Below are 55,321 nucleotides of genomic sequence, written 5' to 3' on the forward strand. Positions count from 1 at the left end.
CCAGGCGTTGGAGCTGGAAGACGCCCTCGCGGCCGGGGTGGTCGTCGTCGAATGGGGCGAAGGGCACGCCGAAGGGCTGGGCTCTCGCGCGCTCGAAGTTCGGATCGAGCCCGACTGGGAGACCGACGTGCGCAGAATCAGCTGGTGGTGGCGACCATGACCGAGCTGGGCCGCTCCATTCGGGCCGCTACACTTGAGCAGCCATGCTTGCGCTGACTCTCGACACATCGACCTCGGACTCGTCCGTCGGGCTCGTGTTCTGGCCGCCTGGCGGAACCGGGTGGCGCACGCTGGGCGAGGAGCGGGTTCCGGGCAATGTCCACGTCGAACAACTGGCGCCGATGCTCGAACGTCGGCTTCGCGAGGCACGCGAGCGGCACGGGCAGGCAGGCGCGGTGCAGGCCGTTGTCGTCGGGCTCGGCCCCGGCCCGTACACCGGCCTGCGGATCGGGATCGCGACCGCCGCCGCGTACGGCGACGCGGCGGGGCTGCCGGTGCACGGGGTGTGCGGCCTCGACGCCGTCGCGCACGACGTCTCGCGCGCTGCCCCCGACGAGCAAGACCTGCTCGTCGTCGCGGACGCGAAACGCCGCGAGGTGTTTTGGGCCCGCTACCTCGGCGCGCGTCGGATCGGCCCGCTGGGGGTGTGCCCGCCAGCCGAACTGCCCGAACTGCTCGACGGCTGCGTCCCGCAGCTCGCCGCCGGGGCGACGCGCCTGTTGGACGGCACAGCGTTGCAGGACGTGCCGAGGTCCCCGGTCGCGGCGCCGTCCCCATGCGGCCTTGCCGCCGCCATCGCCCAGGAACTGCTTTCGGGGGCCGCGCCGGGCCCCCTGGCGCCGCTGTACTTGCGAGCGCCCGACGCCAAGCCCCCGGCCGCCCCTGCTGTGGCAAGGAATCTGACCGCATGACCGCGTGGGCGACTGTGGACGCGCTCAGAGAGGTCGATCTGCCTCGCGTCGTCGAGATCGACCAGCTGCTGTTCCAACAGGAGGGGCCGTGGACGCTCGCGATGTTCCAGGGCGACCTGAAGGCAGCCCACACGCGGTATTTCGCGGCGCGGGATCTGCAAGGGGCCGTCCTCGGCTTCGCCGGGGTGGCGCTGCTCGCCGACGCCGCCGAAGTCATCACCATCGGTGTGGACCCGGTTGTGCAGCGCACCGGCGCGGGCAGGGCGTTGCTGGGCGCGCTGCTCTACGAAGCAGAGGGACGTGATGTTTTCTTGGAGGTCCGCGTGGACAACGAGCCCGCCATCGCGCTCTACACCGCGGAAGGGTTCGAAAAAGTCTCGGTGCGCAAGAACTACTACCGCCGCGTCGGCAAAGACGCGGTGGTGATGCGCCGCCCCGCGGAATTCGGCGGTGGCGCGTGATCGTTCTGGGGATCGAGTCCAGCTGCGACGAGACCGGCGCCGGGATCGTGCGGGTCGAGTCCGACGGGGCGCTGACCTTGCTCGCCGACGAGGTCGCGTCCAGTGTGCGGGAACATGTCCGGTTCGGCGGCGTCGTGCCCGAGATCGCAGCCCGCGCGCATTTGGAGGCGATGCGCCCGACCGTGCGCCGCGCGCTGCGCGCCGCGCAGATCGACAAACCCGACGCCGTGGCCGTGACCGTCGGCCCCGGCCTGGTCGGCCCGTTGTCGGTCGGGGTGGCTTCGGCCAAGGCATACGCCCTCGCCTGGGGTGTGCCGCTGTACGCGGTGAACCATCTCGGCGGCCACATCGCGGTCGACCAGATCGAGCACGGGCCGTTGCCGCCCGCTGTGGCGCTGTTGGTGTCCGGCGGGCACACCCAGATCCTCAAGGCGCACAGCATGGTCGAGCCGCTGGTGGAGCTCGGAGCCACCGTGGACGACGCGGCGGGGGAGGCGTTCGACAAAGTCGCGCGGCTTTTGGGGCTCGGCTACCCCGGCGGGCCGGTGGTGGACGCGCTCGCGCAAACCGGCGACCCGGACGCGGTGCGGTTCCCGCGCCCGATGACCGGGCCGAAGGACGCGCGGTACGACTTCTCGTTCTCGGGGCTGAAAACGGCGGTCATCCGCTACCTGCAGGCCCACCCGGACGCGGAAAAAGCCGACGTGGCAGCGGGGTTCCAAGAGGCGGCCGCGGACGTGCTCACCGCGAAGGCCGTCGCCGCCGCGAAAGAGCACGGCGCGAGCACCCTGGTGCTCGGCGGCGGCGCGTGCGCGAACAGCCGGATTCGGGGGCTCGCGCAACAGCGGTGCGCGGCAGAGGGGATCGAGCTGCGGGTGCCGAGGCCGAGGTTGTGCACCGACAACGGCGCGATGATCGCGGCGTTCGGAGCCGGGTTCGCGGCGGCGGGCGCGAAGCCGTCGCCCTCGGACGTTGGGCCGTTGCCGGGCCTGGACGTGGGCGTGAGCCTGCTCTGATCGTGTCGTGTGCCACAATTTCCCTTGGGAAAATTATGCTTATGCGGTGTTCCTGGCATATTTGGACGAGTCATATGACGAGCGGGTTTACTGGATTGTGGCGGTAGCCTGCCCCTCGGACTGCGTCATTCCGCTTTCTGTCGCGCTTGACGAGGTTGTTGCTGCTGCTGTTCGTGATTTTCCTTTAGAAGATGAAAATGCAGAGCTGCATGGCTACGAGCTCTTTCAAGGTAAGGGGCATTGGGCGCCCTTGGCAGGCAGGCTGCGTGCGAGAATTCGAGTGTACCGAGACGCGCTTGCTGTTTTTGAGAGTTTCCCTGAGGTGCAGATTTTTATTCGAGGGATTGACCGAGAACGGCAGAGACAGAGATATAGCAAAGTAGTGCATCCGCATGTGGTTGTGCTTGGGCATCTACTCGAACGGCTGGATGAACACGGAGAGGGCCGCCAGGCTCCGATCCTGGTTGTCGCGGATGAGATTGCCGATGCGAAGGAGCACAAAACCCATCAAGGGCACCTTTGGCATTATCAACGTGCGAGCACGTCTGGATATCGGGCGCGAAAACTGAACTGGATAGCCGACACGATTCACTTCGCGCCTTCGAACTTCAGCCGATTGTTGCAATTAGCAGATCTCGTCGCGTACCTCAACTTCCGGGTGCACAGCGGCAGAGATAAAGACCCCAGGGCGATTGAGACGAATGAAATGCTGTGTTCTCTTTACATGCCGAGGGTTCGGCACCGTTTGTGCTGGTGCCCGTGAAGCACATCGACCCCGCCGAGGCGGGGTCGAAGGCGGACAGGCATCGCTCTAAGAACGATGGCCTAGTACCAGGATAACGAGAACATCAGACAACGTGGGGAGGCTGCCCGGAGTTTTCTGTCACAAGGTTCTTGGCGAAACAACTCGAGAACGCGACCAGCTTGTGCTGTTCGGGCTGAAAGCAGGGGGCGGCGGTAGCCATTTTCCATGCAGCGGCACCGCGTCCGCCTCTCGACTCTCTTGTCCGCAGGGTGACCTGCTCCAGCTCAGGCTCACACCAGAGTGCTCCTGCAGCACGTTCCGCATTGCGAAGAGTTCAATCCCGACAGGGCAGAACAGTTCCGGGCGGCTCAGCCCGTTGTCAGCTCTTTGACGACCGATTCGATTTCCTCGCTGCTGGGGCCTGGTTGCGCGACGAATGCTGTGGACCGGTAGTAGCGCAGCTCGCGCACCGATTCGACAATGTCCGCGAGCGCCCGGTGGGCGAGCCCTTTTTCGGGTTGGTTGAAGTAAATCCTCGGATACCAGCGCCGCGACAGCTCTTTGATCGTGCTCACGTCCACCATGCGGTAGTGCAGCCACGCGTCGAGCTCCGGCATGTCTTTCGCCAGGAAAGACCGGTCGGTGGCGATGGAGTTCCCCGCCAGGATGGCGGTGCGCGGGGCGGGGAAGCGTTCTTTGACGTAGGCGAGCACGCGCTCCTCGGCTTCGGCGAGGGACAGCTCGGAGGCGCGCACGGCTTCGGTGAGCCCGGAGCTCGCGTGCATATTCGTCACGTACTCGTCCATCTGGGCGAGTTTGTCCTCCTCGGCGTGGATCACCAGGTCGATCCCGTCGTCGATGATGTTCAGCTCGCCGTCGGTGACCAGGGCGGCGATCTCGATGAGCTGGTCGAAGCCGGGGCGCAGCCCGGTCATCTCGCAGTCCACCCACAGCAAACGGTCTTTCGTGTCGCCCATGCTCACTTGCCTCCGTAAAAGCGGTACATGGCCCTCGCCCACAGCGGCCTCGGGAGGTAGTTCGCGAGCGCGGACTGGACCTTGTGCGCGGCGATGGGGGCCACCCGGAGCTTGTTGCGCGCCACGCCCTCGACCGCGGCCTTGGCGGTTTGTTCCGCGGTGGCGCACAGGAAGCCCGGCACGCGCGTCAGCGGGCCGGTGAGCAGTCCGGTGTGGACGACGCCAGGGGCGAGCAGGGTCACATTGACGCCACGTCCGCGCACGTCGAAGTGCAGGCTTTCGGCGAAGGTGTTCAGGAACGCCTTCGTCGCCGAGTACGTCGTGGTGATCGGCGCGGGGCCGTTGCCCGCGATCGAACCGGTGACGACGACGCCGCCGGAGCCGCGTTCGAGCATCTTCGGCAGCGCGGCCAGGACGACCTCGTAGGCGGCCACGACGTTGAGCTCCACTTCGGCGCGCTCGAGCGCCGGGTCGAGTCTGCCGTGCCACAGGCCCGCCGTCACCACGCCCGCATTGCTGACCAGGACCGACACGTCCATCTCGGCCAGCTCGTCGAGGAACTTCCGGCGCGCGTCTCTGTCCACCAGGTCCACTGCGCGGATCTGCGCGTCCACGCCGTGCCGGGCGCGGATCTGCTCGGCCGTCTTTTCGAGCAGCTCGCCGCGGCGGGCCACCAGCAGCACCGGGCGCCCGAGCGCGGCGAGTTCGAAAGCGATGGCTTTGCCGATGCCGTCCGAGGCTCCAGTGATGACAGCGGGTTGCCCTGGGGCAGGCGGCGGCAGTGGCATGAGGCTCCTTAGCAGATCAAATCAGACCCATTCTACGACGAGAGCCGCGTTGCGCCGCCGCGCGCGTGCCGCTGGGCGATCACAAGGCCGCGGCGAGCTCGGTCCCTTGCCGGATCGCGCGTTTCGCGTCCAACTCGCCCGCCAGCAGCGCCCCGCCGACGACGTGCGCCCGGACGCCCTTGGCGACCAACTCGTCGTACAAGCCGCGCTGCGACTCTTGGCCTGCGCAGATGACGACGTTGTCGACTTCGAGCACCCGAGGGTCTTTGTGCTCTTCGCCGAAGGTGATGTGCAGCCCCTGGTCGTCGATCTTCTCGTAATTCACGCCGGACAGCTGCACGACCTTCTTCGCCTTGATCGCGGCCCGATGGACCCAGCCGCTGGTTTTGCCGAGTTTCCTCCCCAGCGGGCCCGGGGTCCGGGCGAGCAGATACACCTCGCGGGGCGAAGGGCCGGGTTTCGGCGCGACGATCCCGCCCCGAGGCCCGCCCCTGGCGGGATCGACAGGGTCGGAAACCCCCCACTCCTGGCGCCACTCCTTCAGGTGCAAGGTCGGGGAATCCTCGGTGGTGAGGAATTCGCTCACGTCGAAGCCGATGCCGCCGGCCCCGATCACCGCGACCCGTTTGCCGACGGGTTTGCCCTCTTTGACCACGTCGGCGTAGGAGAGCACCATAGGATGCTCGACGCCGGGGATCCTGGGCATCCGCGGAGCGACGCCGGTGGCCACCACCACGTCGTCGAAGCCCTCGGCGGACAGCTGCGCCGCGGTGATCCTCGTGTTCAACCGCACCTGCACCTTGTGGTGCTCCAACTGCTTCTGGAAGTAGCGCAGCGTGTGCCGGAATTCCTCCTTGCCGGGGATTTTGCTGGCGATGAGGAACTGCCCGCCGATGCGGTCGTCGCCCTCGATGAGGGTCACGCTGTGCCCTCGTTCGGCGAGGGAGACCGCAGTCGCCAGGCCCGCGGGTCCAGCGCCCACCACGGCCACCTTTTTGGCTTTGCGGGTCGGCAGGAGCTGCAACTGCGTCTCCCGCCCTGCGCGCGGGTTGAGCAGGCATGAGACAGTCTTGTGCGCGAAGGCGTGGTCCAGGCAGGCCTGGTTGCAGGCGATGCAGGTGTTGATGAGGTCGGACTGGCCCGCCTTCGCCTTGTTCACCCAGTTCGGGTCGGCCAGCAGCGGACGCGCCATGGAGATCAGGTCCACGTCGGTTTCGGCGAGGATCTGCTCGGCGGCTTCGGGCATATTGATCCGGTTCGACGCGATGACCGGGACGTCCACCTGTTGGGCGAGCGCATGGGTGTACTCGACGAAAGCTCCGGAGGGCACCGAGGTGACGATGGTCGGCACCCGCGCCTCGTGCCAGCCGATGTCGGTGTTGAAGATGTCCACGCCCGCTTCCTCGAGCTCTTTGGCGAGCGCCACGATCTCCTCCCACGTTTGCCCTTCTGGGACGTAGTCCACCAAGGAGATGCGGAACTGGAGGATGAAATCGGGCCCGACCGCCGCGCGGATCTGCCTGGTGATCTCGACGGGGAAGCGGCGGCGCTTCTGCGGCGTGCCACCCCATTCGTCGGTCCGCTTGTTGGTGAGCGGGGCGAGGAACTGGTTGATGAGGTAGCCCTCGCCGCCCATGACCTCGATCCCGTCGTAGCCCGCGGCTTTGGCGAGCTTCGCGGCCCTGGCGTAATCGCGGATGGTGCTGCGGATCAGCCAGCCCGGCATCTTCCAAGCCCGGAACGGGGTCGTCGGGGCGCTCGTGGCAGAGGCCGAGACAGCGAGCGGGTGGAAGGCGTAGCGGCCGGTGTGCAGGATTTGCAGGAGGATCTTCGCGCCGTGCTCGTGCACGGCGTCGGTGATTTTCCGGTGCGACTTCGCGACGAGCTTCGTGGTGAACTGGCCGAACAGCGGCACGGTGGAGCCCAGGTAGTTCGGCGCGTAGCCGCCGGTGACGATGAGCCCGACGCCGCCCGCCGCGCGCTCGCCGTAGTACGCGGCGAGTTTGTCGATCATCCAGGGGTAGTCCTCGTACCCGGTGTGCATAGAGCCCATGACCACGCGGTTCTTCAGTCTGGTGCGGCCCAGGTCCAGCTCGGAGAGCAGGTTCGGGTAGGGGAGCGCCGGTTGTTCGGCGGCAGGGCGGCGGATGCTGGTGTTCATCGCTGTCTCCTAGTCGTGGCGGGGCGGTCGTGGCGGGCGGGCGATCAGATGGCGTCTTCGGAGGGCTGGGGGCTGTGTGGTTCGAGCGCGGCGGCGGCCTCGTCGAGCCACGCGATGAGGGCTTCGGCCTGTCGGATTCCGGCTTCGAGCACGAGGCGCTGGTACAGCGGGGCTCCGGTGAGCGGGGCTGCGGGGAAGTGCCTGGCTTCGCTGTCCCGGTAATGCGCGAGCGTGCGGACGGCCTGCTCGCGGTGCGCGCGCAGGTCTTTGACGAGGACGTCCGGGTCGCCGTGGGCGAGGCCGCGCAGTTTGACGGGCAGCTCCCAGCGCAGGATCGGCCCCGAGCTGGGTTTGTTCACCCATTTCGCGAGTTCGGCTTTGCCTTCTTCAGAGATGGAGTAGACCTTTTTGTCGGGTTTCCCGTTTTGCCGCACGACTTCGCAGGTGGCCCATTCGGCCGCGACGATCCGTTGCAGGGTGCGGTAGATCTGCTGGTGCGAGGCCGACCAGAAGAAGGAAATGGATTTGTCGAACCGCCTGGCCAGGTCGTAGCCCGTGCTCGGACGTTCGGCGAGCGAGACGAGCAGGGCGTGTTCGAGGGCCATCGTCTCAGGGTAGCGCGCCCAGTGATGATATGCAACAAAGTGTCTATGAAACTAGTTGCGTATTATTGTTCCGGGGTTTGGCCGCACGAGCCGCCGCCTGGGCGGCGGGGTCTTCGGGGTCGGCGGGGCCGGGAAACGTTGCAACAGTTCGCCGAGCAGCGCTGTGGCGGCGATGAGCGCGCCGAGTCGCGCCCTGGGCCAGCTCGCCCCTCGGGCGGAGAGCGCCCGAGCGGCTTTGTCGACGCAGCGCTCGCCGATCAACGGGGTGGTGCTGAGTGAGGCCGCGCATGCGATGGCCGCGCCTGCTCGCTGGGAGATCGGGATCGGGGGCGGCAGCGAGGCTGCGCGCCGAAGTTGCTCCGCGCCCGCGCCCGCGCATGCCGCGGAGCCCGCGATGCGCGCCGCGCGGGCGAGGAACCGCTCACGCCGCGACATCGGGAAGTCCGCCGAGGCGACAGCGGCCCCGAGCCCGAGCGCGCTGAGCGCCCCCAGCCACCAAGGGGGCATTGTGTCGGCCCGGAACACGCGCATGCCCCAATGATACAAGACCGTAGGAAGTGCTCGTGGGAAATCCTCGCAGAGCAGAATCCCCAGGGTCCGCGCGGAGCCAATCCTCGCCAGGCCCAATCCGCGCAGGACACGCGCGAGGCTTTAGGCCAGAGAGCGCTGCCAGGCGGTGTGCAGCTGCGCGAAATAGCCGGTGGGGGAGCCTTCTGCGCCCCCTTGCCCGCGCAGCAGTTCGGCGGGCGGGCCGTCTTCCAGAATTCTCCCTTCGCCGACCACGAGCACACGGTCCGCGATTTCCACGGTGGAGAGCCGGTGCGCCACGATGATCGCAGTGCGCCCGTCGAGCAGCGCGCCCAAGGCCCGCTGCACCACTCGTTCGCTCGGGATGTCGAGGCTCGCGGTGGCCTCGTCGAGCACGATGACTTTCGGCGCCGCCAGGAAAACCCTGGCGAACGCCACGAGCTGGCGTTCCCCGGCGGAGAGCCGGTCGCCGCGCTTCTGCACGCACGTGTGATACCCCTCGGGCAGCGCGCTGATGAACTCGTCCGCCCCGACTGCCCGCGCGGCGGCGATGACCTCGGCGAGCTCCGCGTCCGCCTTGCCGAGTCGGATGTTCTCCAAGACGGTTCCCGAGAACAGGTACGGCTCCTGCGTCACCATGACGATCCGTTTGCGCAGTTCCGCGTCCGCGATGTCCCGCAGGTCCACCCCGTCGAGGCGCACCGACCCCGAAGTCGGGTCGTAGAACCGGGCGATGAGCTTGGCGATAGTGGACTTCCCCGCCCCTGTCTCCCCGACCATCGCGACCACCTGCCCCGGCGCGATGGACAGCGAGCAGTCGGGCAGGACCGGCGGACCCTGCGGCGAATACGAGAACGTCACGCGGTCCAAGACGACGCCGCCCTCGTCGTTCGCCGGAACGACCGGGTGTTCAGGCTCCGGGACGGCGGGGCGCTCTTCGAGCACCCCGGAGATCTTCTCCAACGCGGAGGCCGCCGATTGGTACATGTTGAAAACCTGGGCCAACGTCTCCAGCGGCTCATAAAAGTTGCGCAGATACATCAAGAACGCAGCGAGCACGCCGACTTGGATCTCGCCGTGGATCACGCGCCAACTGCCGACCAGCAGCACCGCGACCGTCGAAAGGTTGTCGACCAGCCGGGAAAAGCCGATGTAGTTCGCCATGTTCACGGTCGCCTCGACCGTGGTGGCCTGGTATTCGGCGCTTTCGGCCGCGAGGATCTCCTCGTTGCGCTGCTCCCTTCGGTACGACTGCACGGCCCGGATGCCGCTCATCGCGTCCACATAATGCGTGATGACCCTCGCGATGGCCCGACGGGCCCGGCGCTGCGAAATCCGCTGGAGCCTGCCGGAGCGCCGGGTCATCACGACCATGGGGACGAACCCGGCGAGGCCGACGAGCGCGAGCGGCACGTCGAGCCAGAACAGGATCAGGGTCATGCTCACCAGGGACAGCGCGGCGTTCATGGACTCGACGACTGAGCCGCTGAGAAACTCCATGAGCGTGTCCATGTCATTGCCGAGCCGAGCGATCACCTTGCCGGACGTGTAGCGCTCGTGGAAGGCGACGGAGAGGCGCTGCGCATGGGTGAACACTCTGGTTCGCAGCTCAAGCAGTATCGATTGGGCCAGTGCCGCCGCCCTTGTCTGCGACGCGTAGTTGAGCCACGCGCCGAACAGCGCCAGCAGCAGCAGCGCCGCCACCGCGAAGGCCAGCGCGGCCCATCCCCCGCCGACGCGCACGCCGAGCATCTGCGCGGCAGGAGCCCCAGCGCTCTGCGCGGCCTGGCCGATCCCCTTGTCCAGTCCGTACGCGACCACGAGCGGGATCAGCACGAAGCACGCGTTGTCGGCCACAACGAGCGCGCCGAGCGTCCAGAGTTTGCCCGCGTGCGGGCGCGTCAGGTCCACAAGCAGCGCCCGCGAGCGCCGGGCAAGGACCAAGTTGCCTTTTTTGTCCGGGTCCTCGTCCTCGTTCGCGACTCCCCGCCAATCCTGCTCAGACATCGGCTTGCTCCCTGATCGCGCCCATGACGTGGCGGTAGCGCTCGGAGGCGGCCAGCAGTTCCTCATGGGACCCGACGGCTTCCACACGTCCGTCCCAGAGCAGCGCCACCCGGTCGGCGAGGGCCGCGGTGGAAGGGCGATGCGCAACGAGCAATGTGGTCGGCGCCCAGGGGCGTGTCTCTGGCGCGGCGGCGCCCTGCGCGCCCTCGCTGTCCTGGACGGCCCGGCGAAGCTTCGCTTGGACCTGCGCCTCGGTGTCCACGTCCAGCGCGGAGAGCGGATCGTCGAGCACGAGCACCTTCGGTTGGCCGAGGACGGATCGCGCGAGGGCCAGACGCTGGCGTTGGCCCCCGGAGAGGCTGAGCCCTTGTTCGCCGACGCGGGTGCTGGCCCCCCACGGAAGTTTCGCGACGAACTCAGCGGCAGAGGCGATCTCGAGCGCGTCGGCGACCGCGCCGTCGGTGGCGTCGGGCTGTCCGAGGGCGACGTTCTCACGCACGCTCGCGGAGAAGAGCACAGGCTCTTCGAAGGCCACAGCGATCTGCGCGCGCAGGTCCGCGAGTCGCAGCTCGCGGATGTCCACGCCATCGAGGGTGATCCGCCCCGACGTGACGTCGAGCAGTCGGGGCACGAGATTCGCGAGCGTGCTCTTGCCCGACCCGGTCGGGCCGACCAGGGCGAGGATTTCACCGGGCCGTAGTTGCAGCGACACATCGGTGAGCACCGGAGCCTTCGCGTCCGGGTAGGTGAAGCCGACATGTTCGAAGGCGAGTTCGCCCCGCACCGGCTGCGGCAAGGCGCGCGGGCGGATCGGGTCGGTGACCGAGACCGGCCGGTCCATGAGCTCCCAGTGCCGGACTGCCGCGTTCACGGTGCTGAACAGGTCGCCGAGCAGCAGCGCGATGGAGGTGAGCGGCCAATTCAAATACATGACCAAGGAAATCGCGGCGACGAGCGTGCCGAGCGTCCATTGCCCTTTCGCCACGCCCCAGCCGCTCACGAGCAGCATCGCGGTGACGGTGAACACCGGCGTGGCGCCGCTGACCATCCACAGCGACGCCTTCAGCCGCGTCTCGCGCAGTTCGAGCGCGCGAAGTTCGTCGGCTTGCGCGCGGTACCGGGCGATGAAGCCCGGCCCCGCGCCGAACGCTTTGAGCACTCGGACGCCGAGCACCGACTCCTCGACGGTCGTGGTGATGTCGCCGACGAGGTCTTGCACCTGCCTGGAGACGCGGCGCCAGGAGCGTTCGAGCTTGCTCGTGGCCACCAGCATCGGCACTTCGCAGACGATGAGGATGACGCCCAGCGGCCAGCACAAGACGAGCATCGTGGCGGTGGTCGCCACGATGGCGACAGTGTTCACGATGAAGAACGGGCCGAAGAAGGCGGCGAAGCGGCGCAACTGGCGCAGGTCCTCCACGCCGCGCGAGAGCAATTGCCCGGAGTCCCATTCGGCGTGCTCCCCGATCGCGAGCCGCTGCGCATGGGCGAACACTCGGGCCCGCATGCTGGTCTCCAACTCGGCGGAGGGGCGCGCTCCGACGCGGCGACGGCCCCAGATCGCACCCGCGTCCACAAGCCCCAACGCCGACACAACCACGATGGGCCACACAAGCCCCCGCGTGTCGTTGCGAGCGATCGGGCCGTCCACCACATGTTTGACCATCAGCGGGATGCACACGCTGGTGAGCACGGAGAGCAGCACCAGACCTAAGGAGAGGCCGATCCGGCCCGCGTAGGGCCGGACGTACGGCCACAGTCGCACGAGAGCCCTGACACCAGGTGTGGTTTGCGCCATGCCCTCATTCATAGCGCACTTGGCTGACGTTTTTCCATCAGATTTGCGCCGTCGCCGGGCGAGGGGGCCTTGTCAGAGTTTTTGCCGCGCTTGCAGCGCGGCTTGGTCCTCGAGCAGCTCCCGATAGGCGAGCCTGCCGATCAGGTGCGCGAGAACGGGCGAAGTCAGCAGGGCGAAGAGCGCGATGAGCACGAGCATGCCGAGGTCGATGCTGTGCCGGAGCCGGATCGCGGCCCCGACGCAACTGAGGACAAGCCCGAGCGCCTGCGGTTTGGCCGCGGCGTGCATCCTCGTCAACGTGTCCGGGAAGCGCACGATGCCCAGCGCGGCGGTGAGCGCGAGGACGGAACCCGCGAAGATGAAGAGGGCGGCGGCGAGGTCCATCAGGATCTCCTCCGTTTGTCTTTCACGCGGAAGCGCACCACGCTGAGCGAGCCGATGAAACCCAATAACGAGAGCGCCGTCGTCCCGTAGACCACCGTCGAGTCCATGCTGTACGCCGCCCACCCGTTCAACGCGCACATGACCACCGCCACCAACGTGTCAACGGAGACGAGCCGGTCGAGCGTCTTGGGCCCGAAGGCGACCTTCCAGGTGGTGAGCAGCGCGGCCGCGCAGAGCAAAACCGCTGAGGAGATCCACAACCAATCCATCATTTGCCTTTGCCTTGTTCGAAGGCGCGGCTGAACCACCGCTCCAGGGCCGCTGTTTGGGCTTCGAACTTCTTCACGTCCGCCTCATTGCGGGACGGGATGAGGTGGACCTGGACCCGGCGATGCACCCGGTCGATCGCCAACACCACAGTGCCGGGGATCAGGGTGAGCGCCAAAATCGCGAGCGTCAGCACGAGGTCCGAGCTCATGCGCAACTTCACCCATTGGATGCCGCTGGGCGGGGCTCCAGCGGGCCGGACGGCGTACCAGGCCACCTGGAAGCTTGAGACCACCAGGTCTCTGGCGATGAGCAAGCACAGCACGAACAGGGAGCCGAGTCGGACCCGTGTGCCGACTGGCACTCTTGGCAGCGGCAGGAAAACGATCACCGACACGGACACGAGCACGCCCGAGCCGACGATGAGCGGCGTCGCCTCGCCCCACAGCAAGACCCACACCACGATCAGCCAGATGATCGCGCCGCCCCGCACGACCAGTTCACGGATTTGTTCTTTGCTGCCGAGCCTGCTCATGGGGCACCCCTGGTCTCCACCGCGGCGCGTTCGGCGATGCCGAGGATCGGCCCCGCCGCGAAGGCGAGCCCGAGCCCGAGGACCACCAAGGCGATGGTCGAGCCGACCATGCCGTACGGCATCCGCCCGACGTCCGCGCGGTCCGCGTACGCGATGTCCACGAGTTCGCTGCTCATCGTCGGCGGGGCGGCGTTCGAGAGCTCGCCTTCCGGCGCGTCCTCGCGCCGCCGCCAAAAGGCGAGGTTCCACACGCGCATGATCGTGTACAAGGTGAGCAGGCTTGTGACCATGCCGCCCGCGATGAGAATCCAGGCGAGGGCTCCCCCGTGGGCCACGGCGGCCTGGGTGAGGACGAGTTTGCCGATGAAGCCGGAGAAGGGGGGGATTCCGGCCAAGTTGAGCGCCGGGATCAGGAACAGCGCGGCGAGCAGGGGGCTTGCGGCTCCGAGGCCGCCGAGACGGCGCAGCGAGGAGGCCCCCGCTTGCCGTTCGATGAGCCCGACCACAAGGAAGAGCGTCGTCTGCACCAAGATGTGGTGCGCCACGTAGTACACCGTTCCCGCAAGCCCTTGCGGGGTGGACAGGGCGACGCCGAACACGAGGTAGCCGATGTGGCTCACCAGCGTGAAGGACAGGACCCGTTTCATGTCGGACTGGGCGAGCGCGCCAAGAATGCCGATGACCATCGTGCCGAGCGCCGCGACGAGCAGCACGGCGTCGAGCCCGGCTCCGGGGAAGAGCAGCGTGTGCGCGCGGATGATGGCGTACACGCCCACCTTGGTCAGCAACCCCGCGAAGACCGCGGTCACCGGCGCGGGCGCGGTCGGGTAGGAGTCGGGCAGCCACGCGGACAGCGGGAAAATGGCGGATTTCACGCCGAACGCCACGAGCAGAACAGCGAAGAGCGCTGAGCGCAGGCCGCTGGGAGCGTTCTGCAGCGACGCTCCGACCTGGTCGAAGTTGAGCGATCCGGTCGTGGCGTAGATCAGCGCGATCCCAATGAGGAAGACCGTCGAGGAAAGGATGGAGACCATCACGTAGGAGATCCCGGCTCTGATCCGCGCTCCGCCGCCGCCGATGGTCAAAAGCACGTAGCTCGACGCGAGGAGCACCTCGAAGCCCACGTAGAGGTTGAAGATGTCGTGGGCCAAGAACGCGTCGCACACCCCGGCGGTCAGCGCCAGGTACGTCGGCAAGAAGATCGAGACCGGTTCGTTCCCGTCTCCGTCCCGAACGCCCTGGCTCACCGCGTACACCAACACCGCGAAGAGCACGCAGGCCGAGACCACGAGCATGAGCGCGCTGAGGCGGTCGCCGCTCAGCTCGACGCCGAGCGGCCCCGGGGAATGCGCCGTCTTGCCCCATCCGCCGAGAAAGACGCGCTGTTCGCCCCGCGTGTCCACGAGGAAGAGCAGGCCGACGCTGGCGGCCAGGGTCGCGATGAGCGTGCTGGAAGCTGTGAGCAGGGCGAGTCTGGGCCTTCGGCTGAGGATGAGCGTTCCGGCGGCTCCGGCCATCGGCACGATGACGGGAGCCGGGACGAGCACTTGCGCGAGGTTCATGTGCGAAGCTGGCCTTCCGTGTCGCCCACGTCCACCTTCGCCGGCTCGTCGTCCGGCTCTGCCTCGCCGTCGAACTCCGCGCGCTGGGCCACGCTCTCGTCTTCGACGTCGTCGTCCACGTCCTCGTCGGTTTGCAACCGGTAGGAGCGGTAGGCGAGGGCGAGGACGAACGCCGCGACGCCGAGGGAGATGACGATGGCGGTCAGAATCATCGCTTGCGCCAAGGGGTCGGCGGTCGGCTCGCCGGGGGCCGCTCCCACGATCGGCGGAGCCCCGGAGGGCCCGCCAGCGGCAAGAATGAGCAAGTTCACCGCGTTGCCGAGCAGGATCGTGCCGATCAACATCTTGGTCAGGGTGCGGCGCAGGAGCAGATTCACCCCGGTGGCTCCGAGCAGGCCGATGAGGACCACCAGCGTCATGTTCGCGCTCATGCGGGCCGTCCTGCTCCGGCGGCTGGGGAGGGGCGCGCCCCCGGCTGTTCCGCGTCCACGTCGTCGCCCTCGTCGAGGCGGGCGCCGAGGCTGCGCAAAATGTCGAGGACCATGCCGACGACGATCAAATAGACGCCCAGGTCGAAAAGGCTCGAGGTGTTCAGCCGCAGCGCCCCGAGGACGGGGAGGTCGAGCGCGACGCTGGCGCTGGAGAGCGCGGGCAGGCCGACGAGGACCGAGCCCGCGGCCGTGGCCGCGGTGAGGGCGAGGCCCGCACCCAGGATTTTCCCGGCCTCGACCGGCAGTGTCTCGCCGAGCTCATAACGACCGCCCGCGAGATATCGCAGCACCAGCGCGAGCCCGGCGACCAGGCCCCCGGCGAAGCCGCCGCCGGGCGCGTTGTGGCCGCTGAAGAAGAAATACACGGAGAGGGTCATGATCGTGGGGAAGACCATCCGGGTCGCGATCTCCAGGATGATCGAGCGCTGCCTCGGGTCGGTGAACTCGCTGGAGCGCAACCAGCTCACCTGTTTGCCCGCCTGCGCCGGGGCCTGCGCCAGCCGGGGGAGGGACCCGTATCGGCGGTTCACGAAGACCAGCGACGCGACGCCGGTGGCCGCGACGAGCAGGACGGAGATCTCGCCGAAAGTGTCCCAGGCGCGGATGTCCACGATGATGACGTTCACGGTGTTGCTGCCGTGGGCGCGCGCGAGCCCTTCTGCGGCGAGCGAACCCGCCAGGGCAGGCGCTCCCGCGCCTCGCGCGCTGATGGCGAACAGCGCGAGGAGCGACAGCGCGCCGCCGACCGCCAAGGAGAACACTATGCGCACGGCGTACGAGAACACCGGGATCGGCTCGTTCGTCCGCGCGTCGAACTTGCGCAGCACGAGCGTGAAGACGACGAGGGTGAGCGTCTCGACGAGAAATTGGGTGAGCGCGAGATCCGGGGCGCCGTGCAGGGAGAACAGCACCCCGCAGCCGTATCCGGTGACCCCGGCGGCGAGCACCGCCCCGATCCTGTGCGTCAACGCCACCGCCGCCACCGCCCCGATCATCATCATGACAGCGACGACGAGCTGGAAGGGCGAGTCGTAGGGATGCCATTTGATCGGGTTCCTCGGTCCGGAGAAAAGCATGGCGAGCGGGAAGACGGTGAGCACCGTGAGGGTGGTGGCCTGGGCGATCGGCAGCGAGCCTCGTTGGACGAACGCCGTCACGCGCAGCGCGAGCGCGGACAGGAGGCGCATGATCTCGTCGTAGACTTCGTCGGCGTTGCCGAGGCGCCGGCGCGACTTCGGCAGGTTGGGATTGACGGCGAACAGTCCGCAGCCGATCACCAGAGCCACCGCGACCAGTGCCGCGCCCGCGCCGAGCTGTCCGAACGCGGTCAGTTCGCTCGGGCCGGTCTGCGCGTCGCCCCCGAAGACGGGCCCGACGGCGGCGGCGTTGACGATCCAGGACCACATGGGCAGCGTGAACGACGCGACAAGGCCCAGCAGGGCCAGAATGGCTGGCGGGGCCCAGAGTGCGACAGCGGGGCGCAGGGCGGGTTCGGCTCCGCGCTTGTGGGCGTAGAGCCCCCAGCTCAGTCGCAGGCTGTACCCCGTGGTGAGCGCCGCCGCCGCGACTTCGAGCAGGGCGAGCGGGGCGAGTTCCCAGACCGGGGCGTGCTCGGTGAGCAAGGAGTCGAATGCCGCGTGTTTGCCGACGAAACCCAAAAAAGGCGGCAAAGCCGCCATAGAAGCCCCCGCCAGCGCCGCCGCCGCGACGAGCGGCGCCGCCCTCGGGCCCATGCGGGAGAGTTTGGGCAGGTGGCGGCTGCCTGCCGTGCGGTCGACGCCGCCGACTGTCATGAACAGCGCCGCCTTGAAGAGCGAGTGGGCGAGCAGCATCACCAGGCCCGCCGCTCGGGACGCCTCGCTGTCGGAGCCGACGAGCATGGTCATGAGCCCGAGCTGGCTGATCGTGGAAAACGCCAGCACGAGCTTCGCGTCCCAGGCGCGAAGCGCGCGCCAGCCGCCCAAGAGCGCCGTGGCGAGGCCGAACGGCAGGACCATCCAATGCCACACCGGGGCGTGGGCATACGCGGGGGCCAGCCTCGCCACCAAGTACACCCCGGCTTTGACCATTGCCGCGGCGTGCAGGTAGGCGCTGACCGGGGTCGGCGCCGCCATCGCGCCGGGCAGCCACAGGTGCCAGGGCACCAGCGCCGATTTCGTGAACGCCCCGACGAGCACGAGGGCGACCCCCGTCTGACCGAGGGCTCCGCCGACGGGATGGCGGAGCATCTCGGACAGCAGGTAGCTTCCCGTCTGTTCGCCGAGGATGATGACGCCGACGAGCATGGCGAGGCCGCCGAGGGTCGTGATGTTGAGCGCGCGCAGCGCCGCTCGGCGGGCGACGAGCTTATGCCCCTGATGGCCGACCAGCAGGTACGAGAGAACGCTGGTGATCTCCCAGAACATGAACAGCAGCAGCGTGTTGTCGCTGACGATGAGGCCGAACATGACGCCGGCGAATCCGGTGAGCTGGCCCGCGAGGGCGCCGAGTTTCGGCTCGTCCGGGGCGAAGTAGCGGGAGCAATAGGCCAGGACCACCGCGCCGACCCCCAGCACGGGCAGGCACATGATGACCCCGAGCGGGTCGAGCATCAGGTCCACGTCCATCGCGGCTTGGGGTATCCAGGTGTGGTGTTCTCGCAGCTCGACCTGTCCGCCTCGGGTCGCGGACAGCACCCAGGCCAAGCTCGCGGCGGGGACGAATGCGAGCGCCAAGAACGCCTGCCGCCCCCAACGCGCGACAAGCGCAGGGGCTAAGAACGCCGCGAACGCGTGCGCGAGCAGGACATCGAACACCCATTCGATCATACACGACGGCCTCGCGCGCCGCAAGTCTCAGACTACCCCGAATGGTACATGTCAATGGTCACCGTGCCCAGTTTCGGGAAGGCGGTTCCTGGGGCGGGGTCCTGGCGGAAAATCTGGCCGGGGACCTTGTTGGGGTCGGGGAGGATGATCCCGTTGCCCTGCGTGCTCTGCGTCGTCACCTGTCCGGAGAAGCCAGCCTTGCGCAGCGCCGTGCGGGCCTCCTGCTCGGTCATGCCGGTCAGGTCCGGCATCGCGATTTGGTCGCCCTTCGAGATGGTCAGAGTCACCACGGATTTGCGTTTCGCGTCGGAGCCCGGCTGCGGGTCCTGGCTCAGCACCTTCCCGTACGGCTCGGTCGAGCTTTGTTCGACGAAGGCGGGCGGGGCGAGGCCCGCGTCGGTGATCGCCTTGGTGGCGGCGTCGCTCTGTTGGCCGACCACATTGGGGATCTGCGTGTTCTCCGGCCCCTTGGAGAGAATGAGCTGCACCTTGGTGCCTTTGAGCGCGGTCTTGTTGGCGGCGGGCTGGGTTGAAATCACCCGGTCTTTGTCGATCTCGTCGGAGAACTCCGGCGGCGGGCGATTGGGGTCCTCGACCAGGCCGGCCGCGCTCAGGCGCGTTATCGCTTCGCCGTAGGGGACGTTGCGCAGGTCGGGCACAACCGTTTGGCCTGGGCCGGACGAGATGGTCAGGGTCACTTCGGCGTTCTTGTCCACCGCGCTGCCGCCCTGCGGCGTCGTGCCGATGGCGTTGCCTTGTTTGGTCTCGACGCTCTCCTGGTGGTCGATCTTGTAGCGGACCCCGGATGTGCGCAGCGCGTCGGTGGCTTGCTGCTCGCTCATCCCGGCCACATTGGGGACCATGGCGTACCCCGCGGGCACCGGATGGATATTGCTGATCGCGAAATACGCGGCGACCAGCGCCGCGATCACAGCCACCACAAGCGCCGCATAGACTCCGCGCGGCCGTGAGCCCGGTTCGGCGACCGGCTGCCCGTGCTCGCGCAGCGGTTTGTGCGTCGGACCGGTGATCTCGCCGCTGGAAAGCAGCGAATTGCGTTCTGCCTCCGACATGACCCTCGGCGCGCTCGGCCGCTCGCCCGCGAGCAGTTTGAGCACGTCGGAGCGCAGTTCGGCGGCGGATTGGTAGCGGTTCGCCGGGTTCTTGCTCATCGCTTTGAGCACCACGGCGTCGATGTCCGGAGTCAGGGTCTTCTTGAGCGAGGACGGCGGCTTGGGGTCCTCGCGCACATGCTGATAGGCGATGGCGAGCGGCGTGTCCCCGGTGAACGGCGGCGCGCCCGCCAACAGCTCATAGAGCACACAGCCCAAGGAGTACACGTCCGAACGCGGGTCCACGGTCTCGCCCCGTGCCTGTTCGGGGGACAGGTACTGCGCGGTGCCGATCACCGTCGCGGTCTGCGTCGCCGTGATCGTCGCGTCGGAGATGGCGCGGGCGATGCCGAAGTCCATCACCTTCACCTGGCCGGTCTTGTCGATCATGATGTTGCCGGGCTTCACGTCGCGGTGCACGATGCCGTTATGGTGGCTGAAGTCCAGCGCGGCAGCGACGTCCGCGATCCAGGAAAGGACCTCTTGGGTGGTGAGCGGCCCGTTCTGCAGGGCCTCGCGCAGCGTCTGCCCGTCGACGTACTCCATCACGATGTACGGCATCGGGCCTTGGTCCGATGCGGATTCCCCCGTGTCGAAAACCGAGACGATCATGGGGTGGTTCAGCGCCGCGGCGTTCTGCGCCTCTCGACGGAACCGCAGGTAGAACCGAGGATCGCGGGCCAAATCCGGGCGGAGCAGCTTGATCGCGACGGTGCGGCCGAGCCGTTCGTCCCGTGCGATGTGGACTTCGGACATGCCGCCGTAGCCGATCGCCTCGCCGAGGGTGTAGCGGCCCCCGAGATGTTTCGGCGTGCTCATCGCCGCCCCCCGTCCGCGAGCGCTTGCGCGATCACTGCCCGTCCGATCGGCCCTGCGACGCTTGCCCCAGTGGCGCCGGGGCCCAGCGCGTCCGAACCTTCGACCAGGACAGCCAAGGCGATCACCGGACGGCTGGCCGGGGCGAACGCGACATACCAGGTGTAGGGGCTTTTGTTGTGCGGATTGTCCGCGGTTCCGGTCTTCGAGGCGATGTCGAGTTTCGGGTCCTTGCCTTTCCCGCCCGAGCGGCGCTCCGACTCGACCATGAAGTCGGTGAGCGTTTTCGCGGTCTGCGGCCGCATCGCGGGGACCAGCACGGAACGGGTCGTCTGGTCGTCGCTGAGCGGTTTGAGGTCCGGGCCGAACTCTTGGCGCACCACGAACGGGCGGGCCAAAAAACCGCCGTTGGCGACGCAAGCTGTGATTTCCGCGTTCATCAGCGGGGTCAGTTGCACGTCGCGTTGCCCGATCACGGACTGCCCGAGCGCGGCGGGGTCCTTTTGCAGCAGATCCGGCTCCTCTGGGCTGACCAGTTGCGACGGGACCACCGACATGGGGATCGACTGTTTCTCGGTGAGTTGCAGTTGGGTCGCCATACCACGCAGCACGGCGTCCGCTTTCGGTATTTTCTGTGTCATGAGCTGGACGAACGCAGTGTTGCACGAGTACGCGAACGCTTGTCGCAGGGTCACTTCGCCGCCGATGGAGTCCGGGCACGCCTGCCCGCCGTAGTTGGGGATCGTCGCGTTCGCCGTGCCGGGCAGCGGGATGGAGCCTGCGGCCGTCAGTTTGAGATCGGGCGAGATCCCGTAGGACAGTGCTGCCGCCGTGGTCACGATCTTGAACGTCGAACCGGGCGGATACGCCTGTTCGATAGCCCTGTTGAGCAGCGGTTGGTTCGGGTCGTGGGAGAGAGATTCGTAGTATTTCGCCGTCTCGTCGAGATTATGGCTGGAGAGCTGGTTGGGGTCGTAGCTCGGGCTGGAGGCCATCGCCAGGATCGCGCCGTTCTTCGGGTCGAGGGCGACCACCGACCCGACGCAGCCGCCGGGGCAGCCGGAGGAAAGCTGCCGGTAGGCCACTTCCTGCAACTTCGCGTCGATAGTGGTGTTCACCATGCCGCCGCGTTGGCCGTGGCTGGCGAGGAAGTCTAAGAGCCGCTGCGAGAAAAGGCGGGAGTCTTTGCCGTTGAGGACGTCGTTCTCTTTCAGCTCCAGCTCGGTCCGGTCGAACAGCATCGAGTAATAGCCGGTGACTGGGGCGTACGCCAACGGCTCATTGTATTTGCGCAGGTAATGGAAGCGGTCGTCGCTGGGGTCGGAGTAGGCGAGCAGCGTTCCGCCTGCCGTGATCTTGCCGCGCGGCTCCGAGTACTCGCGGTAGAGCGCGCGTTTGTTGTGCGCGTTGTTGCGCAGGTCGATGGACCACCAGGCCTGCACATAGGTGATATTGGCGATCAGGACGAGCGGGGCGAGCCAGGCCAGCACAAGGCCGATCCGGCGCAAGGACGTGTTCATTGTGCGGCCCCCCTCGTGTTTTTCGGATCGGCTGTGTTTTTTGGCTCGGGGGGGATTTTCTGCAGGTCGGTGGTGGTCGGCTCTTCCTCTGACGCGGCGCTGTCGGCTCCTGAGAACCACGCGGTGGCTTTTTGCGCCGAATGCCGGTTGTTTTTCGCTTTGCCGCCGCTGTTCGGCGCCGCGACTGGGAGCGACCCCGGTTTGCGCGCCTCATGGGAGATCTTGATCAACAGCGCCATGAGGATGTAGTTCGAGAGCAGCGAGGAGCCGCCGGACGACATGAACGGCGTGGTGAGGCCGGTCAGCGGGATGAGGTCGGTCACGCCGCCCGCGATGATGAAGACTTGGATCGCGATGGTGATGACCAGGCCCGCCGCCAACAGTTTGCCGAAGCTGTCCCGAACGGTGAGCGCAATGCGAAAACCCCGGTCGACCAGCAGGTAGTACAAGAGGATGACGGCGGCCAGGCCGATCAGCCCCAGCTCTTCGCCTGCCGCTGCGAGAATGAAGTCGTTATGCGCTTCGGGGACTCGGGCGGGCGAGCCCGCGCCGAGGCCGGTCCCGCCGAGCCCGCCGACAGCGAGGCCGAACAGCGCCTCGCAGAGCTGGTAGCCGACGTTGTCGCAGTCCGTGAGCGGATTCGCCCACGCCTGCGCGCGTTCTTGGACATGATGGATTTGCGTGAACGCGAAAGCGCCCGCGACCACGAGCATCAGCAGCCCGATCAGCAGCCAGCTGGCCCGTTCGGTCGCGATGTACAGCATGAGCAGCGCGGTCACGAAGATCAGCAGCCCCATGCCGAGGTCGTGTTGCAGGAACAAAGTGGCGATCGCCAATCCCCACGCCAAGAGCAGCGGCCCGAGGTCGCGCATTCTCGGCAAATCCAAGCCCCAGACGTGGTTGCCCGCCGTGACGAACAGATCCCGTTTGGCGACCAGCAGCGACGCGGAGCAGACGATGAGCGCGATCTTGGCGAACTCTCCCGGCTGAATCGTCAAAAAGCCCAAGTGCAACCACACGTTCGACCCGTTGATCGGTGCCGCGAAGATCGGGACGGCGAGGAACAACACCCCGAGCGCGCCGAGGGTGTAGCCGTACCGGGACAGCGCCCGGTAGTCCTTCAGGAAGCCGAGGACCAGGGAGAACGCCGCCACCGACACGAAGGTCCACACCAACTGCGGGTTGGTGTCGAAACTGAGGATCGACTGGCGGACCGCCTCGCTCCCTGGGTCGCGCACTTCCAGCTCGATTCGGAAGATCAGCACAAGGCCGACCCCGTTGAGCAGGGCCACGATCGGGAAGAGCAACGGGTCCGCGTATGGCGCGAAGAAGCGGATCGCGAGGTGCGCCCCGCCCATCATCAGGCTGTACACCAGGGCGATGCGCGCCAGATCGCCCAGCATGGGCCGGTGCAGATTGGCGTCGACCAAGGCCAATGCGGCGAGCACCAAGGCCACTGCCACGGCGAGCAGGGCCAGCTCGACGTTCCGGCGGTTTCGCGGAGCGAGATGACTGCCGGACGGGGCTTGGGATTTGCCCTGGCCGGGGGCTGTCTCCGACCGGACCGCGCTCCCTGCCGCGCTCATCCGAGGCGCTCCCGGCAGTCGATTCCCGGCTTCCAGGCGCGCAGCACCTCCGACGGCGGCGCGGGGAGCTCGATGCTCGGCTCTATCGACGGGAACGGGCTCTGTGAAGAGGGCGCGGGCTCGCCCGACGGGGGCGGCGGCGCGGGAAGCGCGATGCTCGGCATCGGCGCTGGCGCGGCAGGCGCCGACAACGGAGCCCGCGCGTGGTCGGCGCAGTTCGGGAGCAAGTGCTCCAACAGCAGTCGGACTTGGCCCTGGACTTCGTCGTGGCCGCCGGAGGGCAGGTTGGGCACGCTGGAGCGGGTGGCGACTTCCAGGTCGGTGAGCCGGAGGGGCGCGCAGCCCGGCCTGGACTCGCCCGCGCGCAGGAACTCCGCTTTCGCTTTCTCGCCGGGCACGGCCGGTTCGCGGAAGCACACCCGCTCGTCCAAGGCTTGCAGCCGCACCCCGAAGAGCGATCCGGAGACGCCCCGGTAAATGACGACCGAGCCGTTCTCCGAACCTGTGTAGTAATTCGAGCGCAAAAGAGCCCGACCGCCGTACGCCGCCGCGATGAGGGCGACCAGCAGCACGGCCAACACGGCGATGAGCCGCCAATGCCGCCGGGGCTTGTCAGCGCTCTCTTCGGCGGCTGACACCTTGACCGGGGTGCGCTGCTGCTGGCCGAGGGCCGCCGCGCGGCCTGCGGCGCTGTCCGGCGGCGGCGCGTGCTGCTGCTCTTCGCCGAGCGCGGAGCCCGCGATGATCGGCTGCGTTTGCGCGAACCCCGAGTCGGCGACCTCGGCCACCACGACAGTGATGTTGTCCGGGCCGCCGCTGCGCAGCGCGAGGTCCACGAGTTTGTCCGCGGCGGTGTCCACGTCCCCTTCGCCTAAGACCGTCTCGATGGTCGAGGCGCTCACAACGTCGGAGAGGCCGTCCGAACAGAGCAAGTAGCGGTCCCCGGCCAGCGCCTCGCGGACATTGAGCGTCGGCTGCACCTCGTGGCCGGTCAGCGCTTTGAGGATCAGCGAGCGCTGTGGGTGCGAATGCGCTTCTTCGGCGGTGATGCGCCCGTCGTCGATGAGGCTCTGCACATAGGTGTCGTCACGGGTGATCTGGGTGAGCTCGCCGCCGCGCAGCAAATAGGCGCGGGAGTCCCCGACGTGCGCGAGGCCGATCGAGGTCCCGGTGAACAAGAGCGCGGAGAGCGTTGTGCCCATGCCGTCCCGCTCCGGGTGCTCGGCAACATGCTCCGCGATGGCGATGTTCCCGGCGCGCACCGCGTTCTCCAGCTTGGACAGAATCTCTCCGCCGGGCTCCTCGTCGTCCAGCGGAGCGAGTGAATTGATCACCAGCGACGAGGCGACCTCGCCCGCCTCGTGGCCGCCCATGCCGTCCGCGAGCGCCAGCAGGCGCGCGCCCGCGTAGGCCGCGTCCTCGTTGTTGCCTCGGACCAGGCCGCGGTCGCTGCGGGCCGCGTAGCGCAGGACGAGGCTCATTGCGCCGCCTCTGCTCGGTCGCGCTGTGGTTGCTTTTCAAAAATGGTGCTGATGTGGCTGTGCTCCTCGCGCCTCGTCGTGCTCCAGGGGCTCATGCGCGCAGCTCGACTACTGTTTTGCCGACCTGGATCGGCGAGCCGAGCGGCACCCGCACCGCCGCAGTCACTTTGACCCGGTCGAGATAGGTGCCGTTCGTCGAACCCAAGTCTTCGACGAACCAGTCCTCTCCTCGTTTGAGCAAACGCGCGTGCCGTGACGACGCGTACTCGTCGGTCACCACCAGCGTCGAATCGTCGGCCCGGCCGATGAGCACAGGCGCGTCGCCGAGCGCGATCCGCGTGTTCCGCAGCGCGCCACGGGTGACCACCAGGTATTTCGCCTGCCGCCCTCTGCCGAAATTGGCGAAAAAGCCGCTGCTGGGGCTTTTGCTCTGCGCGGGCACCCGCGAGCCTGACGCGTTGGCGATGTCCGAACGGATCACACGGACCACCGCGAACACGAAAAGCCACAAAAGCGCCAGGAAGGCCGCGCGTCCGGCTTGCCAGATCAACGCCTGTTGCTGCATGTCGACCTCCCTTGCCTGGGATGTTTCGGCAAAGCTTTCCCCTATCCGAACCGTACGATAACGAGCGATTGGCCCACATTGACGACATCGCCGTCGGCGAGCTCCCATTCCGCGACCCGTTCCCCGTTGACCGAAGTGCCGTTTGTGGAACCGAGGTCGTTGAGCACAGCCCGCTGCCCGTCCCACCATATCCGGCAGTGCTCCCTGGACACCGATTTGTCGTCCAGTCGGACGCCCGCGCCCGATCCCCGGCCGATCACCGTCACCCCGAGCGGGAGCTGGTGCTGGCGCCCAGATCCCTCCGTCAGGCGCAACGCCCGGCGCGCGCTCTGCCGGTGCGAAGAGGAAGGCGAGGGCGGGGGAGCGGTTGTCCGCGCGGGCGCCGCCGGTTGCTGCGGCGCGGCGGCCCCTGGGCCGCCAGGTTCGCTCGCCGAGCTGGAAATGCGCAGCTGTCCGGGCCGCATCTGCGGCGAGACCTCGATCAGCACCGAGACCGGACGGCGCACCGCCCACCCCTGTGCCGCGATGAACTGCTCGAGGTGCCGGGTCAGCACCCTTGTGACCTCGTGGTAGTGCTCCTCGAAATGAGCGACGTCGTCCTGGCCGATCCGGATCATGTACTGGTCCGAGGTGCCCGGCTGGCCGTCCGCTCCGGTGCGGACATTGCTCGCCGCTTCCCGTTGCAACCCCGCCTGCACTTCGCTCACCTGCAAATTCCCGCCAAAAACGCGGGCGAAGGCATCGCCAATGGCGCCTTCGAGGGTGCGCTCAATGCGCTGGACCATTCCCATACCTTGTCAGGTTACCTGGTTCGGCGAGGGAAAACGAACCGCCGAGGCTGTTTCCGCGCGCAGGAAATTCTCCGATATGGCCCTCGGAGCCGCCATGCCGCCGCGTTGCCGTGGTCGACTTGGCCCGCTCGTTCGCCGAGCTCGCTCGCGGCGGCCCGGCTGGCCCGCGTTGTCGCGGCGGACGAGATTTCCGCGGCGGCGCTCGCTCCGCCGCCATGGGGAATTCGCCTCAGTCGAAGGCGCGAGAAGGATTCGTTCGCGAACCCGGATCTGTGGTAACGTTCATCCCGCTGAACTTCATCAGCGTCTCCAGGGCAAGTGGCGAAATGGCAGACGCGCTGGCTTCAGGTGCCAGTGTCCGCAAGGACGTGGGGGTTCAAGTCCCCCCTTGCCCACTAAGGATTTTTGCGCCTCCCCGTCGCGTGTCCGCGAAACCGGAGCGCAGGCGGCCTGAGAGCGAGAAAACCCCCTCCCGACAAGCGTCGGGAGGGTTTTCGTTGTTCGGGGCGCCGTTATACCCTTGGCCGCCCCACGGGCTTGGCCGGGGGCGGGGTCGGTGAGCTGGTCGGCCGCAGAGCGGCAGTTGCCGCGCAGAGTATGCGGGGATATACATCGTGGAAAATATATATATAGGGTTGCCTAACCTAACTGAACCGGGTAGTGTCTGAGCCGTTGCAGACAAAAGCCATCGGTGAACTGGTCTCCCAAAAGCCTCCTCGTCCGCGAGGGCGGCTTCTTGCGTCGATCACGCAGGAGAACGGTTCGGCCAGTCCAGACTCTTCACGTCGCGTCTCTGGACTGGCGCGAGCGTGGACCACGACCCGATCCCGTCACGAAAGAAAATCGAAAAGGAGCGCTATATGTCGATGGATGTCGCCGAAAAACTGGAGCAGGTTCTTCGAGAAGACCTCTCGGTGCGGGCAAGCCAGATCACGCGGGACGCGTTGCTGGTCGACGACCTGGGAATCGATTCGGTGGGGTTCGCGCTCGGCCTCGTCGTGATCGAGGAGAAGCTCGGGGTTGCGCTCTCCGAGGACCAGCTGCTCGTCTGCAATTCTTTCGGCGACCTCGTCGACATCGTCTCTTCCATGAAGAACGCGGGCTCTGCTCCCGTTGCCGAAGCGAAGCCCGCGGTCTGAGGGAGCGACTGTGACGATGACGGACGCGCAAGGAAACAGGCTGGCGGCAAAGATCTCCGAGGCGATGCTGTCCACTTCCGCCGACCTGGTAATCATGGACGCCGAAACCAGGGAATGGAGCCGGTTCCCCTGGGGGGAGGTGCACGCGCGCGCTGAGGCTGTCGCCGCCGACCTCCTGGACAGGGCGGACGGCCCGGTGGGAACGCTCGGGTTGATCGGGAACCCCACGGTCGACATCGTGGCGAGCGTGCTCGGCGCCTGGTTGGCCGGGGGCAGCGTGTCGCTCTTCCCCGGCATGGTGCGCGGCGCCGACCTGGGCAGATGGGCTGAGACGACATTGGGCCGGTGCGCGCAGATCGGGGTGCGCACGATTTTCAGCTACGGCCGCGAGCTGGAGCAGTTGCGCGCCGTGCAATCCGGCGTCCGGACCGAAGACGTCGCGCGCATCGGAGCCAAGCCCCGCCCCCAATCCTTTGTCCCGCCGCGCACAGGGGACGACAGCACCCCGGCGGTGCTGCAGAACTCCTCCGGGTCCACGGGGCAGCCGAAGACGGCGATCTTGTCCCGTGGGGCGTTCCTGAGCAATATCGCCGCAGTGGCGGACCGGACGCTGTTGGGCAAAGAAGACGTGGTGTGCAGCTGGTTGCCGCTCTACCACGACATGGGGCTCATCACGCTTGTGTCCGCGATGTGGGCGGGCGCGCCGCTGTGGCTCGCCCCCAGCGGCGCGTTTTCCGCCGCGCCGCTCAAATGGCTGGACTGGATCACCGAGAGCGGGGCGACGTATGTGAAGGCCCCGAACTTCGCGTACGACATCATCGGCAGGTACGGGGACAAGATCGACCGCGGTGTGGACCTCGGCACGTTGCGGGTCGCGGTGAGCGCGGCGGAGTTGATTCATTGCGACAGCTTCGAACGCTTCCTCGCCGCGACGGCCCCGGTGGGCTTCAACCCGGGCTCCGCCATGACGGCCTACGGCCTGGCGGAGGCGACGTGCGCGGTGGCCGCTTCCCGGCCCGGAGCCGGAGCGCGCTTTGACGACGTGTCCGTCACCATGCCGGACGGCGGCCAGTCCCGCCGCAGGTACGCGCGTCTCGGCGCCGCGTTGGACGGCATGCGCCTGCGCATTGCGCCCCCCGCGGCCCCGGTCCCTGCCATCAACGGCAGAGAGGTCGGCGAAATCGAGGTCACCGGGGCGTGCATGATGAACGGCTACCTCGGGGCCGATCCGATCCGACGTGACGAATGGTTCAAGACGGGCGATCTCGGCTATCTGCTCGACGGCGAGCTTGTTGTGGTCGGCCGGTTCAAGGAACTCATCGTCCTGGCCGGGCGCAACGTCTACCCCACCGATATCGAGCGCGCGGCGGCCTCGGTGGAGGGCGTGCGGGCTGGCAGGGTCGCGGCGGTCGGCCTCGACGAGGGCGGTCTGCGCCCGAGGCTCGCGCTCGCTCTGGAGTACAAGGGCTCCGACCTGGACACTGCTCGCAGGCGGGTGGTCCAACGGGTCGCCGCCGACTGCGGGATCGTCCCCGCGGAGGTCGTGTTCGCCGCCCCTGGGGAGCTGCCGGTCACGACTTCGGGCAAATTACGTCGGCTCGACGTCAAGCACATGATCGAGACCGGAGGAGGACTGCGATGACAAGCGTCGATGTGAGCCGCAGGGCGCAAGAGCGGCTGTCGCCGGAGGGATTCCAGGACTTGCTGCGCTCGGTCGTGGACGACGAGGTCCGGGCCTGGGTCGAGGAAGCCGAGAAAGACGAGCGGTTCCCCCGCAAGCTCATCGAACGGTTCGGCGAGCGCGGCGTGTTCGAGGACAAATGGGCGTCCGGGGCCCTTCCCGACGTGGCGAAACTCGTCGAATTGGGCTTCGCGCTGGGCGGACTCGGCTCTGTCGGCATCAGCGTCGGCGTGAGCTTGCACGATTCGGCCATCTCGGTCCTGCGCCGATTCGGCAGGACCGACTACCTGCGCGAAGTCGCGGAGAGCGCGATTCGGGGCGAAACCTTGCTCTGCATCGGGGCCTCCGAGGAAATCGGTGGTTCTGACCTGCAAATCTCCGAAACTATGGTGCGCAGCCACGACGGCGGCTACCAGATCAACGGCAGCAAAAAATTCGTGTCGCTCGCGCCTGTCGCCGACCACATCGTCGTGGTGGCCCGCAGCGCGGACAGCGCGCCGGAGGGCCAAAAAGGCAACGTCATGCTCTTGCTGGTGCCGACGGCGCAAACTGCCGTGCGCGAGCCTTACCGCAAACTCAGCGCCGGGCCGCTCGAAACCGCGTGGGTGGACATCGACACCTGGGTGCCCGCCGAGGCATTGATCGCCCGGCCCGGCGCGGGCCTCGCGGCGATCAGTTGGGGGTTGTCCCATGAACGGCTCGGCGTCGCGGCGCAAATCGTCGCGCTCTGCGAACGGGCTTTAGGGATCACGCTCGCCAGAATGACGGACCGGGTGCAGTTCGGCAGCACCCTCATCGAGCATCAGGCGCTGCGGTTGCGTTTCGCGGACCTGTGGTCCAGGGTCAATATGATGCGCTACTCGTTGGCGGGGATCGCGGCCACGGGCGAGATGAACCTGCGCACAGCCGCGGCCGTGAAAGTCACGGCGGCCCGGCTCGGCGAAGAAGTGCTCTCCGAGTGCCTGCATATCTTCGGCGGCTCAGGGTATTTGGTCGACCACACCCCGATTGGCCGCTGGTGGCGGGATATGAAGTTGGCCCGCGTGGGCGGCGGCACGGATGAGACGCTTTGGGAATTCGTCGCCACCGCGATGAAGCCGGATGTCGAGGGCTACCGTTCCTTATGCCCGTAGCGCGGGATGGCGGAGAGCTCAGCAGAGCATCAGGGAGCCCCAGCAGAACATCAGGGAGCAGAGTCCTGGAGAAAGAAGAAAAGAGCCCTCGGACGGGGGCTCTTTTCTTCTTTCTCCACCGAGCTATTCGGGTTGCTCCTCCGTTTTCGCCGCCGGCTCTTCGGCTTCCAGGGGCCAGGACTCGGGCACGTCGGCCGGAGTCCGCGGCAGGGTGTACAACGCCATTCTGCGGTTGGGCATTTGATGCTCGCCGAGGAAGACGCATCCGACGTGCTCGAAAACCCGGCGGGTCTCCACGTTCTTGTGCTCGGGGTCGAACATGATCCTTCGGCATTGCGGTTCGAGCTCGAAAAAACTTTTGATGAGCCTGGGCAGGAGCATGACCATGAACCCCTTGCTCGCCATCGCCTCGTCGGCTATAGCGCCATGCATGCCCAGGTCGTGCGGATCGGCGGCGTATGTGGCGCCGATCGAGTCCTGCGCCGGGCGGTAGCACTCCAGATAGCCGATCGGCTTGTCGCGGAACAAGATCAGGTAGGGATGCGAGTAGTTGCTTTCGACCTGCGCTTTGAGCTGGTCGTACCAGCGCTCGTCGGGCCAATCCTGTTCCCAGCCGCGCACAAGCGCGGGCTGGCGCATCCATGCGGCGATGATCGCGGTGTCCTCGCTGTCCGGGTCCACGCGTCGCACGGCGAACGGCGGGTCCAAATTCGGCTCGGGCGGCGCCGGCACGGACGGATCGGGGGCGATGAGACGATAGAGAACGGGCCAAGGCCGAGACACGCGGTGTAGTATAGCCTGCCCTAACTCGGAGTGGGCGTCGAGGCTTCTCTCTGCGGCCGGCTTGAGAGTCGTAGGACTCATCAATCGCACACCGCCCAGCGACGAGCGAAGCGATCGCGTGGAGCGCGCGCAGGAGCCTTGGCTCAAAACCATATGACGCTCACGGCCCAGCATGGCAATCGTCAACCACCACGAGCGGGCGCGGAAACTCGCCGGATCAGCCGAATTGGACTCGTGGATCAGCAAGTGCGCGCACTACGACGAGGTCGAGCACTGGGACGCGGCCGACATCAAGATCAGTTTGACCCAGAAAACCGTCGTCGAGCGCCAGCAGGACCCAGGGCTCTCCCAGGCCCATGGCGTCGGGATCAAGATCTTCTCCCCGTCTGTTGTGTGGCACGTCTCTGGGGTCCCGCTGCCGGACCAGGTGTACACCGTCGCGGACGAGTACGCCTATGTGGCTTTCGTGCGGGGCGTGATCGTCTTCGCCGACTGCAAACAATTCGAAGGCAAGCAGGATTATCTGCCGACTATGCAGAAAATGTTCCTTGAGACCTATCAGAAGGTGCAGGCGCTTCCGTAACGCCGTCGAGGACCGCGCTCGCGCGGCGGACGGTCTGCCCGGCGTCTTCTCCCCGGACCGCTCTGGCCTGGCGCCCGCGGGCTTTGCCCGGCGTCGCCGCGTGACTGATGTATCACGAGCTTCTACTAGCGCAGCGTGGGGAACATGCCGTATCCTCTGCTCAGACAGACCGTTGGGACAGTGGAAAGAATTCGAAAGGAATCCAAAAGGACCATGCGAAAGCGACATCTCGTTCTTTCTGCCATCTTGGCGCTCCTCGGTTCTGGCGCGTTCGGCGCGGCTCCGGCCTCGGCCGAATCCGACCCGGCGGCCTGCGCGGCGCTCAACGACTTGCAGCCCAAGCTCGAAGCGCAAGTTTCGAGCATCAACGGGATCAGCTCCAAGGAGCGTGAAATCCGTGAGAACACCAACGACCCCGACGAGAAGATCGCGTCTCGCGAGGGCCAGCTCAGCCAAACCATCGACATTCAGAACGGCACCGCCGACCAGCTGCGCGGCGTCGCGGACACGGTGGAGAACCCACAGGTCCAGGGGGTGTTGAACAACTGGGCGGACGCGCTCAACGGGTTCTCGGACGCCCTGCAGGACCGCCTGGACAACGGACTTGGCGAGGACCCCGACCCGCAGTCCGCCTCCTGGTTGCACGCCACCGCCCAGCGTGTCAACCTCGCCGCGGACGCCTTCCGCGCCACCTTGAAGTCGGTGTGCGCCGCGCCCCCCAATTCCTAAAGCCCACTCCTAGTTTCGAGCAACCACCAGATGAACCGCAGCCCCAGCCCGCAAGGGCTTTATCACCCATCCGAAGAGCACGATTCCTGTGGCGTGGCCATGATCGTTGACATTCATGGCCGCCGTAGCCACGAATTGGTCGCCAAGGCGATCGCCGCTCTGGTCAATTTGGACCATCGTGGCGCGGCCGGGGCCGAGCCCAACACCGGGGACGGCGCTGGCGCGCTCATCCAGGTGCCGGACCGGTTCCTGCGCGCTGTCGCCGGGTTCGAACTGCCCGAGGTGTACGCCACCGGCATCGCTTTCCTGCCCCAGGGCGGCTCCGACGCCGAACAGGCGGCGCGGGCTGTGGAAAAGATCGTCGAGTCCGAAGGCCTCGCGACGCTCGGCTGGCGGGAGGTGCCCGTCAACGACTCGTCCATCGGCGCGCTGGCGCGGGACGCGATGCCGACGTTCCGGCAGATCTTCATCGCGGACCCGCGTGGCCAGCTCGACGGCCTGGACCTTGAGCGGCGGCTCTACATTGTGCGCAAACGCGTGGAGCACGAGTTGCGCTGGGGCGATGAGCGGGTGTACTTCCCGAGCCTTTCGGCCCGCACGCTGGTCTACAAGGGCATGCTCACCACGTTGCAGCTGCGCGAGTTCTACACGGACTTGCAGGACGAGCGGGTGGAGTCCGCCGTCGCCATCGTGCACGCCCGGTTCTCCACGAACACCTTCCCCTCGTGGCCGCTCGCGCACCCGTACCGTTTCATCGCGCACAACGGCGAGATCAACACGGTCGCGGGCAACTCCAACTGGATGCGCGCGCGCGAGTCGTTGATCCGCAGCGACGTGTTCGGCGGCCCGGAGGCGTGGCAGAAGATTTTCCCGATCGTCACGCCCGGAGCCTCGGACACCGCCCGGTTCGACGAGGTTGTGGAGCTCTTGACCCTCGCTGGCCGTCCGTTGCCGCACGCGATGCTCATGATGGTCCCCGAGGCGTGGGAGAACAACCCGGACATGCCGAAGGCGCACCGGGACTTTTACCGCTACCACGCTTCGCTCATGGAGCCGTGGGACGGTCCTGCGGCGATGTGCTTCACCGACGGTTCGCTGGTCGGGGCGTTGCTCGACCGCAACGGCCTGCGTCCGGGGCGGGTGTGGGTCACTGACGACGAGGTGATGGTGGCCTCCGAGGCCGGGGCGTTCCCCGTGGCGCAGGAGAAGATCATCCAGAAGACCCGGCTGCGGCCGGGCAGGATGCTCTTGGTGAACATGGCCGAAGGCCGGATCATCACGGACGAAGAGGTCAAAGACGAGCTGTCCGCCGCCCAACCCTACGGGGAGTGGCTGCACGAGCAGATCGCGTTGCGCGACTTGCCCGAGCGCGAGACGGTGCGGATGAACCACGAGCGGGTGCTCAACCGCCAGCAAGTGTTCGGTTACACCACAGAAGACGTGAACATCCTCATCAAGCCGATGGCGATGACCGGACAGGAAGGCATCGGCTCGATGGGCACGGACACGCCCATCGCCGCGCTGTCCGAGCGCCCGAGGCTGTTGTTCGACTACTTCCAGCAGCTTTTCGCCCAGGTGACGAACCCGCCGCTGGACGCGATCCGCGAAGAGATCGTGACGAGCCTGTACGGTTCGCTCGGCCCGGAGCGCGATGTGCTCAACCCCGAGCCGCTCTCGTGCCGCCAGGTGCAGCTGGAGCAGCCGATCCTCTCGAACGACGACTTGGCGAGGCTGGTCGCGGCCAATGACGACGGGAAGTACCCGTGGCTGCGTTCCACGGTGATCCCTGGCCTGTACCCGGTGGCCAAGGGCGGCGACGGCATCGCCGCCGCCCTCGACGTGATCCGCTCCCAGGCGTCGGACGCGATCGCGGGGGGCGCGCGGCTCATCGTCCTCTCGGACCGGAATTCGAACGAGTCGCTGGCCCCGATCCCGTCGCTTCTGCTCACTGCGGCGGTGCATCACCATCTGATCCGGGAGAAGACCCGCACCAAGATCGGCTTGATCGTGGAGACCGGCGACGCGCGCGAGGTGCACCACATGGCGGCCCTGCTCGGCTGCGGCGCGGCGGCGGTCAACCCGTACCTCGCGTTGGAGACGTTGCACGACTTGGTCGAGCGGAAGCTGATGCCGGGCTTCACCTACGCCAAAGCCGAGGCGAACTACCTGAAGGCGACCAGCAAGGGCGTCTTGAAGATCATGTCCAAGATGGGCATCTCCACCCTCGCCTCCTACACGGGAGCGCAGCTTTTCCAGGTTATCGGCCTGGACCAGGGTTTGGTGGACGAGTACTTCACGGGTTTGCGCAGCCAGCTCGGCGGGGTGGGCCTCGCCGAGCTGGCCGCCGACGTCGGGGTGCGCCACCACCGCGCTTTCATCGAACGCCCTGAGGAGCGCGCGCACCGCGAGCTGGAAGTCGGCGGCGAATACCAATGGCGCCGGGAGGGGGAGTACCACCTCTTCAACCCGGAGACGGTGTTCAAGCTGCAACACTCCACCCGCACGGGCCGCTACGACGTGTTCAAGGAGTACACCCGGGCCGTGGACGAGCGGGCCGAGAAAATCGGCACGCTGCGCGGGCTGTTCGAGTTCGACCCGCGCGGTCGCGCGCCCATCCCGGTCGAGGAGGTGGAGCCGGTCAGCGAGATCGTGAAACGGTTCTCCACCGGCGCGATGAGCTACGGCTCGATCTCCGCGGAGGCGCACGAGACGCTCGCGATCGCGATGAACCGGCTCGGCGGTCGCTCGAACTCCGGCGAGGGCGGCGAGGACGAGGACCGGTTCACCCCGGACGAGAACGGCGACTGGCGGCGCAGCGCGATCAAACAGGTCGCCTCGGGACGGTTCGGCGTGACCTCGCACTATCTCGCGAACTGCACCGACATCCAGATCAAGATGGCGCAAGGCGCGAAGCCCGGCGAGGGCGGACAGCTGCCAGGGCACAAGATGTACCCGTGGATCGCGAAGACACGGCACTCCACGCCCGGAGTCGGGCTCATCTCCCCGCCGCCGCACCACGACATCTACTCGATCGAAGACCTCGCGCAGCTCATTTACGACCTGAAGAACGCGAACCCGCAGGCGCGGATCCATGTGAAACTCGTTTCGGAGATCGGCGTCGGCACGGTCGCGGCCGGGGTTTCCAAGTGCCACGCCGACGTCGTGCTCATCTCGGGCCATGACGGCGGCACCGGCGCGAGCCCGTTGAACTCGCTCAAGCACGCGGGGGCCCCGTGGGAGCTCGGCCTCGCCGAAACCCAGCAGACCCTGTTGCTCAACGGGCTGCGGGACCGGATCGTGGTCCAGGTGGACGGGCAGATGAAAACCGGCCGCGACGTCGTCGTGGCAGCGCTGCTCGGGGCCGAGGAGTACGGTTTCGCCACCGCGCCGCTCGTCGTCGAGGGCTGTGTCATGATGCGCGTGTGCCACCTGGACACGTGCCCGGTGGGCGTGGCGACGCAGAACCCGGTGCTGCGGGCCCGGTTCGACGCGAAGCCCGAGTTCGTCGTGAACTTCTTCGAGTTCGTCGCGCAAGAGGTCCGCGAGCTTTTGGCCAGCCTCGGTTTCCGCACCCTGCAAGAGGCCATCGGCCAATCGCAGCACCTGAACACCTCGCGCGCGCTGGCGCGCTGGTCTGGTGAGAAAGCGGGCAAGCTGGACCTCTCGCCGATCCTGCACCAGCCGGAGTCGCCGTTCATGAACCAGGCCCCGTACTGCACCAGCAAGCAGGAGCACGGGCTGGAGAAGGCGCTCGACCAGGTGTTGATCTCCCAGGCCAGGGACGCCATCGACAACGGCGCCGAAGTGCTCATCGAGTCGAAGATCGGCAACCTCAACCGTTCCGTGGGCACCATGCTCGGCTACGAGGTCACCAAGGCGCACGGCGCGGCGGGCCTTGCCGAGCACGCCATCACCGTCGACTTCACCGGGATCGCGGGCAACAGCTTCGCCGCGTTCGTGCCCAAGGGCGTCACCTTGCGTTTGCGCGGGGAGGCGAACGACTACGTCGGCAAGGGCCTCTCGGGCGGGAACGTGACGATCCGTCCGGCCGAGGAGTCTTCGGACCGGCTCGTCGCCGAAAGGAACATCATCGCTGGCAACGTGGTGCTGTTCGGGGCGACCAGCGGCCACGCCTTCATCCGGGGCATGGTGGGCGAGCGGTTCGCGGTGCGCAACTCCGGCGCGACAGCCGTTGTCGAAGGCATCGGCGACCACGGTTGCGAGTACATGACCGGCGGCAAGGTCGTCATCCTCGGCCCAGTCGGGCGCAACTTCGCGGCAGGCATGTCCGGCGGCGTCGCCTACATCTACAACCCGGACACCACGTTGGAGCGCCGGGTGAACCCGGAGTTCGTGAACCTCGAAGACGTGGACGGCTCCGACCAGGAGTGGTTGCGCGCGATTCTGGCCCGGCATGTGGACGAGACCGGTTCCTCGGTCGCGTCCCGCGCCCTTGCCGACTGGGAAACCGAACGGCGCAACTTCGTGAAGGTGATGCCCAGGGACTACAAGCGCGTGCTCATCACCATCGAACGCGCCAAGCGCGAGGGCCGCGACCCCAACCAAGCGATTATGGAGGCGACTCGTGGCTGAGCACGCGGTGCTTTCCAGCGAGAAAGAGATGACTTGCCATGCCTGATCCGAGCGGCTTTTTAAAGCACACCATGGCCCAGCTCCCCGCGCGTCGGCCCGTGCCGTTGCGTCTGCGCGACTGGAACGAGGTCTACCAGGAGTTCGACGAGACGACGCTGCGCAACCAGGCGAGCCGGTGCATGGACTGCGGCATCCCGTTCTGCCATCAGGGCTGCCCGCTCGGCAACTTGATCCCCGATTGGAACGACCTCAGCCGCACCGGCCAGTGGCGTGACGCGATCGAGCGGTTGCACGCGACGAACAATTTCCCCGAGTTCACCGGCCGGCTCTGCCCCGCGCCGTGCGAATCGGCGTGCGTTTTGGGCATCAACCAGGACCCGGTGACGATCAAGCAGATCGAGGTCGAGATCATCGACCGCGCCTTCGAGGAGGGCTGGGTCCCGCCGGTGCACCCGCATCAGCTCACCGGCAAGCGCGTCGCCGTCGTGGGCTCCGGTCCCGCTGGCCTGGCGGCCGCGCAACAACTGACCCGAGCCGGGCACATGGTGACCGTCTTCGAGCGGGACGAGCGCATCGGCGGCCTTTTGCGTTACGGCATCCCCGATTTCAAAATGGAGAAGCGGCACATCGACCGCAGGCTCGTGCAGATGGAGGCGGAAGGCACGATTTTCCGCGTCGGCGTGAACGTCGGCGTCGACGTCACTGTGGAGAAGCTGCGCGCCAGCTACAACGCGGTCGTGCTCGCCGTCGGGGCCCTGGAGCCAAGGGAGCTGGATGTTCCGGGCCGCGACCTCGACGGGGTCGTGCAAGCGATGGACTACCTGCCGGAGGCCAACCGCGCCCTGTACGAGGGGCGCGCCGCGCGGATCGACGCGAGGGGCAAGCGCGTCGTGATTATCGGCGGCGGCGACACCGGGGCCGACTGCCTCGGCACCGCGCTTCGGCAAGGCGCGGCGAGCGTGCATCAGTTCGACATCAACCCCGAGCCGCCGAAGTCCCGCGACGAGACGATGCCTTGGCCCACCTACCCAAGGGTCTTGCGCTCCTCGGCCGCGCACCAGGAGGGCGGCGAGCGCGTGTTCGCGGCCAACACGATCGAGTTCATCGGCCGCGACGGCGCGCTCGTCGGGCTCAAAGCGCATGAGGACGTCCGTCGCGAAGGCCGCTCCATTGTGTCCGTTGGCGGCGAGTTCACCCAAGAGGCCGACCTGGTGCTGCTCGCGCTGGGTTTCACCGGGCCGCAGCGCCCGGACCTGTTGGACAAGCTCGGCGTCGAGCTCACCGAGCGCGGCGACGTCAAGCGCGACGAGAACTACCAGACGAGCGTGGAGGGCGTCTTCGTCGCCGGCGACGGCGGCCGAGGCCAGTCGCTGATCGTGTGGGCCATCGCCGAGGGCCGCGCCGCCGCCGCTGCCGTGGACGAATGGCTGGAAGGCGAGACGGCGCTGCCGAGGCCCATTGCGCCGCACGCCCAGCCATTGGGCTGACTGCACCAGCACGAGTCCGACCCGGCAGTGCTGCCCGCCATACGGCGGAGCGCTGCCGGGTCGGACGACTTGCCTTGCTCGCCCCACCCGCGCCGGTGCGGCGAGCAACACGTCATTCGGTCGGCGGCATGAGGACCGTGTCGATGAGGTAGACCGTCGCGTTGGCGGTGTGGATGCCGCCGCAGATCACCGACGCGCCGTCGACCTTCAGATCGTCCCCGGAGCCGGTGACGGTCACCGCGCCGCCTTCCACGGTGGCGTGCTCGCCGTCGATGTCCTCGGGCTCAATCTGCCCAGGCACCACATGGTAGGTGAGGATCTTCGTCAAGGTCGGCGAATCAGTTTTGAGCGAGTCGATCGTGGCATGGTCGATCTTCGCGAAGGCCGAGTCGACAGGGGCGAACACCGTGAATTCGCCGCCGTCAAGGGTGTCGACCAAATGCACCTCGGGATTCAGCTTGCCCGACACCGCCGACGTCAGCGTCGTCAGCAACGGGACATGGGAAGCCGCCACCGCGACCGGGTCCGCGGCCAATCCGGCGACTGACCCGGGTCCGGCCGGCACCTTCGCGGCGTACGCCTTGCAGCCCGCGCCGACCAGCGCCGACGAATACCCTTGCGCACTGGCCGCCGAGATCCCGGGCAGCGCCGAACTGTCGTTTGTCAATCCCGCAAGCCCCATCGTCGCGACCGCGACGACGCCTGCTGCTGCGAATGAGTTTTTGAGAGTGCTGAGCATAGTGACGTATCTCCTTCGAGAGTCCCTTCGAGGCAGAGCAGAGTTTGCCCTGCCACTATGCATTCGGAGCCGCGGCGCCCCCGGATGGGGGGCGAGCGTGTTTTTCGCCGGATTTCCGGCTCGGCCCTCGCGCACATGCTCCCTGATGTGGTGCGGCGCCTGCGCCAGTGCGGAACGAACCCCGGCCGCGGTGACAGCTGTGGGGAAATTTCTGCGGGAAAGTATTCGAGACGAGGAGCATGCCCGGGCCGATCAGGGGGTCTCGTCCCAGCCGGGATTCGCGAGGACGTGTGCGACGCTCGCCCCGGCGGCGGGCCCCTCGTATGCTGTGACGACTTCCTCGATGCCGCCAGACATGCGGATGCTGCCGTGGTCCACCCACAGCGCGCGCTCGCAGAACTGGGCGAGGAACTCGTTGGAGTGGCTGGCGAACACCAGGATGCCCGAGCGGCGCACGAGAGCTTGCAGGCGCTCGCGCGCCTTCTTCATGAAGTCGGCGTCCACCGCGCCGATGCCCTCGTCAAGCAACAGGATCTCCGGGTCGATGCTGGTCACGACACCGAGCGCGAGCCGGATGCGCATCCCGGTGGAGTAGGTCCGCATCGGCATGTCCAAATAGTCGCCGAGCTCGGAGAACTCCGCGATCTCCTTGATTTTGCGCAGCATCGACTTGCGGGTCTGGCCGAGGAAAAGCCCCCGGATGAGGATGTTCTCGTACCCGGAGATCTCCGGGTCCATGCCGACGCCGAGGTCGAAGACCGGAGCCACGCGGCCACGGACCACCGCGGTGCCCCGGGTCGGCTCATAGATCCCGGCAAGCAGACGCAGCAGCGTGGACTTGCCGGCTCCGTTGTGCCCGACGAGGCCGATGCGGTCGCCCTCGTGCAGCGAAAGCGTGATGTCGCGCAGCGCTTCGACGATGGGGAATTTGCTGGAACCGGCAATTGTGCCGCCTGCCTTGCTGAGCACCGCTTTCTTGAGCGAGCGGGTTTTGGCGTCGAAGATGGGGATCTCCACCCAGGCTTGGGCGAGGTCGACGGACACAGTCATGGTTTCCTCCTACACCCAGTACGCGACGCGGGAGCGGTATTGCCGCATCACGACGAGCATGCATCCGAATCCCGCCGCGGTCAGGGCGATCACGATCCACCAGTGGTACGCCGCCTGCGGGGCTCCGATCATCGGCGCGCGCAAAATGTCCACATAGTGGTAGAGCGGGTTGATCTCCACGAGCCGCGCCCGCCGGGCCACCGCGCCGCCCTGCTTGGTCAGTCCTTGGGTGGTCCAGACGATCGGGGTGAGGTAGAAGAGCAGCTGGGTGATGTTGGAGACCATCGGCACCACGTCTCGGAACCGGGTGGCGACGACGCCCGCGACCATCGCCACCCAGACCGCGTTGAGCAGGAGCAGGGCGAGCGCGGGGAAGGCGAGGAGCATCGACCACGACCAGTGCCTCGGCGGGAACACGGCGATCAGAATGACGTAAATGACCAAGTTGTGCGCCATGAGCAGGGCTTGGCGCCAAATGAGCCGGTAGATGTGGATGCTGATCGGCGCGGGGAGCTGTTTGATGAGGCCTTCGTTCACGATGAAGACCTCAGAGCCCTCCTCGACCGAGTTCTGAATCAGGTTCCAGATGATGAGGCCCACGGTGACATGGGGGAGGAAGTCGCGCAGATCTTGGCCCAGCAGCATGGAGTACAGCAGGGCCAGGCAGATGGCGATGGTGCCGGTGGAGATCGTGATCCAGAAGGGGCCGAGCACCGAGCGGCGATAACGCTGCTTGATGTCCTGCCAGCCGAGCTGCAACCACAGTTCGCGGCCTTCCACGCCGCGTCGCAAATCGTCCCAGGCGCGTGAGAAAGACCGGGAGGAGGCCCGTGCCGGGGCGAACCCGTGCTCTGCGGCTGTGCCGCTCATCCGAGGAGGCGCCGAGCGGCCCCGTCGGCTCGGCTCTTCGTCGGATGCGGCCAGGGCGTCGCCGCGGCTTTCTGCGACGTGTTGTTCGGCATGGTCTCGCTCTCTTGTCATTCCAAGCGTCAAAGATACTGCCCGGAGCCCGGCCCGGCGCTGTGCCCCGGCGGCAGCGCCTCGTGCCGGGACTGGTCGACCTGCGCCCGAGCGGCGAGCTGCTGCGCGATGAGCGTGGTCTGTATGCCGTGGAAGAGGCCTTCGAGCCAGCCGACGAGCTGGGCCTGCGCGATCCGCAGCTCGTCCTCGGAAGGGGTCTCGCCTTCCGTGAACGGGAGGGTGAGGCGTTGGAGCTCCTCGCGCATCGAGGGCGCGAGTCCTTCTTGCAGCTCCTCGATGGACCGGGTGTGGATCTCACGGAGCCGGGCGCGCGACGCCTCGTCGAGCGGAGCGCCTTTCACCTCTTCAAGGAGCTGTTTCACCATCGAACCGATCCGCATCACCTTGGCGGGCTGCTCGACCAGTCGGTCGAGGCCGTCCTCCGCGTGCGGCTGGTCGAGAATGACGATGTTGTGCGACTGGTGGTTCTCCTCGGTCATAGTCTCTCTAGTGTCTCATGCCAGTAGGACAGTCTTGCCGAAGATCTCCCCTGCTGCTAAAGCTCTGTGCGCCGCCTCGGCCTCGGCGAGCGGAAAAGTCCTGTCAAGGACCGGTTTGACCGTGCCCTCGGCGATGAGCGGCCAGACGTGCTCGCGCACTTGCGCGATGATCGCGGCCTTGCCGAGCGTCCCGCCCGTCGCCCGGTTGCGCAGCGTCGAGCCGATGACGCTCGCGCGCTTGAGCTGGAGCGCGCCCAGGTCGATCTGTTCCGCGTGACGGCCGCCGATGCTGGCGATGAGCAGGATTTTTCCGTCCAGGCCCAACACTTTCAGATCCCGAGCCAAGTAGGGGCCGCCGATGTGGTCGAGCACCAGGTCCGCCCCGTCGGGCCAGCGCCGCCGGAGCACGTCAGCGAAGTCTTCTGTTCTGTAGTCGATGACGATCTGCGCCCCGAGCTCCCGGCACCGGTCCGCCTTTCCCTGGCTCGCTGTCACTGCCGCCTCGGCTCCGACTGCTCGCACGAGTTGGACAGCGTGGGTCCCGACGCCGCTCCCGCCCCCGTGGATCAGCACGCGCCTGCCGGGCGCGAGGCCGCCGATCATGCCGAGATTGAGCCAGACGGTGGCCGCGACTTCGGGCAGCCCAGCCGCTTCGGCCAGTGTCGCCCCGGGCGGCACCGGCAGGACGCACGCCTCGTGCGCGACGGCGTACTGCGCGTAGCCGCCGCCTGCCAACAGGGCGCACACTTCGTCGCCCACAGCCCAATCGGTGACTTCCCCGCCGATTTCCGCGATCCGTCCTGCGACTTCAAGCCCGAGGATCTGGCTCGCTCCGGGCGGGGGAGGGTACGCGCCAGCGCGCTGCGCGAGGTCGGCCCGGTTCACGCCAGCGGCGGCGACTTCGATGAGCACGTCGCGCGGACCGGGCTCCGGACGAGGAGCCTCGGCCAGGAACATGGCTTCGCCGTCTGCGGAAGGCACAACAATCGCGCGCATGGGACGGGATTCCAGCGATCGCCGTTTCGGCTTCAGGACAGCAGTTTGCGCAGCAACTTCCCGAGAAGTTCCTTCGGGTACTTCTCGGGGTCCGGCAATGCCTGGACGGTCAGGCCCTCGTTGACCGCGAGCAGGACGGTCGCGAGTTCTTCCTCGGTGAGCTCCACGGAAGGTTTCTTCCCGGCAGCCTCTTTGGCGAGGTTCTCGCGGACCGGGCCGAACGCCTCCTTGATCCGCGTCGCGAACTGCTGGCGGGCTTGCAGATAGGGCTGGCGCAGCTCTTCCTCGCGGACGACGCGGGCCCAGTACTCAAGCCACACCAGCCTCCAGTGGCGCTCTTTGAAAATATTGGAGGTGAAGAACCGGCTGATCTCATCAAGGTCGGCGGAGCCGCTGGCGGCGAAATTGGTTTCGGCCACACGGCGTTCGAGCTGGTCTTCGATCATGGCGAAGTACAGCTCGTCTTTGCTGGAGAAGTTGCTGTACACAGCGCCTTTGGTGAGGCCCGCCGCCGCCGCGACGATGTCGAGGGACGCGGCTGTGTAGCCCAGTTCGCCGAACACGATCAGCGCGGCGTCGAGCAGGCGTTTGCGGACTTCCGCGCGCGTCGGGCGCCGCTGGCGCTTCGGAATCGGAATCCGGCTGGCAGGGTTCTTCTTCGCCGCAGGAGTCTTTTTCGCCGCGGAGGTTTTCTTCACGGCGGTTTTTCGCGGTGTCTTCGCGTTCGACGAGGCCCGGGTCCGTGATTGCACAGAACCGCTCGGAGTTGAAGACGAATCAGCAGTCGGGGTCATCATTCGTACGGTAGCACGCTTTGCCCAGCGTCGCACTGAGGTCTTCGCCGGTGCGCCACGCCAAAAGGCGTCCTGCGCCCGGCGCGGAAAACCGTTCGTGCGGGGAGAAGATTTTTCAGCCGTCCGCCGACCCCGTGCGCCCGTTCTGAGGATGGTGAGGAACACCACGCTCAACCCCAAGCCGAGAACACGTCCCAGGCGGAGAACGCAGAGGGCGCGAAGGACGGTTTCGGTTTTGGGGAGGCGAGCCGCGGGCGTGATCGCGCCCCGCTGGAATTGGCGGCTCCGGCAGGGCCACCAGGTACACTAGTGCGGCTCCGGGGTGTCGGAGCTGTCTGAGGAAGTGTGGCAGAGCGGCCGAATGCGCCCGCCTTGAAAGCGGGTGAGGTTAATACCCTCCGGGGGTTCAAATCCCTCCACTTCCGCCTCGGGCTTGCGCGGCGTTAGCGCATATTGCGCAAACCCTGCACGACTTTCGAGAACATGATGGGGATTTGCTGGCGCATTTGGGCGTTCTGGCTCTCGTCGCAGCTGGACAGGTCGCACACGCCTTCGGACAGCACCAAGAGGCCCCGGATGCGGGCGGCGAAGAAATACTCGTGCCCCCGAGGGCCCTGCGGGCCGAGCTCGGTGAACTCCACCCCGAAGAACGGGTCGGAGAAACCGGCGGGGCCGGGCAGCGGGGCGACGCGGAAATGGACAGGAGCCTCGCCGGGCTGGATCTGATAGATGTAGTCGAATTCTCGGCATTGGCCGAGCCACGCCCTCGCCTGTTCGAGGGCGTTGACGTTGTTGTTCTCCTTCGCGATTTGCGCGCCGGCGATCACCTGGCCTTTGGCGTCCTTGGCCACGGCGGTGACGATTCTCGTGATGTCGGGCAAATCGTCGCGGTTCCTGCGGATTTCGAGATGGCTCCAGCAGCCGGGCGGATTGGTCGCCTCTGGGGGAAGCGGTTTGACGCGCTCGTCGGCGTTGGCCTCGCCAGGTGCGTCGATAGAGGGCTGCACCGGGGTTCCCGCTGGGAAGTCCGACGGCGCGGGCAGGAGCGGCAGCAGCTCCTGGGGGTCCCTGTTCAGAAGGCTCGAGGAGCCTGTTCCTGTCGAGGTGTGACCGGGGCCGTCCTCATGCCCCGCCAGGGAGCTGAGAGCGGACTGCCCGTCTGCTGCGTCTCTGCGGCCGCTCTTGCCGAGGAGCAGCGCCACGGCGGCCACAACGAGCACCGCGGCGAGGCCGCCTCCGGTGAGCGACCACAGCAGGGCTTTGTTTTTCCGCTTCGGAGCCGGCATGGGGGGATGCTGCGCGTAATGCGCCGGGTATTGCGCGGACGGCGGGGGAGGGGGCGGCTGGCCGTGGCCATACGGGGGCGGCGGCTGCTGGCCGCCGTAGGGCGGCTGGGCGGAGGAGGCCGGCCGCTGCTGGAAGTGCTGTCCCGCGTGCCCTGGGCCGCCGGGATGCCGAGGGGTGATCGGGCTGTTCATGCGTTGCTCCGTCCTCAGGGGTGTTTGCCATGCTCAACGAGCGGGCAATCGGTTCTGCTGAGCCTAGTGCTTCGCTGTGCGGCGCCGCGCTCCGGTGTTGCGACAGGAGAAAGCGAGTTCGTGGCGCCCAGCCTGTTGGGCTATGCTCACAGGATTCCTCCAGAAAGAGACGGTAGCGTTGTCAATCGCAGGATAGCGGCTGCGGCCGCTCAGGACGCCTGAGCAGTAGGCTCAGCATATAGATATGGAGTTCGCTATGCGTGGAACCAAGGCCTCTCGCGGGCTTGTGGTGGCTGCTGCGTTGATGTTCGGCGCGTTGGGCTCGTCCCTCGCGGTGGCAGACCCCGAGCCAGCCCCCGCTCCGGCCGTGCCGACAGCGGAGACCCCGACCATGACCACCGAGACCCCGACCCCGGTCTCGCCCGAGTCCACCGCCCCCGTCCCCGCCGGCACGACTGGCGGCTCGGCCTGCGCGGTGATCCGGTCCAACAAGACCCAGATCGACGATGCGACCTGGCCGCTCAAGGTCGCCACGAAGGTCGAGGGCTGGGACTGGAGCGGCGACGCTGTGGAAGCTCGTGCCCGCATCGACAGCCAGCTCCCCCAATACTTGGCCAACCTCCAGGAAGGGGCCAAGCAGAACGACGAAACCGGCAGCGCGCTGCATGACGCGGTGGAGGCAGGCCACGAACTGATCACCACCATCGACCACAACGGCGACGCGGGCGACACCGCTGGCGCGATCAGCGCCTTCGACAAGGCGTTGAACGACGCGCTTCGCTCCTGCATCCAGCAGTAGTGCCTGAACGGGACTGAGACGCTCGAACGACTGAGGTTCTCGACATGGAAAAGCGGCCAGGTTTTCCTGGCCGCTTTTCCATGTCCCGCTTTTCTATGCCGCCGCGCGGCTCGTCACCAGAGCGGGTAGCCGCCTTCCGGGCCGAGCATCCGCTCAAGCCTGTGGCGGTGGACTTTGGCGAGCTCGTTGCGGACGACTTTGCCCTCGGTCTCTTCGTCGTTGTGCAACCGCTGTTCGGCCACAGCGATGACTTCTCCAGCGCTGAGCTCCCCCGCGTAGATGAGGAACGGGCGGTTGAAGTGCGCTTCGTACTGGCCGACGACAGCGTGCAGGCGGCTCATCACCGCGTGGTCCTGGTCCCAGATCGCGCACTGCTCGCCTTCGCTCGCTTTGCTCTTCGGCCTCGACCCGACGCCGGGGTGCGAGGCGACGATCTGGCCGAGGGTTTCCTCGTCCACCCGGAAAAGCTCGTGGTCGGCGAGGCTGAACAGGTCTGACCGGCTCGCGTACGGCCTGGCTTTGGCCAGCCGCTCCGCGAGGACCACGCAATGGCAACATTCGAAGAGGGCGCTCACGGCGCTTTTCGGCTCAAGGGCGTTCAGGCCTTCGAGTCCGATGCCTTGATGCATGAACACATTCTTATGTTCCCGCTTGCGACGGGGACATGTCCAATACCGGAGGGAAAATTATCGTGTCCGTAACACGGGGCCGCCCGTCGGGCTTGGGGGTATCGTGTGGGCATGAGGCTCTTGAGGACTGGTCTGTTCTGCGTCCTTCTGCTTGTGTTCCCCGTGCTCACCGGCTGCGCCGCGCCTGCTTTGCTCATGGCGGCGCGCATCGCGGACACAGCGGGCGGCGGCGCCGCGAGCGGGGGGTGGCAGGGGTATCTGCCCAAAGCGGAGGACTTCCCCGGCGGCTGGGACGTCTCTTCGGAGGAGGTGCTGCGGGGCGGGGCGAGCGCGATGTCGTCCCCGATCGACAGTTTGCGGCTGGTCTTCGGCTCCCCGCCGAAGGAATGCTCGCTGCCGGAGAGCTTGTACAAGGCTCAAAAGCATCCGTCGGTGACCGGGGTGAAGGCGCCGGACACCGGCGGCGGCAACGATTTCATCGCCAAGTCGCTGTCCGGGGACATGCATGCCGTCACGGTGGAAATCGGGCCTGCGGCGGGCAAGGAATCGCTGGTGGAGACGGTGCGCGGGCTCGCCGCGCGCTGCGGGAGCTTCCAATTCAGCAAGAACTCCAGCTACGACGACGACTTCCGGGTGGACGGCTCGATGAAACCCGCCGACCCGAAACTCGGCTTCGGCGACGCTGCCGGACTCGTGTTCGCCTTCGCCCCGAACATCAACATGGCGTTCGGCGGGCCCGGAACCGGGTCCGCGTTGGACTTCGGGTTCACCGAGACCGTCTACGCCGCCAAGATCAAAGGCGCGAGCGTGGTCGCGGTCAGCTTCTCGTTCAAAGACCCTGCCGCGGACTCCGCGCTCGTGTTGAAGCTCTTCCGGGACACCGCGAAACGCGTCAACGCGACATGACCGTCAGTGCCCGGAGGCCTTCGCCCGCTCGACGCTGCGCTGGATCTCCGCCTCGGCGGCCGCCCGGTCGGCCCAGTCGGCGGCCTGGACGGACTTGCCTGGCTCAAGGTCCTTGTAGTGCGAGAAGAAGTGCTTGATCGCGTCGAGGTCGAAGGCGGAGACGTCGGCGAGGTCCTGCACCGAGTCCCAACGCGGGTCGCCCGCGGGGACGGCGAGCACCTTCGCGTCGCCGCCCGCCTCGTCGGTCATGTTGAACAGGGCCACGGCGCGCGCGCGGACGACGACTCCGGGGAACACTGACTCCGGGAGCAGCACGAGGGCGTCGAGCGGGTCCCCGTCCTCGCCCAAGGTGTTCTCGATGTAGCCGTAGTCGCTCGGGTAGCCGAAGGAGGTGTACAAATACCGGTCCAGCGTCACCCGCCCGGTCGCGTGATCGACCTCGTACTTGTTGCGGCTGCCCTTGGGGATTTCTACGACCACGTCGAATTCGGCGCTCATCCTGTCCTCTTCTGCTTGTCGTGATGGAGTTCTTGGCGAGAGGAACAATACCGGTCCCGCCGAGCGCGGTGTGCGCTGCGTGGGCGATATCGCGTTACTGTGTGGATATGGCACCGCAACAGCGCTCTGCGCCCGCGCGCCCGAAACACCTCGCGCGTGGCGTGGTCGTGATCCTGGTTGCGCTGGTGGTCGTCGGGGTCGGGCTGTGGGGCTTTCAGGCCTACCAGTCGGCCAACGCCGCCGCCCCCGCCCCGGCTGAGCCGTCCCCCCGGTCTGCGTTGCGGCCAGAGATCCGCCCGGTCTCCCCGGACGCGCCGAGCCCGGCCGCAGCCGCCGTCGCGGCGGTGTTGGACCCGCTCGGCGACAACCCGCTGTTGGCGCGGTTCTCCGGCGTCGTGCTCGACGGGGTGAGCGGCGCCGCGCTGTGGCAGCGGGACCCCGACGCGGCGATGACCCCTGCTTCGACGATGAAGCTGCTCACAGCGGCTTCGGCGGTGCTGAGCCTGCCCCTGGGCGCTCGTCTGGCGACGCGTGTGGTGGCCGGCTCGGACCCGGGGCAAGTCGTCATCGTCGGCGCGGGAGACCCGACGCTTTCCGCGGCGCCCGACGGGGAGCAGTCGTTCTACCCCGGCGCGGCGCGGCTGGACGACCTCGTCGCCCAGGTCAAGCAACACCACCCAGGGCCGGTGGACGAAGTGCTCGTGGACGATTCGGCCTACGAGGGCCCGAATTTCGCCCAAGGCTGGCTCCCCGGCGACGTCGCAGACGGGTTCATCACGCCGATGGACCCGCTGATGCTGGACGGCGGCAGGCTGGACCGGAGCCGGGACGAGTCGCCGAGGACGACGACCCCCGCGCTCGACACGGGCAAGGAGCTCGCCCGGCGCCTCGGAGCCGACCCGGAGCGGACCCGGCTCGCGCCTGCCCCTGCGGGCGCGGTCGCATTGGCGCAGGTCCAATCTGCGCCGCTGCGCGAGCGCATCCTGCAATTCATGCTCGCCTCGGACAACGTCCTCGCGGAAGCCGTGGGGAGGGAAGTGGCGCGGGGCGCGGGCAAACCGGCTTCCTTCAGCGGCGCGGTCGCGGCCGAGAACGAGGTGCTCGGCAAGGCCGGTGTGGACCTTGCCGCCACGCGGCGCTTGGACTCCAACGGCCTTTCGCTCGACGACCGTCTTTCCGCCAGGACGCTGGCGCGGGTGCTGGCCCTGGCGACCGGGCGCTCCAGCGGACTGCGGCCTTTGTTGGACATGCTGCCGGTCGCCGGTGCGACCGGCACGCTCGCCGAGCGCTTCCGCGACCCGCTCAGCGGGCAGAACACGGCGGGAGCCGGTTTCGTTCGGGCGAAGACAGGCTCGCTCGACGACGTGTCGACCCTCGCGGGCGAGACAGCGGACCAGGACGGCAGGATGCTGGTGTTCGCTTTCCTGTCCAACGACGGGGCCACCTGGGACACGCGGGCCGCGCTGGACGCGCTCGCGTCGGCGCTGCGAGGATGCGGCTGCCGGTGAGCAGTCCGGCGCAACCTGGCGGGGTCGTCTTGTGGGAGCTGCGCAAGGCGCTGCGCGCCTGGCTTGCGCAGCACGCCCCGGCGCAGGCCCGCGTGTGCGTCGCGCTTTCCGGCGGCGCGGACTCCCTCGCGCTCACCGCCGCGCTCGCGCGGGAGCACACGGCAGTCGAAGCGCTCGTCGTCGACCACGGGCTCCAGCCCGAATCTGCCCAGACGGCTGCTCGCGCGGCGCAGCTCGCGTTGGACCTCGGCTGCTCGGGGTCGCGCGTGCTGCCCGTGACCGTCAACGGCGCAGGCGGATTGGAGGCCGCTGCCCGCACGGCCCGGCAGGCGGCGTTGCGGCAGGCTGGGGCCGGTTCGCCTGTGCTGCTCGGGCACACCCTGGACGATCAGGCGGAGACGGTGCTCCTCGGCCTCGCCCGAGGCTCAGGCCCTCGGTCGATCCAGGGCATGCGCGCCTGGGACGACCCATGGGGGCGCCCGCTGCTCGGCGTGCGGCGCGCGATGACCAGGGCGGTGTGCGCGGAACTCGGGGTCCAACCGCATGAGGACCCGATGAACACGGACCCGAGGTTCGTCCGGGCCCGGCTGCGCGCAGAAGTGCTGCCCCTGTTGGAGGATGTGCTCCAGGGCGGGGTGGCTGAGGCTTTGGCGCGCACGGCGGACGCGGTGCGCGCGGACAACGGCCACCTCGACGAGGAAGCGGCGGCGGTCTACGCCAAGATCGGCGGCGCGAAGATCGCCGTCACCGATGTGGCGGGCCTTCCGGGGCCGATCCGGCGGCGGGTGTTGCGGCTGTGGCTCATGGGCAACGGGGCCGGGGCGCTGACCGAGACGCAGATCCGCTCCGTGGACGCCTTGGCGTCCGCCTGGCGCGGCCAGGGACCGGTGGCGGTGCCGGCCGCTGGTCCGCAAGGCGGGGGGCGGCGGTTGATGGCGCGGCGGTCGTATGGCAGGCTCGAACTTGAAATCCGATAGAACAGCCGCAGGAGGGCATATATGAACGAGTCGGCTGTCGCCGCCGCCCCGCAGGCCAATTGGTACGACGCCGACGTGCTCTCTGTCGTGCTGACCGAGGAGCAGATCGCGGCCCGCACCACGCAGCTCGCGCACCAGATCGCGCAGAACCACCCGTATCGGCCCGGCCAGCCGCGTTCGGAAGACCTGCTGCTCGTGACGGTCCTGAAAGGGGCGGTGATGTTCACCGCCGACCTCGCCAGGTCCCTGCCCATCCCCTCGCAGCTGGAATTCATGGTGGTGAGCTCCTACGGGGCGGCCACGAAGTCCTCTGGCGTGGTGCGGATCGTCAAAGACCTCGACCGCGACATCCGCGGCCGCGACGTGCTCGTCGTGGAGGACGTCGTGGATTCTGGCCTCACTCTGTCCTGGCTGTTGCGCCACCTGGCCGCGCGCGAGCCCAAGTCGCTCGAAGTGTGCGCCTTGCTGCGCAAGCCGGAAGCGCAGGAAGCGCCGGTCGCTTTGGACTACGTCGGCTTCGACATCCCCAATGTTTTCGTCGTCGGATACGGCCTCGACTTCGACGAGCGCTACCGGGACTTGCCTTACTTGGGCGAACTCGACCCGGCTGCCGTCGAGCGCCCGTAAGGCGCGGCCGCGCCGATCAGGCCGAAACCCCCGCAGCGGTCTCATCTGTCCTGCCCGCCGAGCACTCGGGCCGGGAGCTCTTTGCGCATGTCATGATGCTGAAAAACCAGTCAGCTCTTGGGGCGGCGCAGGCCCAAACGCCGCGCGGAGCGGGGTTGCGGGGCGACACGCGCGCGGGGATGCGGTGATTCGGCGCGGCGCATGGCCCGGCGCATGGCCCGCCGTTGCGGCGGGCGCAGCTCCCACGCGTCCGGCCGGGCGGTCACCCATCGCCAACTGCGCCACGCGAACGGGATGTGCGCGATGTACACGAGGATCAGCACGATGAGGAACACGTACGGCGCGGCGATGAGGGTGGCCACGGCGGCGGCGCTGGACACGAGGAGCACAGCGGCCAGGCGCGGCGGCACGGAGACGGATTTCAACGCGAGGGTCGGCACCCGGCTAATCATGAGCAAGCCGATGAACATGACCCACGCGGAGACGAGGAACGGATTGGTCCACCAACCGCTGTGCCATTGCAGCGCCGCGGCGATCGGCGCGCAGGCGGTGAGCGCCCCGGCGGGCGTGGGCACCCCGACGAAGTACTCCTTGGCGTACGGGGGCGCGTCGTCGTTGTCGGTCAAGGTGTTGAACCGAGCCAGGCGCAGCACAGCGCACACCACGAACAGCAGCACCGCGATCCAGCCGACAGCGGAGTTCCAGCGCGCCGCGGCGCCGTCTTTGAGCAAGGCGATGTAGATGACGAGCGCGGGGGAGACCCCGAAGTTCAGGGCGTCGGCGAGCGAGTCCAGCTCCGCGCCCATCTTGCTGGTGGCGTCGAGCAGCCGCGCGACCCGACCGTCCAATCCGTCGAGCACGGCGGCGGCGGCGATCAGCGTCAGCGCCACTTCTGTCCGATGGTCCATCGCGAATTTCGCGGCGGACAGGCCGAGACAGATCGCCGAGACCGTCATGACGCTGGGCAGCAGGCGAACACCGGGGCGCAAGGGGCGCGGGGCTGCCGAGATCATGCCAACGCTGCCAACGCCGTCTCGCCGGCGACCGCGCGTTGCCCGACCTTCACCAAGGGCTTCGTCCCCGCTGGCAGGTACACGTCCACGCGGGAGCCGAACCGGATGAGGCCGTACACCTCGCCCCGGCGCAGGCTGCTTCCCGCTGTCGCGTCGCAGACGATGCGCCGTGCCAGAAGTCCGGCGATTTGCACCACGACCACAGGCTTGCGGGTCAGAGCCTCCTCGATCACGAGGCTCTGGCGTTCGTTGCGCTCGGAAGCTTCGGGCCGCTCGGCGGAGACGAACGCGCCCGCGCGGTGCGTGGCGGCGAGCACCTGCCCCGCCACTGGCGCGTGCTGCACATGCACGTCGAAAACAGAGAGGAAAATGCTCACCCGTGTCCGAGGCTCGTCGCCGAAACCGAGTTCGCCGGGCGGCGCGGCCGTGTCCACGAGGCTGACGCGCCCGTCCGCCGGCGCGACGACGAGCGACGGGTCGTCCGGCGCGGCGCGGCGCGGGTTGCGGAAGAACACCGCGCACGCGGCGGCCGCGGCGAGGCCCCCGCGCCGCAGCGCCGCCCCCGCCCGTCCTGGGGCGGCGGCGGAAAGCGCGGCGGCCCCCAGACCGGCGAAGATGAACGGGTAGCCAGCGGGGTGCGGCGGCGGCAGTGTTGCCTTTATCAGGTCGAGAAAGCGTTCTAACTCGGCGGACGGCCCGGTTGCGCCTTGTCGGCGAGGGGGGAGTGCCATGATGGAACAGTCTAGTCCCGCAGCGCGCGATTAGCCCAAATCCCAAACGTCGACCTCGGCGCCCTCGGGCAGCGAGGTGGTCCCGGCGGGGATGTCCACGAGGCAGTCGGACAGCGCCATCGACCGCAAGAAATGCGAACCTGGTGGCCCGAACGGCGAGACGCTGCTGCGGTCCTGCGCCAGCACCCCGCGAAGGAATTGCCGTTTGCCCGCGGGGGAGCGCGGCACTGGTTCGGCGAGCGGGAGCCGCAGCACCTGGCGCCTCGGGCGGGGATGGCCCATGGCCGCGGCGAGCGGTTCGCGCAGGAACACCTCGAAGGAGACCTGGGCCGAGACCGGGTTCCCTGGCAGGGCGACCAGCGCTGTGGCGGCGCCCGCCGTCGGCGGGGCGCTTTCCGCGTGCGCTCGGCGAGCCGGGGAGTACACGCCGCAGCCTTGTGGTTTGCCCGGTTGCATGGCGACAGAGACGAACTCGACCTGGCCGAACTCGGTTTGGCCTTCGGCGAAGGCCTGTTTGACCACTTCGTATTCCCCCGCGGACACGCCGCCCGAGGTGAGGATCAGGTCCACTTCGCCGAGTTCGGCGAGCGCTTGGCCGATCCGGGCGTGGAAGGCCGCCACACTGTCTGGGACGAAGCGCAGTCGGTGCGCGACAGCGCCGGTCTCCTCGACGGCGGCGGCGAGCATGGGGCTGTTGGACTCGTAGATCCTTCCCCGCTCAAGCGGTTGCCCCGGGGCGGTGAGCTCAGATCCGGTGGAGAGGACGAGCACCTGCAGGGGCGCGAAGACGGCGACTTCGGCGAAGCCGAGCGCGGCGATGAGGCCGATCTGCGGCGCTCGCAGCCGTGCCCCGGCCGCGAGCGCGCGCTCGCCCCGGCGGAGGTCTTCCCCCGCGCGGCGGATGTGGGCGCCGGGCTTGGCTGGCGCGTGGGCGCGCACGAACTCGGCTCCTCGGTCGGTGGATTCGAAGGGCAGGATCGCGTCCGCGCCCGGCGGCAGGCACGCGCCCGTCATGATTCTGTGGACACTCTGAGGAGCGAGCGCGAACGTCGCGGGGCTGCCCGCGGGGATATCGGCGGCGACGGGGAGGACGACGGGGTGTTGCTCGCTGGCGCCGGCGAGGTCTTCGGCGCGGGCCGCATATCCGTCCATTGCGGAGTTATCAAAGCTCGGAAGGGGTATTTGGGCGGTTATGTCCTCCGCGAGGACGCGTCCGAGGGCTTGGCCGAGCGGCAGTCGCACGGGCTTTGGCGCACGGATCAGCTCGGCGACGCGGCGCTGGTGCTCTTCGACGGATCGCATGCCGCAAGCCTTCCACATAAGAATTGGTGAGGACTTTCTGAGGGTATGGTAAAGGTCACTTCGTTCCTGGTCCCGGGGCAGTACAGTTGCTCTTGTCGAGAGATAAAGACATATCGGATCGGCGACAGGAAGGAGTCAGGAAGATGAGCCGTCAACTGAAGATCCAACATCTGGACCTGAGCGGTTGCAGTGCGGAGGAGCTCGAGGAATTCGAGCTGACGCAGCTTCTTGCGACCGGTCTGTGCGACGAGTACCAGGACAGCTCGGACGACATCCTGTCTGCGATCGACCACCAGCACCTCCCTCACGCCTCGTAGGCGTTCCCCGAGACCAGAAATGGATCGGCCCCCAGCACGGCGCTGTGCCGGGGGCCGATCCATTTCTGCCGTGTGGCGCTCCTGGCCCCGGTCGGCGGTTCGGCCCCGTCCGGCGTTTTGGCCGAGGATCAGCGCGTGCCCGCAGATTTTCCTATGCTTGGCGGATCGCGATGACCGCGCCTGGTCGCAACCAGGCGATGATCTCGCTCAAGGCGGGTTTCTCCATCGAGACGCAGCCTTCCGTGGGCGCGTCTGCGGCGACGTGCAGGAAATACGCGTTGCCCGCGCCGGGGATTCGTCCGGGGTTCACGCCCATGACCACGGCGAGGGAGTAGGAGTCGTCGTCCAGCTGCTCGCTGGCGCTCTCGTTGAACGGGCAGGTGCCGGGTTTGCACGTGGCGAAGCTGTTGTAGAGCGGGCTTTTCACATCGCCCACCCACCAGTCGTTCGGGCCGGTCTGCCGGTAGGGCAGCCCGGTCGGCGGGGCGGGGTCGGTGCCGAACGCGGCGGGCAGCGAGAACACCCCGACCGGGGTGGCGGGGATGTCGTCCTCGGCTTTGCGGATCAACCCGGCCGCTCCGATCCAGCCAGGCACGTCCCCGGTGGTGTTCGCCCATGTCCCGCCGGTTTTCTCCCAGGCTCCCACCACTGCTTGCGCTGAGTCGCCGTCTGCGGTGACCGCGACCACTTGCGTCGCCGCGCCGACCCAGCTCGCGAACCAGGGGGCAGAAGCCGGAGCCGACGGAGCCGCTGCGGCTTGGGGCGCGAGCGCGCCGCAGAACGCGAGCGCCAACGCGGCGAGAAGAGGCCGTATCACTCGTTCATTATGCGCGGCGGCCCGCTTGTTCTCGGCCGGTTCGCCCATTCACGCGCGCCGGATCGCGATGACGGCTCCTGGTTTGAGCCAGGTGATGAGACTGCGCAGCGCCTCCTTGTCGATCGACACGCAGCCCGCTGTCGGGCCGCCGTCTTGGACGTGGAGGAAGAACGCGCCGCCCGCGCCGGGGGTTCGCTGCGGGTTCACGCCCATGACGACGGCGAGCGCGTACTGCGGGATCGCGAGCTGCTCGCTTTCCTTCTCGCTGAACGGGCAGGAGCCGGGGGCGCATTGCGAGAAGCTGTTGTAGAGCGGGCTTTTCACATCCCCCACCCACCAGTCGTTGGGGCCGGTGCGGTGGTACGGCAGGGCGGTCGCGGGGGCGGGGTCGGTGCCGAACGCCCACGGCAGGGTGAAGACTCCGGCGGGGGTGGCGGGGTAGCCGTCCCTCGCGTGGTCGGTGACGCCCGCGGAGCCGACATGGCCGGGGAGCGGGCCGGTCATGCTCCACCATTGCCCGTTGTATTTGCCCCACACTTCCACGTTGGCGTGGCCGGTCTGGTCCCCGAGCACCGCGACGACTTGTTGTGCGCCGCCCACCTGGCCTGCGAACCACGGCGGGGCCGCCGCCATGGTGG

Annotated in this window: 52 protein-coding genes and 2 tRNA genes (2 of these 54 cut by a window edge); 20 read left to right on the forward strand and 34 right to left on the reverse strand. The window is 67.6% G+C overall.

The window, feature by feature from the left end:
• The 5 genes in view from tsaE to SROT_RS15905 are tightly spaced (at most 43 nt apart) and all read left to right on the forward strand, a layout consistent with a single transcriptional unit that may run on beyond the window.
• On the forward strand, positions 1-160 hold the final stretch of the coding sequence (gene tsaE / locus SROT_RS01785) for a tRNA (adenosine(37)-N6)-threonylcarbamoyltransferase complex ATPase subunit type 1 TsaE (protein ID WP_013137297.1). 278 nt of this gene lie to the left of the window's left edge; the window shows 160 of its 438 coding nt (coding positions 279-438); its start codon lies beyond the left edge, outside the window; its stop codon occupies positions 158-160.
• 43 nt (positions 161-203) lie between these two features.
• On the forward strand, positions 204-911 hold the full coding sequence (gene tsaB, locus SROT_RS01790; RefSeq protein ID WP_013137298.1) for a tRNA (adenosine(37)-N6)-threonylcarbamoyltransferase complex dimerization subunit type 1 TsaB: 708 nt from the start codon (positions 204-206) through the stop codon (positions 909-911).
• Complete coding sequence (gene rimI / locus SROT_RS01795) at positions 908-1,372, forward strand: ribosomal protein S18-alanine N-acetyltransferase (protein WP_013137299.1); 465 nt, start codon at positions 908-910, stop codon at positions 1,370-1,372. Before tsaB ends, rimI begins: the two co-directional genes overlap by 4 nt.
• Positions 1,369-2,388 carry a tRNA (adenosine(37)-N6)-threonylcarbamoyltransferase complex transferase subunit TsaD gene (gene tsaD / locus SROT_RS01800; RefSeq protein ID WP_013137300.1) on the forward strand — a complete coding sequence of 340 codons (1,020 nt, stop codon included), beginning with the start codon at positions 1,369-1,371 and terminating at the stop codon, positions 2,386-2,388. The genes rimI and tsaD overlap by 4 nt, the downstream gene beginning before the upstream one ends.
• A 7-nt stretch (positions 2,389-2,395) precedes the next feature.
• Positions 2,396-3,151 (forward strand): DUF3800 domain-containing protein, encoded by a 756-nt coding sequence (locus SROT_RS15905; protein ID WP_013137301.1) that lies wholly within the window; start codon positions 2,396-2,398, stop codon positions 3,149-3,151.
• A gap of 350 nt (positions 3,152-3,501) precedes the next feature.
• Here the strand turns inward: SROT_RS15905 and orn are convergent, their stop codons facing one another.
• The 19 genes from orn to SROT_RS01895 form a co-directional block, all read right to left on the reverse strand.
• Positions 3,502-4,110: an oligoribonuclease gene (gene orn, locus SROT_RS01805; protein ID WP_013137302.1), complete on the reverse strand. Its 609-nt coding sequence runs from the start codon at positions 4,108-4,110 to the stop codon at positions 3,502-3,504.
• A gap of 2 nt (positions 4,111-4,112) precedes the next feature.
• On the reverse strand, positions 4,113-4,898 hold the full coding sequence (locus tag SROT_RS01810; protein ID WP_013137303.1) for an SDR family NAD(P)-dependent oxidoreductase: 786 nt from the start codon (positions 4,896-4,898) through the stop codon (positions 4,113-4,115).
• A gap of 79 nt (positions 4,899-4,977) precedes the next feature.
• Positions 4,978-7,059, reverse strand: a complete 2,082-nt coding sequence (locus tag SROT_RS01815) for an NADPH-dependent 2,4-dienoyl-CoA reductase (RefSeq protein ID WP_013137304.1) — start codon at positions 7,057-7,059, stop codon at positions 4,978-4,980.
• Positions 7,060-7,103: 44 nt separating this feature from the next.
• Positions 7,104-7,664, reverse strand: coding sequence for a PadR family transcriptional regulator (locus SROT_RS01820; protein ID WP_013137305.1), 561 nt, complete (start codon positions 7,662-7,664; stop codon positions 7,104-7,106).
• A 51-nt stretch (positions 7,665-7,715) separates the two neighbouring features.
• Positions 7,716-8,195, reverse strand: a complete 480-nt coding sequence (locus SROT_RS01825; RefSeq protein ID WP_013137306.1) for a hypothetical protein — start codon at positions 8,193-8,195, stop codon at positions 7,716-7,718.
• Between the two features lie 120 nt (positions 8,196-8,315).
• Positions 8,316-10,199, reverse strand: a complete 1,884-nt coding sequence (locus SROT_RS01830) for an ABC transporter ATP-binding protein (protein ID WP_013137307.1) — start codon at positions 10,197-10,199, stop codon at positions 8,316-8,318.
• Positions 10,192-11,997 carry an ABC transporter ATP-binding protein gene (locus SROT_RS01835; RefSeq protein ID WP_245535335.1) on the reverse strand — a complete coding sequence of 602 codons (1,806 nt, stop codon included), beginning with the start codon at positions 11,995-11,997 and terminating at the stop codon, positions 10,192-10,194. The genes SROT_RS01830 and SROT_RS01835 overlap by 8 nt, the downstream gene beginning before the upstream one ends.
• 72 nt (positions 11,998-12,069) lie before the next feature.
• Positions 12,070-12,381 carry a monovalent cation/H(+) antiporter subunit G gene (gene mnhG, locus SROT_RS01840; protein WP_013137309.1) on the reverse strand — a complete coding sequence of 104 codons (312 nt, stop codon included), beginning with the start codon at positions 12,379-12,381 and terminating at the stop codon, positions 12,070-12,072.
• Positions 12,381-12,650, reverse strand: coding sequence for a monovalent cation/H+ antiporter complex subunit F (locus SROT_RS01845; RefSeq protein WP_013137310.1), 270 nt, complete (start codon positions 12,648-12,650; stop codon positions 12,381-12,383). The genes mnhG and SROT_RS01845 overlap by 1 nt, the downstream gene beginning before the upstream one ends.
• Complete coding sequence (locus tag SROT_RS01850; protein ID WP_013137311.1) at positions 12,650-13,183, reverse strand: Na+/H+ antiporter subunit E; 534 nt, start codon at positions 13,181-13,183, stop codon at positions 12,650-12,652. Before SROT_RS01850 ends, SROT_RS01845 begins: the two co-directional genes overlap by 1 nt.
• Positions 13,180-14,745, reverse strand: coding sequence for a Na+/H+ antiporter subunit D (locus tag SROT_RS01855; protein WP_013137312.1), 1,566 nt, complete (start codon positions 14,743-14,745; stop codon positions 13,180-13,182). Before SROT_RS01855 ends, SROT_RS01850 begins: the two co-directional genes overlap by 4 nt.
• Positions 14,742-15,176 carry a Na(+)/H(+) antiporter subunit C gene (locus SROT_RS01860; RefSeq protein ID WP_013137313.1) on the reverse strand — a complete coding sequence of 145 codons (435 nt, stop codon included), beginning with the start codon at positions 15,174-15,176 and terminating at the stop codon, positions 14,742-14,744. Before SROT_RS01860 ends, SROT_RS01855 begins: the two co-directional genes overlap by 4 nt.
• On the reverse strand, positions 15,173-18,043 hold the full coding sequence (locus tag SROT_RS01865; protein ID WP_013137314.1) for a Na+/H+ antiporter subunit A: 2,871 nt from the start codon (positions 18,041-18,043) through the stop codon (positions 15,173-15,175). Before SROT_RS01865 ends, SROT_RS01860 begins: the two co-directional genes overlap by 4 nt.
• 32 nt (positions 18,044-18,075) lie before the next feature.
• Complete coding sequence (gene pknB / locus SROT_RS01870) at positions 18,076-19,974, reverse strand: Stk1 family PASTA domain-containing Ser/Thr kinase (protein WP_013137315.1); 1,899 nt, start codon at positions 19,972-19,974, stop codon at positions 18,076-18,078.
• Positions 19,971-21,491 (reverse strand): penicillin-binding transpeptidase domain-containing protein, encoded by a 1,521-nt coding sequence (locus tag SROT_RS01875; protein ID WP_013137316.1) that lies wholly within the window; start codon positions 21,489-21,491, stop codon positions 19,971-19,973. The genes pknB and SROT_RS01875 overlap by 4 nt, the downstream gene beginning before the upstream one ends.
• Positions 21,488-23,077, reverse strand: a complete 1,590-nt coding sequence (locus SROT_RS01880) for an FtsW/RodA/SpoVE family cell cycle protein (protein ID WP_013137317.1) — start codon at positions 23,075-23,077, stop codon at positions 21,488-21,490. The genes SROT_RS01875 and SROT_RS01880 overlap by 4 nt, the downstream gene beginning before the upstream one ends.
• A complete protein-coding gene (locus SROT_RS01885) occupies positions 23,074-24,558 on the reverse strand; it encodes a PP2C family protein-serine/threonine phosphatase (protein WP_013137318.1) in 1,485 nt (494 codons plus the stop codon). The genes SROT_RS01880 and SROT_RS01885 overlap by 4 nt, the downstream gene beginning before the upstream one ends.
• Positions 24,559-24,649: 91 nt before the next feature.
• On the reverse strand, positions 24,650-25,123 hold the full coding sequence (locus tag SROT_RS01890) for an FHA domain-containing protein FhaB/FipA (RefSeq protein ID WP_013137319.1): 474 nt from the start codon (positions 25,121-25,123) through the stop codon (positions 24,650-24,652).
• A 41-nt stretch (positions 25,124-25,164) separates the two neighbouring features.
• Positions 25,165-25,908 carry an FhaA domain-containing protein gene (locus SROT_RS01895; RefSeq protein ID WP_013137320.1) on the reverse strand — a complete coding sequence of 248 codons (744 nt, stop codon included), beginning with the start codon at positions 25,906-25,908 and terminating at the stop codon, positions 25,165-25,167.
• Between the two features lie 318 nt (positions 25,909-26,226).
• Here SROT_RS01895 and SROT_RS01900 point away from each other — a divergent pair.
• From SROT_RS01900 to SROT_RS01915, 4 genes are all read left to right on the forward strand, one after another.
• Positions 26,227-26,309: transfer RNA gene (locus SROT_RS01900), tRNA-Leu, on the forward strand.
• Positions 26,310-26,774: 465 nt separating this feature from the next.
• Positions 26,775-27,053 carry an acyl carrier protein gene (locus SROT_RS01905; RefSeq protein ID WP_013137321.1) on the forward strand — a complete coding sequence of 93 codons (279 nt, stop codon included), beginning with the start codon at positions 26,775-26,777 and terminating at the stop codon, positions 27,051-27,053.
• A 16-nt stretch (positions 27,054-27,069) separates the two neighbouring features.
• Positions 27,070-28,695 (forward strand): long-chain-fatty acid--ACP ligase MbtM, encoded by a 1,626-nt coding sequence (gene mbtM, locus SROT_RS01910; RefSeq protein ID WP_013137322.1) that lies wholly within the window; start codon positions 27,070-27,072, stop codon positions 28,693-28,695.
• Positions 28,692-29,867 (forward strand): acyl-CoA dehydrogenase family protein, encoded by a 1,176-nt coding sequence (locus SROT_RS01915; RefSeq protein WP_013137323.1) that lies wholly within the window; start codon positions 28,692-28,694, stop codon positions 29,865-29,867. Before mbtM ends, SROT_RS01915 begins: the two co-directional genes overlap by 4 nt.
• Positions 29,868-29,990: 123 nt before the next feature.
• On the opposite strand, the gene SROT_RS01920 is transcribed toward SROT_RS01915, so the two are convergent.
• Positions 29,991-30,650 (reverse strand): GNAT family N-acetyltransferase, encoded by a 660-nt coding sequence (locus SROT_RS01920; RefSeq protein ID WP_187288052.1) that lies wholly within the window; start codon positions 30,648-30,650, stop codon positions 29,991-29,993.
• 172 nt (positions 30,651-30,822) lie between these two features.
• On the opposite strand from SROT_RS01920, the gene SROT_RS01925 reads away from it, so the two are divergent.
• The 4 genes from SROT_RS01925 (at position 30,823) to SROT_RS01940 (ending at position 38,042) form a co-directional block, all read left to right on the forward strand.
• Complete coding sequence (locus SROT_RS01925) at positions 30,823-31,233, forward strand: hypothetical protein (protein ID WP_013137325.1); 411 nt, start codon at positions 30,823-30,825, stop codon at positions 31,231-31,233.
• A 213-nt stretch (positions 31,234-31,446) separates the two neighbouring features.
• Complete coding sequence (locus SROT_RS01930) at positions 31,447-31,962, forward strand: hypothetical protein (protein ID WP_013137326.1); 516 nt, start codon at positions 31,447-31,449, stop codon at positions 31,960-31,962.
• A 30-nt stretch (positions 31,963-31,992) separates the two neighbouring features.
• Entirely contained in the window at positions 31,993-36,555 is a 4,563-nt protein-coding gene (gene gltB, locus SROT_RS01935) for a glutamate synthase large subunit (RefSeq protein ID WP_013137327.1), read from the forward strand.
• A gap of 38 nt (positions 36,556-36,593) precedes the next feature.
• Positions 36,594-38,042, forward strand: a complete 1,449-nt coding sequence (locus tag SROT_RS01940) for a glutamate synthase subunit beta (RefSeq protein ID WP_013137328.1) — start codon at positions 36,594-36,596, stop codon at positions 38,040-38,042.
• A gap of 112 nt (positions 38,043-38,154) precedes the next feature.
• Here SROT_RS01940 and SROT_RS01945 read toward each other — a convergent pair whose 3' ends face one another.
• The 6 genes from SROT_RS01945 to SROT_RS01970 form a co-directional block, all read right to left on the reverse strand.
• Positions 38,155-38,781, reverse strand: a complete 627-nt coding sequence (locus SROT_RS01945) for a fasciclin domain-containing protein (RefSeq protein ID WP_013137329.1) — start codon at positions 38,779-38,781, stop codon at positions 38,155-38,157.
• Positions 38,782-39,033: 252 nt separating this feature from the next.
• Positions 39,034-39,831 carry a galactan export ABC transporter ATP-binding subunit Wzt/RfbE gene (gene wzt, locus SROT_RS01950; RefSeq protein WP_013137330.1) on the reverse strand — a complete coding sequence of 266 codons (798 nt, stop codon included), beginning with the start codon at positions 39,829-39,831 and terminating at the stop codon, positions 39,034-39,036.
• 9 nt (positions 39,832-39,840) lie between these two features.
• Positions 39,841-40,701, reverse strand: a complete 861-nt coding sequence (gene wzm, locus SROT_RS01955) for a galactan export ABC transporter permease subunit Wzm/RfbD (RefSeq protein WP_013137331.1) — start codon at positions 40,699-40,701, stop codon at positions 39,841-39,843.
• 119 nt (positions 40,702-40,820) lie between these two features.
• Positions 40,821-41,291 carry a bacterial proteasome activator family protein gene (locus SROT_RS01960; protein ID WP_013137332.1) on the reverse strand — a complete coding sequence of 157 codons (471 nt, stop codon included), beginning with the start codon at positions 41,289-41,291 and terminating at the stop codon, positions 40,821-40,823.
• A 15-nt stretch (positions 41,292-41,306) separates the two neighbouring features.
• Positions 41,307-42,287, reverse strand: coding sequence for an NAD(P)H-quinone oxidoreductase (locus SROT_RS01965; RefSeq protein ID WP_013137333.1), 981 nt, complete (start codon positions 42,285-42,287; stop codon positions 41,307-41,309).
• Between the two features lie 32 nt (positions 42,288-42,319).
• Entirely contained in the window at positions 42,320-42,985 is a 666-nt protein-coding gene (locus SROT_RS01970) for a TetR/AcrR family transcriptional regulator (protein WP_245535336.1), read from the reverse strand.
• Between the two features lie 435 nt (positions 42,986-43,420).
• Between SROT_RS01970 and SROT_RS01975 the strand changes: the two genes are divergently transcribed.
• Positions 43,421-43,506, forward strand: a tRNA-Ser gene (locus SROT_RS01975).
• Between the two features lie 18 nt (positions 43,507-43,524).
• Here SROT_RS01975 and SROT_RS01980 read toward each other — a convergent pair.
• Positions 43,525-44,559 (reverse strand): hypothetical protein, encoded by a 1,035-nt coding sequence (locus tag SROT_RS01980; protein WP_013137335.1) that lies wholly within the window; start codon positions 44,557-44,559, stop codon positions 43,525-43,527.
• A gap of 256 nt (positions 44,560-44,815) precedes the next feature.
• Between SROT_RS01980 and SROT_RS01985 the strand changes: the two genes are divergently transcribed.
• On the forward strand, positions 44,816-45,358 hold the full coding sequence (locus SROT_RS01985; RefSeq protein WP_013137336.1) for a hypothetical protein: 543 nt from the start codon (positions 44,816-44,818) through the stop codon (positions 45,356-45,358).
• A 113-nt stretch (positions 45,359-45,471) separates the two neighbouring features.
• Here the strand turns inward: SROT_RS01985 and SROT_RS01990 are convergent, their stop codons facing one another.
• On the reverse strand, positions 45,472-45,987 hold the full coding sequence (locus tag SROT_RS01990; protein WP_013137337.1) for a 2-oxo-4-hydroxy-4-carboxy-5-ureidoimidazoline decarboxylase: 516 nt from the start codon (positions 45,985-45,987) through the stop codon (positions 45,472-45,474).
• A 111-nt stretch (positions 45,988-46,098) separates the two neighbouring features.
• Between SROT_RS01990 and SROT_RS01995 the strand changes: the two genes are divergently transcribed.
• Positions 46,099-46,893 (forward strand): hypothetical protein, encoded by a 795-nt coding sequence (locus tag SROT_RS01995; RefSeq protein WP_013137338.1) that lies wholly within the window; start codon positions 46,099-46,101, stop codon positions 46,891-46,893.
• Between the two features lie 3 nt (positions 46,894-46,896).
• Here the strand turns inward: SROT_RS01995 and SROT_RS02000 are convergent, their stop codons facing one another.
• Entirely contained in the window at positions 46,897-47,391 is a 495-nt protein-coding gene (locus tag SROT_RS02000; RefSeq protein ID WP_013137339.1) for an inorganic diphosphatase, read from the reverse strand.
• Positions 47,392-47,498: 107 nt separating this feature from the next.
• Here SROT_RS02000 and dacB point away from each other — a divergent pair, with 107 nt between their 5' ends.
• From dacB to hpt, 3 genes are read left to right on the forward strand one after another with little or no spacing between them, the layout of a single operon-like run.
• On the forward strand, positions 47,499-48,899 hold the full coding sequence (dacB, locus tag SROT_RS02005) for a D-alanyl-D-alanine carboxypeptidase/D-alanyl-D-alanine endopeptidase (RefSeq protein WP_041406828.1): 1,401 nt from the start codon (positions 47,499-47,501) through the stop codon (positions 48,897-48,899).
• A complete protein-coding gene (gene tilS, locus SROT_RS02010) occupies positions 48,884-49,876 on the forward strand; it encodes a tRNA lysidine(34) synthetase TilS (RefSeq protein ID WP_013137341.1) in 993 nt (330 codons plus the stop codon). The genes dacB and tilS overlap by 16 nt, the downstream gene beginning before the upstream one ends.
• 21 nt (positions 49,877-49,897) lie before the next feature.
• The gene (gene hpt, locus SROT_RS02015; protein ID WP_013137342.1) at positions 49,898-50,503 is read left to right on the forward strand and encodes a hypoxanthine phosphoribosyltransferase; all 606 of its coding nucleotides are present in this window, start codon (positions 49,898-49,900) and stop codon (positions 50,501-50,503) included.
• Positions 50,504-50,613: 110 nt separating this feature from the next.
• Here hpt and pssA read toward each other — a convergent pair whose 3' ends face one another.
• The 3 genes from pssA to SROT_RS02030 are packed head-to-tail and all read right to left on the reverse strand — an operon-like array spanning position 50,614 to position 53,549.
• The gene (gene pssA, locus SROT_RS02020; RefSeq protein ID WP_013137343.1) at positions 50,614-51,516 is read right to left on the reverse strand and encodes a CDP-diacylglycerol--serine O-phosphatidyltransferase; all 903 of its coding nucleotides are present in this window, start codon (positions 51,514-51,516) and stop codon (positions 50,614-50,616) included.
• Positions 51,513-52,247 carry a phosphatidylserine decarboxylase gene (locus SROT_RS02025; RefSeq protein WP_013137344.1) on the reverse strand — a complete coding sequence of 245 codons (735 nt, stop codon included), beginning with the start codon at positions 52,245-52,247 and terminating at the stop codon, positions 51,513-51,515. Before SROT_RS02025 ends, pssA begins: the two co-directional genes overlap by 4 nt.
• A gap of 30 nt (positions 52,248-52,277) precedes the next feature.
• Positions 52,278-53,549 carry a molybdopterin molybdotransferase MoeA gene (locus SROT_RS02030; protein ID WP_013137345.1) on the reverse strand — a complete coding sequence of 424 codons (1,272 nt, stop codon included), beginning with the start codon at positions 53,547-53,549 and terminating at the stop codon, positions 52,278-52,280.
• Positions 53,550-53,692: 143 nt separating this feature from the next.
• Here SROT_RS02030 and SROT_RS16325 point away from each other — a divergent pair, with 143 nt between their 5' ends.
• A complete protein-coding gene (locus tag SROT_RS16325; protein WP_013137346.1) occupies positions 53,693-53,866 on the forward strand; it encodes a hypothetical protein in 174 nt (57 codons plus the stop codon).
• Positions 53,867-54,017: 151 nt separating this feature from the next.
• On the opposite strand, the gene SROT_RS02035 is transcribed toward SROT_RS16325, so the two are convergent.
• Both SROT_RS02035 and SROT_RS02040 read right to left on the reverse strand, forming a co-directional pair.
• Entirely contained in the window at positions 54,018-54,683 is a 666-nt protein-coding gene (locus SROT_RS02035; protein ID WP_245535337.1) for a L,D-transpeptidase family protein, read from the reverse strand.
• 48 nt (positions 54,684-54,731) lie between these two features.
• Positions 54,732-55,321, reverse strand: partial view of a L,D-transpeptidase family protein gene (locus SROT_RS02040; RefSeq protein WP_245535338.1) — the 3' portion only. 130 nt of this gene lie beyond the right edge of the window; the window shows 590 of its 720 coding nt (coding positions 131-720); its start codon lies beyond the right edge, outside the window — the gene reads right to left on this strand; the stop codon is at positions 54,732-54,734.

Origin of the sequence: Segniliparus rotundus DSM 44985, assembly GCF_000092825.1 — a bacterium.
In the GTDB taxonomy this organism is placed as follows: Bacteria; Actinomycetota; Actinomycetes; order Mycobacteriales; family Mycobacteriaceae; genus Segniliparus; species Segniliparus rotundus.

Excerpts from the sequence above, each read along its gene's own strand:
- tsaB (WP_013137298.1), top strand. The coding sequence starts at position 204 with ATGCTTGCGCTGACTCTCGACACATCGACCTCGGACTCGTCCGTCGGG.
- rimI (WP_013137299.1), top strand. The coding sequence starts at position 908 with ATGACCGCGTGGGCGACTGTGGACGCGCTCAGAGAGGTCGATCTGCCT.
- orn (WP_013137302.1), bottom strand. The coding sequence starts at position 4,110 with ATGGGCGACACGAAAGACCGTTTGCTGTGGGTGGACTGCGAGATGACC.
- SROT_RS01810 (WP_013137303.1), bottom strand. The coding sequence starts at position 4,898 with ATGCCACTGCCGCCGCCTGCCCCAGGGCAACCCGCTGTCATCACTGGA.
- SROT_RS01815 (WP_013137304.1), bottom strand. The coding sequence starts at position 7,059 with ATGAACACCAGCATCCGCCGCCCTGCCGCCGAACAACCGGCGCTCCCC.
- SROT_RS01820 (WP_013137305.1), bottom strand. The coding sequence starts at position 7,664 with ATGGCCCTCGAACACGCCCTGCTCGTCTCGCTCGCCGAACGTCCGAGC.
- SROT_RS01825 (WP_013137306.1), bottom strand. The coding sequence starts at position 8,195 with ATGCGCGTGTTCCGGGCCGACACAATGCCCCCTTGGTGGCTGGGGGCG.
- SROT_RS01830 (WP_013137307.1), bottom strand. The coding sequence starts at position 10,199 with ATGTCTGAGCAGGATTGGCGGGGAGTCGCGAACGAGGACGAGGACCCG.
- SROT_RS01835 (WP_245535335.1), bottom strand. The coding sequence starts at position 11,997 with ATGGCGCAAACCACACCTGGTGTCAGGGCTCTCGTGCGACTGTGGCCG.
- mnhG (WP_013137309.1), bottom strand. The coding sequence starts at position 12,381 with ATGGACCTCGCCGCCGCCCTCTTCATCTTCGCGGGTTCCGTCCTCGCG.
- SROT_RS01845 (WP_013137310.1), bottom strand. The coding sequence starts at position 12,650 with ATGGATTGGTTGTGGATCTCCTCAGCGGTTTTGCTCTGCGCGGCCGCG.
- SROT_RS01850 (WP_013137311.1), bottom strand. The coding sequence starts at position 13,183 with ATGAGCAGGCTCGGCAGCAAAGAACAAATCCGTGAACTGGTCGTGCGG.
- SROT_RS01855 (WP_013137312.1), bottom strand. The coding sequence starts at position 14,745 with ATGAACCTCGCGCAAGTGCTCGTCCCGGCTCCCGTCATCGTGCCGATG.
- SROT_RS01860 (WP_013137313.1), bottom strand. The coding sequence starts at position 15,176 with ATGAGCGCGAACATGACGCTGGTGGTCCTCATCGGCCTGCTCGGAGCC.
- SROT_RS01865 (WP_013137314.1), bottom strand. The coding sequence starts at position 18,043 with ATGATCGAATGGGTGTTCGATGTCCTGCTCGCGCACGCGTTCGCGGCG.
- pknB (WP_013137315.1), bottom strand. The coding sequence starts at position 19,974 with ATGAGCACGCCGAAACATCTCGGGGGCCGCTACACCCTCGGCGAGGCG.
- SROT_RS01875 (WP_013137316.1), bottom strand. The coding sequence starts at position 21,491 with ATGAACACGTCCTTGCGCCGGATCGGCCTTGTGCTGGCCTGGCTCGCC.
- SROT_RS01880 (WP_013137317.1), bottom strand. The coding sequence starts at position 23,077 with ATGAGCGCGGCAGGGAGCGCGGTCCGGTCGGAGACAGCCCCCGGCCAG.
- SROT_RS01885 (WP_013137318.1), bottom strand. The coding sequence starts at position 24,558 with ATGAGCCTCGTCCTGCGCTACGCGGCCCGCAGCGACCGCGGCCTGGTC.
- SROT_RS01890 (WP_013137319.1), bottom strand. The coding sequence starts at position 25,123 with ATGCAGCAACAGGCGTTGATCTGGCAAGCCGGACGCGCGGCCTTCCTG.
- SROT_RS01895 (WP_013137320.1), bottom strand. The coding sequence starts at position 25,908 with ATGGTCCAGCGCATTGAGCGCACCCTCGAAGGCGCCATTGGCGATGCC.
- SROT_RS01905 (WP_013137321.1), top strand. The coding sequence starts at position 26,775 with ATGTCGATGGATGTCGCCGAAAAACTGGAGCAGGTTCTTCGAGAAGAC.
- mbtM (WP_013137322.1), top strand. The coding sequence starts at position 27,070 with ATGACGGACGCGCAAGGAAACAGGCTGGCGGCAAAGATCTCCGAGGCG.
- SROT_RS01915 (WP_013137323.1), top strand. The coding sequence starts at position 28,692 with ATGACAAGCGTCGATGTGAGCCGCAGGGCGCAAGAGCGGCTGTCGCCG.
- SROT_RS01925 (WP_013137325.1), top strand. The coding sequence starts at position 30,823 with ATGGCAATCGTCAACCACCACGAGCGGGCGCGGAAACTCGCCGGATCA.
- SROT_RS01930 (WP_013137326.1), top strand. The coding sequence starts at position 31,447 with ATGCGAAAGCGACATCTCGTTCTTTCTGCCATCTTGGCGCTCCTCGGT.
- gltB (WP_013137327.1), top strand. The coding sequence starts at position 31,993 with ATGAACCGCAGCCCCAGCCCGCAAGGGCTTTATCACCCATCCGAAGAG.
- SROT_RS01940 (WP_013137328.1), top strand. The coding sequence starts at position 36,594 with ATGCCTGATCCGAGCGGCTTTTTAAAGCACACCATGGCCCAGCTCCCC.
- SROT_RS01945 (WP_013137329.1), bottom strand. The coding sequence starts at position 38,781 with ATGCTCAGCACTCTCAAAAACTCATTCGCAGCAGCAGGCGTCGTCGCG.
- wzt (WP_013137330.1), bottom strand. The coding sequence starts at position 39,831 with ATGACTGTGTCCGTCGACCTCGCCCAAGCCTGGGTGGAGATCCCCATC.
- wzm (WP_013137331.1), bottom strand. The coding sequence starts at position 40,701 with ATGAGCGGCACAGCCGCAGAGCACGGGTTCGCCCCGGCACGGGCCTCC.
- SROT_RS01960 (WP_013137332.1), bottom strand. The coding sequence starts at position 41,291 with ATGACCGAGGAGAACCACCAGTCGCACAACATCGTCATTCTCGACCAG.
- SROT_RS01965 (WP_013137333.1), bottom strand. The coding sequence starts at position 42,287 with ATGCGCGCGATTGTTGTGCCTTCCGCAGACGGCGAAGCCATGTTCCTG.
- SROT_RS01980 (WP_013137335.1), bottom strand. The coding sequence starts at position 44,559 with ATGAACAGCCCGATCACCCCTCGGCATCCCGGCGGCCCAGGGCACGCG.
- SROT_RS01985 (WP_013137336.1), top strand. The coding sequence starts at position 44,816 with ATGCGTGGAACCAAGGCCTCTCGCGGGCTTGTGGTGGCTGCTGCGTTG.
- SROT_RS01990 (WP_013137337.1), bottom strand. The coding sequence starts at position 45,987 with ATGCATCAAGGCATCGGACTCGAAGGCCTGAACGCCCTTGAGCCGAAA.
- SROT_RS01995 (WP_013137338.1), top strand. The coding sequence starts at position 46,099 with ATGAGGCTCTTGAGGACTGGTCTGTTCTGCGTCCTTCTGCTTGTGTTC.
- SROT_RS02000 (WP_013137339.1), bottom strand. The coding sequence starts at position 47,391 with ATGAGCGCCGAATTCGACGTGGTCGTAGAAATCCCCAAGGGCAGCCGC.
- dacB (WP_041406828.1), top strand. The coding sequence starts at position 47,499 with ATGGCACCGCAACAGCGCTCTGCGCCCGCGCGCCCGAAACACCTCGCG.
- tilS (WP_013137341.1), top strand. The coding sequence starts at position 48,884 with ATGCGGCTGCCGGTGAGCAGTCCGGCGCAACCTGGCGGGGTCGTCTTG.
- hpt (WP_013137342.1), top strand. The coding sequence starts at position 49,898 with ATGAACGAGTCGGCTGTCGCCGCCGCCCCGCAGGCCAATTGGTACGAC.
- pssA (WP_013137343.1), bottom strand. The coding sequence starts at position 51,516 with ATGATCTCGGCAGCCCCGCGCCCCTTGCGCCCCGGTGTTCGCCTGCTG.
- SROT_RS02025 (WP_013137344.1), bottom strand. The coding sequence starts at position 52,247 with ATGGCACTCCCCCCTCGCCGACAAGGCGCAACCGGGCCGTCCGCCGAG.
- SROT_RS02030 (WP_013137345.1), bottom strand. The coding sequence starts at position 53,549 with ATGCGATCCGTCGAAGAGCACCAGCGCCGCGTCGCCGAGCTGATCCGT.
- SROT_RS16325 (WP_013137346.1), top strand. The coding sequence starts at position 53,693 with ATGAGCCGTCAACTGAAGATCCAACATCTGGACCTGAGCGGTTGCAGT.